This window comes from Amycolatopsis sp. lyj-109, from assembly GCF_046548995.1.
GTDB lineage: Bacteria > Actinomycetota > Actinomycetes > Mycobacteriales > Pseudonocardiaceae > Amycolatopsis.
The window spans coordinates 446,506-504,176 of the sequence record NZ_JAJPWR010000005.1; the positions used below are offsets into that span (position 1 = coordinate 446,506).

Genomic DNA, 57,671 nt, shown 5'->3' on the forward strand with positions numbered 1-57,671 from the left:
TGATGACGTCCGGCAAGCGCGTCGAGTCGCGGCAGCAGGAAGTCTCGGAGTTCTCCCGGCAGATGAAGCTGCTGGCGAAGGAGATCGAGGTCCCGGTGATCGCGATCAGCCAGCTGAACCGTGGTCCGGAACAGCGCACGGACAAGCGCCCGATGCTGTCCGACCTGCGTGAGTCCGGCTCACTGGAGCAGGACGCCGACCTCGTCATCCTGGTCAACCGCCCGGACGCCTGGGAGCGGGACGACCCGCGCGCGGGCGAGGCGGACCTGATCATCGCGAAGCACCGCGCCGGGCCGACGGCGACGATCACCGTCGCGCACCAGCTGCACTACAGCCGCTTCGTGGACCTCTCGCACGACCAGCTGCAGAACTAGCCGAGAGCGCTGTACCCGCGGACGAACGCCGTGAGGAGCCGGCCGAAGTTCTCGCGGTCCTCGTCCGGCCAGTCCTCCATGACCTCGGCGAAGACCCCGCGGCGGAAGGCGTGCATCTCGTCGAGGTGCGCCTGGCCGGTTCCGGTCGGCACGAGCACCGCACGCCGTCCGTCGCGCTGATCGGCTTCGCGGCGCAGCAGCCCCTGCTCGACCGCGCGTGCCACGAGCCGGCTGGCGCGTGGCTGGTCGACGCCCAGTGCCGCGCTCAAGGCCGTCACCGTGCTGGGTTCCCCGCGCTCGGCGAGCTCTTCGACGACGTCGAGCAGCTCGAACACCGGGTCGTGCGCGCCGCGGCCTCTCGCCTTGCCGATCCGGCTGAGGGCGCGCCGCTGCTGGCTGCGGCGGATCGCGATCATGGCGCGCTCGACGTCGGCCACGGCGTCCGGCATGGTTGCTCCACCTCCGAACTACATGTACTTTTACATGCAGTTGCTCATTGACATGTCGGAGTCCTCATGAAACCCCTCGGCTGGTGGCTTCGCCACCTCCACGAGCTCCTCGAATCCTCCATGGCCCAGGCCCTCGACGCGGAGTCGCTGACCCGCCGGCACTGGCAGGTACTCAACACGATCGCCCTCGGAGCCCGCACGCCGGAGCAGGTCGACACGGCGATGGCGCCGTTCGCCGCCGGCGAGGGTTCGATGGCGCCGAAAGTGGCCGACCTGCGCGCTCGCGGCTGGGTCGCCGGGGACGGCGTCCTGACCGCGGACGGCCGCGAAGCCCACGCCCGCGTCGAAACGCGCATCGAGGAGTTCCGCGCGAAGGCCGTCGAGGGGATCAGCGACGACGACTACCGCACCACGCTGCGGACCCTGGAACGGTGCGCCGCGAACCTCGAAGCTGCCTGAGGAATATCCCGGGGCACGCCGGCGTCGGATACTCTAGTAGTTGAACTTTCAAGCACTGGAGCGCTCGATGACCCGCACCCCGGTTCTCTACCTCAGCCACGGCGCCCCGCCGCTCGCCGACGACGCCACCTGGACCCGTCAGCTCGCCGACTGGTCCGCCGACCTGCCGAAGCCCCGCGCGATCCTGGTCGTGTCGGCTCACTGGGAAGAGGCGCCGCTGACCATCGGGGCGACGACGACGGTGCCGCTCGTGTACGACTTCTGGGGCTTCCCCGAGCGCTACTACCAGGTGCAGTACGCGGCTCCCGGCGCGCCGGAGCTGGCGGCGAAGGTCCGGAAGCTGCTCCGCTCCACCGAGACGCCGGTGCACGACGCCCCGGAGCGCGGCCTGGACCACGGCGCCTACGTGCCGCTGGTGGAGATGTTCCCGGCCGCCGACATCCCGGTGCTGCAGGTCTCGATGCCCTCGCTCGACCCGCAGGAGCTGTTCGACGTCGGCCGCAAGCTCGCGCCGTTGCGCGACGAAGGCGTGCTGATCATCGGCAGCGGCTTCTTCACCCACAACCTGAGCGGCATGGCCCGCGCCACCGACGGAACGCCGCCGTCGTGGTCGGCCGAGTTCGACCACTGGGGTGACGAGGTCCTGCGCAGCGGCGACGTCGACACGCTGCTCGACTTCCGGCACAAGGCGCCGGCGGCGACGCTCGCGCACCCGCGGATCGAGCACTTCGCGCCGCTGTTCGTCTCCCTCGGCGCCACCTCGGCCGAGAGCTCCGGCCGCACGGTGATCGACGGCTTCTGGCACGGCCTGGCGAAGCGGTCTCTCCAGTTCTCCTGAGCTGCCTCGAGACGCGAGCGAGCCCCAGGAGCCGGGTGGCTCCTGGGGCTCGTCGTCTCCAGGGAAGGAGCGCTATTCGGTGTTCGCGGGTGGCCCGCGTCCGCGGTCACGTCGCCGGAGCGCTCCGTGCGAGGTCGCCCTCGCGGCGCGGTGGAGCGCCGGCCGCCGTGACAGCGGGGATCGTGGGCCGGCGGGTCCCCGGTTCTGCGAGAACCCGCCGGCTTCACCGCACTACTACTTGCGCTTGACCAGGCCCATCAGCTTCGCGAGGAAGCCGGTGGAGTCCAGGCCCGACATCGCCGGAACCTGCGGGGTGCTGTCCAGCACCGGCAGCTTGGCGTTCACCGGCACGGCCGGGGCGGCCGGCAGGGCCGTCGGCAGCGTGGTCGGCAGGGCGACCGGCAGGGCCGGGGCCTCGAGGGGCAGGCCGGCGGCCGGCACGTCCGCACGCTCGGTGCCGTGGCCCCCGAGGGAGCCCAGCGACGACAGGCCGTTCACCGCGGGCAGGGCCGCGGGCAGCGCCGGCAGGGCCGGCTTCGGCAGCGCCGGAACGCCACCCAAGGCCGGCAGCGCCGGCGCGGCGACGGGCAGGCCGGCGGCCGGCACGTCCGCACGCTCGGTGCCGTGGCCCCCGAGGGAGCCCAGCGACGACAGGCCGTTCACCGGCAGCGCCGAAGCGGTGGGCAGCGCCGGAGCCGGCAGGTGCGCCAGACCGGAAACACCCGACAGCGGGCTGGTCACCGGCGGCACGTCGGCGCGCTCGGTGGCCAGCGGAGCCGCGACCGGCAGCGCGGGCAGGCCCTGGGTGGGCAGCCCGTCGGTCGGCACGTTGCTGGCGAGCCCGGTCACCATGGGCAGCCCCCGCATGGGCAGGCCCTGGGTGGGCAGCCCCTGGGTGGACAGGCTGCTCGTCTGCAGCAGACCGGTCAGCGAGTCCAGCGACGGCAGCCCGCCGGCCAGGCCGGCGACGGGCAGCTTGCCCATCAGCCCGTCCACCGACGGCACGCCGCCCGTGGTGGGCAGGCCGCTGCGGAGCGCGGCCAGCGACGGCAGCTCGTCGGCCGCCAGCTCCGAACCCTCGGCCGGGAACGCGATCGGGTCCGCGGCCTCCTCGTCGATGCTCGTCATGTCGGTCGCGTGGGCGGTGGCGGCCCCGAGCAGCTCCAGCGGCACGCCGAAGATCTGCACCGGGAGCACGAACGCGTGGTAGGCGTTGATGCCCGACAGTGCGGACTGGTCGCCCGCGGTGACGGCCTTGCCGCCGTTCTCCGTGGTCAGCGTGTTGTCGCCGACGGCGTTCGCCACGCCGCCCACGGTCACCGCGTCGCCGAACAGCTGCGCGATCGCGGTCACCGGCAGGTCGAGGATGTTGCCGGAGATCGCGCCTTCGACACCGGAGGTGGTGTCGTCGCCCGAGTTCTCGACCTCGGTCATGTTGACGCCGGTGCCCTTGGCGACACCCGCGACGCTGACGGCGTCACCGAAGACCTGCGCCACCGCCAGCGGGTCGACGCCGATGATGTTGCCGGCCACGCTGCCGCGGTCGCCACTGGTGGTGGCGTCGCCGCCCGCCTCCGACTCGACGTCGTTGGTGCCCTTGCCGGTGCCCAGCGCGGCCCCGGCGATCCCGTCGCCGAAGACCGAGCCGGCGCCCGCGATCGGGGCCTTCACGATGTTGCCGGTCAGCGCACCGTCGCGGCCGTCGGTCACGGCGTCGCCGCCCGCCGTCGCGTCGGTGATGTTGTCGTTCTCACCGGTGCCGATGCCGCCGAGGGCGCCACCGACGCCCATCGCCTGCACGGGCAGCGCGACCGGGGCTTCGATGATGTTGCCCGCGCCGGCACCCGCCGGGCCGTGGGCCTTGACGTCGCCGCCCGCGTTGGACGTCGTGTCGGTCGAGCCCTTGCCGTGGCCCTGGCCGATGAAGGCGCCACCGATGTTGGCGGCCTGCACCGGGGTCGACACCGGGACGGTGCCCAGGTTCGAGCTCAGGAAGCCGCCGTCGTCCACGGTGCTGCCACCGCCGCCGCCGGAGACGACCTTGGTCTCGTCGGCCGCGCCGGAGCCCTGGCCGATGAACGAGCCACCGATGCCGAAGACCTCGGCGGGCAGGCCCACCGGCACCTGGACGACGTTGCCCGAGCCGGACGAGTTGGCGCCCTGCGTGCCGTCGTACGCCCCGGCGGTGACCGTCTTGTCCTCGGTCGCCTTGCCGGAGGCGTTGCCGATGTGGCTGCCGCCGATGCCGAAGACCTCGGGCGCGCCCGCGGCCTGGGTGTTGACGATGTTGCCGCCGAGGACGGCGCCGTTGCCCTTGGTGTAGCTGCCGTTGCCGGCGTTGGCGTCGGTCGTGTTGTCGTGCGCGGCGTCGGCCTGGCCGATGTAGGTGCCACCGATGCCGAAGGCCTCGACCGGAAGCGCGACCGACGGGTTGAGGACGTTGCCCGACCCGCTCGAGTCGTCACCGGTGGTCTTGACGAAGCCACCCGAGTCGACAGTGCTGGAGGAACTGCCGGCGTTGGGGATGCCCGCCGAGGCGTTGCCGATCCACGAGCCCGCGACACCCGCGACGTTCGCGATCGGGGACAGCGAGGCGGCCCCGCCGTTGCCCGACAGGAACGAGTCGTCGCCGCTGGTCTCGAGGTAGGTCGGGATGCCGAGGCTGCCCTTGCGGGTGGCACCGGCGGTGGCGTCGGCGGAGGTGTTGCAGCCGTCGGAGTTCGACAGCGAGCCCCACACCGCACCGGAGTTGCAGTTGAACTTGACCGGCAGGGCGATCGGCGCGCCGACCACGTTGCCCGACCCGGAGGCCTGGTCGCCGGAGCTCAGCAGCGAGCCACCGGAGGTGGCGACCGTGTCGGCGGAGTAGCCGTGGCTCTGCCCGTTGCCGAGCAGGTAGGAAGCGGCGTTGCCGGTCACCTGCACCGGGGTGGCGAACTGGCCCGCCACCACGTTGCCGGAGAGCGCGGAGCCGTCGCCGTCGGTGTCGACGTCGCCGGTCTCGGTGGTGCTCTGGCTGGCCGACCCACCGGTCACGCGGCCGGTGCCGCCGGCGACCCCGCCGCCGTTGCCGGCGATCTGGACGGGGAGCGCCCAGTCGAGGACGACGGCGTTGCCCGCGAGGCTGGAGCCCTGGCCGGTCGTCTTGACGTCCTGGTCGTGGCTCCAGGTCTGCGAGTGGTTCCCGCCGGCGACGTTCGCGTCGCCGATCACGCCGATCGCGTTGTCGACGATCTGGATCGGGACGACGACGTCGCCCGTGACCTTGTTGCCCTTGAGGTTGTTGTGCCCCGGGGTGAAGGCGCCCGCGCCGTCGGCCTTGGTGGCACCGCCGAGGGTGCTCTGGCTGATCGGGCTCGCGTCGTCGAGCTGCTTCGCAGCCTCGTTCGCGGCCTTGGTGACCGGCTTGGTGCTCAGCTCCGTCTGCCCGGCGGGCAGGTCCAGCTGGCCGAACGGGGTGCCGACCGCGTTGTTGGCTTCCTGGATCGGAGCCGTGACGTTCAGGTCGAGCGGTGAGGCAGGGGTGTCAGGGCTGACGTTCTCGTCAGCCGAGGCGATGCCGGTGCCCAGCATCAGCAACCCACCCGTGACAAATGCGGTCTGGAGTCCGCGCTTTGCCCACGTCTGCATGGGGTTTTTCTCCTTTATTTCGGGTTCCCTTGCGGGCTTATGGCGGTGCGCTCGTCGAAAGGGGATGGTGTCGAGCGCACCGAGGGGGGAAGGGACTTCGTGCGGGCGCGAGAAAGCGCACCGCCGTGTCACGGGTATTGCGCGGACGCCAAGCCGTCAGAGAAGGACGGATGTGGACGCGTCAGCGACCCGTGAAGGGAGGTGTTCAGTCAGGAGTGACGCCGGGCTGCTCGCCCGGAGTGCGCATCGAGTGGCGCAGGCCGGCGCGGCTCATCGCCGCGACGGCGGTGTCGACGGCTTCGGTCGTCCAGAAGGGGACGCCGAAGTTGAACCCGTCGAGGTGTCCACCGGGGGCCGTGGTGCCACCCGGGGCGGTGGGGACAGCAGGCGCAACCGGAAGCTGCGCCGGGGACAGCGGCGACGGCAGATCACGGTGCCCGTCGCGGGCGTGACCCGCGGCACCGGTGACGTCGTCGTGCTGCCAACCCGCCGGCATCGCGAGCGCGGCTCGCAGAGCGGCGGGAAGTTCGACGGTCGAGACGGCGGGCGTACCCGCCGGCTGACCGGCGCCGGAGGTCACCGGCTCCTCCTCGACCGGGGCGAGGCCCGGGAGGACGGGAAGCGGGACCAGGTCGCCGTGGCCGGCCGGGTCGAGCAGCTGCCACACCTGGCGGCCGAAGTCCGTGGCCGGCGCCGGCGCCGGGGCGATGGTCTCCTCGATGACCTGGCGGGTGTCCTCCGGCTTGCGCGCGATGTGCTCGAGCGCGCCGGCGGTGCGGTGAGCCGGGCTCAGCACGGCGTCGTCGGCGAGGTCCGTGACCGAGTCGCTGACGCGCTCGGAGACCTCGTGCTGAAGGGTGCGGCCGCACGGACGCGGAGCCTGGGGCTCGCTCCACGTCGTCGCGTCCTGGTGGCAAGCCGCGCCGGCGATGTCACCCGCGAAGTGCGCCGCACCGTGGTTCGCGTCGCCGAGACTGCCGTCTGCGGCGTCGGCGACCGGGGCAACGGAGGCCGTGCCGACCTCGACGGTGTCCGCGGAAGCGCTGGCGCCGGAGACGAGCCATGCGGCGGTGGTGCCCACCACCGCACCGCCGAGCACGAGCAGCGCACGCGACACGAGACGGCCGACGCGGTTCGCGCCCTGCCCCTCGTTCGTCGCGGTGTTCGCCACTCGTCGTCTCCTCGTGCTTGGTTCGTGATCCGGCCGTTGCGGAAGCGACCTAATCAAATTGGCGCCGCGTCGCGCACCCTCGACACGACTTGATGCCCCCATCGTGTGAAAGACACACGGTGTAGCCCGATTTGACGGTCGGTGATCATGCCTGGCCGCCACGCGTGTCGGACGCGGCCGCGGGAAAGGGGCTGAATCGGGCGGTCCAGCCGCTACGGTGAGCCGGTGACCCACGCGCGACGCGAAGACCAGTTCCTGCCGGAGCACGAGGACGTCACCGGGCTGATTCCCCGGGGCCTACGCATAAGTGCCGCACTCGCGTGGCGGTTGATCGTAGTGGCCGCGGCGTTGTACGTCGTGGGCTGGGTGATCGGGCGCCTGTCCGTCGTCGTGATCCCGCTGGGCATCGCCCTGCTCCTCTCGGCGCTCCTCGCGCCGGCCGTGCAGAAGCTCGTGGCGGTCCGGTTCCCGCGGGGACTCGCGACGGCGATCGTGCTGATCGCCGGGCTCGCCGTGCTGGGCGGTCTGCTGACGTTCGTCGTCACGCAGTTCTCGAGTGGCCTGCCCCAGCTGCAGCGGCAGCTCAACGAGAGCCTCAACCAGATCAAGGAATGGCTGATCAACGGCCCGGTGCACCTGCGCCAGGAGCAGATCCAGGAGTTCATCAACCAGGTCTTCGGGTTCCTGCAGAACAACCAGAGCTGGCTCACCGACACGGCGCTGACGACGGCGGGCACGGTCGGCGAGATCGTCACCGGCTTCCTGCTCACGCTCTTCATCACCATCTTCTTCCTCAGCGGCGGCGAGGGCATCTGGACGTTCCTCGTCCGCGTCGCGCCCGGCCGGGTCCGCAACCGCGTCGACGTCGCCGGGCGCCGCGGGTTCGCGTCGCTGGTCAGCTACGTGCGGGCGACGGCGGCCGTGGCGGTCGTCGACGCCGTCGGCATCGGCGTCGGGCTGTGGATCGTGGGCGTGCCGCTGGTGATCCCGCTGGCCACGCTGGTGTTCCTCGGTGCGTTCATCCCGATCATCGGCGCGGTTCTCACCGGCGGGGTCGCGGTGCTGATCGCCCTCGTCACCAACGGCTTCATCGGCGCGGTGATCGTGCTGGCCATCGTGATCGGCGTGATGCAACTGGAGAGCCACGTGCTGCAGCCGCTGCTGCTCGGGCGCGCGGTGAAGCTGCACCCGCTCTCCGTCGTCCTCGCCATCACCGTCGGCCTCGTCGTGGGCGGGATCGCGGGTGCGCTGATGGCGGTCCCGATCCTCGCCGTGCTCAACGCCGGCGTCCGGTCCCTGCTGCACGAGGAGAACCCGGACCCGGCCGAGGTGAACGTCCTCAAGGACCAGGCCGCGCAGCCGAACGACGCCGAGCCCGGAACCCCGACCGCCACGGTGGCGACCCGTGGCGATGACGACGACAAGAAGTGACCGTCCGGCGCACGCCCGACCCGGTCACGCCCATGTGGCGGGGCGTGCTCGCCTTCCGCCTGCTCACCTGGGCGTTCGCCTGCGGCACGGTGATCGTCCAGAGCGGTGAGTACCGGCGCGAGTGGCTGGCGTGGACGATCCTCGGCGTGATGGCCGTGTGGTCGGTCGTGAGCAGCTTCCTCTACCTGCGCGAGCGGACCCGGCCGCCGGCACTCGTCGTCTTCGACCTCGTGTTCACCACCGGGCTGCTGCTGACCTCGCCGTGGGTGCTCAGCGACGCGCAGTTCGCGCTGAACGTCCCGCTCATCACCACGGTGTGGGCTGCCGTGCCACCGGTCGCCGCGGGCGCGCGGTTCGGTGCGGCCGGCGGGGTGACCGCCGGGTTGGTCGTCGGCGTGGCGACCGCACTGGCCCGGGAGAAGTTCGACCTCGACGTCGCCCGCGACGGCGTGCTGCTCGCCGCCGCCGGGCTGCTCGTCGGCATGGCCTCGACGATGGCCCGCCGGTCGGCGACGCGGCTGGAGCAGGCGCTGCGCAAGGAAGCGGCGACGGCCGAGCGGGAGCGGCTGGCGCGTTCGATCCACGACAGCGTGCTGCAGGTGCTCGCGCGGGTCCGCAAGCGTGGCAACGAGGTCGGCGGCGAAGCGGCGGAGCTGGCCCGGCTGGCCGGCGAGCAGGAGATCGCGCTGCGGTCGCTGGTGACGACCGAGCCGGCGAAGCCGAACGACAGCGGCAAGATGAGCCTGCGTGCCGCGCTGCAGCTGCTCGCGACGCCGTCGGTGCAGGTCTCGACCCCGGCGGACGACGTCGAGCTGCCGGCGCACGTCACCGGCGAACTGGTCGCCGTGACCCGCGAAGCCCTGTCGAACGTGGAGAAGCACGCGGGCCCGGACGCGCACGCCTGGGTGCTGCTGGAGGACCTCGGCGACGAGGTCGTGGTCAGCATCCGCGACGACGGACCGGGCATACCGGACGGCATTCTCGAGCAAGCGGCCGCGAACGGGCACCTCGGCGTGGTGGAATCCATCCGGGGGCGGGTCCGCGATCTCGGGGGGAGCGCGACCCTCGACACCGGGCCCGGCCGGGGCACGGAGTGGGAGGTCAGGGTGCCGAGCACGAGGGGTGCGAGATGAGCGACGAACCGCGGATCTCCGTGATGGTGGTCGACGACCACCCGATGTGGCGCGACGGGGTGGCCCGCGACCTCACCGAACACGGCTTCGACGTGCGGGCCACCGCACCGGACGCCGACGCGGCGGTGCGGATCGCGCGCACCGTGCAACCGGACGTCGTCCTCATGGACCTCAACCTCGGCACCACGTCCGGCGTGGACGCGACCCGCGAGATCACCGCGGCACTGCCGTCGACGAAGGTGCTGGTGCTCTCGGCGAGCGGCGAGCACAAGGACGTCCTGGAAGCGGTGAAGGCGGGCGCGTCCGGCTACCTGGTCAAGTCGGCGTCCGCGGTGGAGCTGGTCGACGCCGTCCACCGGACCGCGGCCGGCGACCCGGTGTTCACCGCGGGCCTGGCCGGCCTGGTGCTCGGCGAGTACCGGCGGATGGCCGACGCCTCCGCCGAGGACACCGCGGGCGCCGAGCCACCCCGGCTGACCGAGCGCGAAACCGACGTCCTGCGCCTGGTCGCCAAGGGGCTGACCGCGCGCCAGATCGCCGAGCGGCTCGTGCTGTCGCACCGGACGGTGGAGAACCACGTGCAGTCGACGCTGCGGAAGCTGCAGCTGCACAACCGCGTCGAGCTGGCCCGGTACGCGATCGAGCACGGCCTCGACGAGGAGTGACCCTTAGGGCAGGACCGCGAAGCCCGACCAGTTGCCCGCCGGCAAGGCGGTCTGGCTCAGGCGCCACTGCGGTTCGCCGGGATGCCAGGCGGCCAGGACGCGGTCGGCGAGCACGAGGTCGCCGGCCGCCGACCAGCCGAAGCCGCCGCCGCGGTTGAGGTGCTCGGTGACGAACGGCATCCCGGGGGAATGGTCCCAGGTCGGCCCGTCCGGGCGCAGCAGCCAGATGTCCCGGACCTGCGTGCTGGTGTTGCGGTAGGTGGGGTTCGCGAAGTCGACGGCCCAGATCGCTCCTTCGCGCGAGGGCACCACGGTGGGCGCCGGGCCGATCGAAGGCCGGCTGAGCTTCTGGCTGCTGTTGTCCCGCAGGTCGACCAGGGTCAGATCGGTCAGGCCGTCGAGCAGCAGCCAGTCACCGGCGGCGCCGAGGATCCGCGGCGCCTGCCGGACCGTGCGGGCGGTCGCCGGTTCGATCAAGGCGTCGGTCGACTCGGCGGCACCGGCGTTGATGGTGATCAGCAGGCCGTGTTTCGTCTCGGTCCGCACCTGCGTGCGGCAGCTGGCGGACTGGCCGCGGCCGAGCTCGCCTCCGGCGAACGAGACGTGCTGCAGACGGCAGTCGTCCGGCCCGTCCTGCCGGATCAGCCACACGCCTTCGCCGTCGGCGGCGGGGGCGGCCGACCAGGCCCGGCCGAGGGACCTCGGCGGGCTCGACGGCCCGGTGTACTCGAGGATTTCGGAGGGCTCGGCGTCCTGGGTGTACGGCGGCCGGACCGTCAGGACGACGTGCTTCCCGGCCCGCACGACGTCCAGCCGGACGTCACCGCCGGGGTAGCCGGGCGGAGTGGCCGCGGCGCCGCGGTCGGCGTCGAACAGGGTGGGGCCGGCGGTCGGCAGCAACGCGGTGACGCCGATTCCGCCGGTCGCCTGGATGCCGGAGAGTTCCGCCAGCGGAGCCGGCGGCGGAGGCGGCGCCGGGAGTTTGTTGGTGCACGCGGACAGCAGGACGGCGGCCGCGACGACGGCAGCGGCGCGGACTACGGGTCCGTTCAGGGTTTTCCCCCGATCTCCCTGGTGGAATCCAGTTCTACCATCGTGGACATGGGCGAGGAAGAGACCGCGGCGGCGGAACCGGTGACCGAAACCAAGCCGTTGAGCGAGCGCGATCTCCGGGTGTCGGACGACGAGCGCGAGCACGTCGTCGGCGTGCTGCAGAAGGCGATCGGCCGCGGCATGATCGACCTCGACGAATTCACCGAACGCACCGACCGCGCGCTCGCGTCGAGGACGCGCGGCGAGCTGAACACCGTGCTGGCCGACCTCGCCGGCCTCTACCACCCGGCCGCGGCGCTCGCCGCCGCCCCGGCGTACGCGGCTCCGGCGGGCTACGGCGGCTACCCGACCGGGCGGCGCGTCGAGCTGAACGCGAAGTACTCGTCGCTGCACCGCGGCGGGCCGTGGCTGGTGCCGTCCCAGCTGGTCGTGCGCAACAAGTACGGCTCGACGAAGCTGGACTTCACCGAGGCCCAGGTCCAGTCGCCGGTGGTGCACATCGAGCTGGACGCCAAGTGGGGCTCGGTCGAGATCATCATCCCGGAGCACGCGGCGGTGGACCTCAACGCGATCGGTGACGTCAAGTTCGGCTCGATGGAGGACAAGACGCACAGCAACGGGCGGATGGGCAACCCCCGCTACGTGCTGAGCGGCCGGGTCCACGGCGGTTCGCTGGTCGTCCGGCACCCGCGGCGCGGGCTTTTCGGCTAGCCGGGGCCCCTCTGCCCCCGGCGTCAAAGAAGGCCTCCCCACCCAGGCATCGGGTGGGGAGGCCTTCGCCGTCGTCAGGCGGTCCGCAGGTTCCGCGCCACGAACCAGACGAGGGCGGCAAAGGCGACGGCGGCGAGCCCGGCGACGACGTGCAGGCCGGCGGCGAAGCCGTGCGCGCGGACGACGGCGTTGCCCAGGGTCCCGACCGTCGCGATGCCGATGGCGTAGCCGAACTCGTTGACGGTCTGCGCGAGCGACGCGGCGGCGCCCGCCTTGCGCTCCGGAACCGAGCCGACGACGAGGTCCGTGCCGAGGGCAACCATCGGCCCGACGCCCAGCGAGGTCACGGCGAACCCGAGCGCGGGCCACCCCGGCCCGGCCGAGGGGTCGGCAAGGGCGAGGACAGCCATGCCGGCCGCGGCCAGGGCAACCCCACCGGCGATGAGGACGTGCTGCCGGATCCGGCGCGCGAGGTGCGGCGCGGCGAGGAAGCTGACGGTGGAGGCGGCCATCCCGGGCAGCAGCCCGAGCGCGGCCCCGACCGGCGAGAGGTGCTGCGCGACCTGCAGGAACTGCGCGGTGAAGAGCATGGTGGTACCGCCGAGCATGCTGAACAGGAGCATCCCGCCGAGCGTGGTGCGGAAGGCCTTCGCGGCGAAGAGGCTGAAGTCGACGAGCGGGTCTTTCAGGGCGCGTTGCCGCCGGCAGAAGACGTACCCGACACCCAGGCCGACGACGAGGGCGGCGGCCGGAACGGGGTGGAAGCCATCGCGGGCGAGTTCCTTGACGCCGTAGACGGCGGGCAGGATCGCGGCGAGTGAGAGGAAGACGCTGGGGAGGTCGACCCGGCCGGCCTGCTCGTCGCGGTATTCGGGCAGCAGCTTCGGGCCGATGACGAGGAGCAGGACCATGGCGGGGACACCCAGCAGGAAGACCGAACCCCACCAGAAGTGCTCGAGCAGCAGCCCGCCGACCATCGGCCCGATGATGGCGCCGACGGTGAAGCAGCCGGCCCAGATCCCGATGGCCTGCGCCCGCTGCTGCGGGTTCTTGAAGAGGGTCCCGATCAGGGAAAGGGTGGAAGGAGCGAGGGTGGCGCCCGAGATCCCGAGCACGGCCCGCGCGGCGATGAGCATCCCGGCAGTGGTGGCGAAGGCGGCGCCGACGGAGGCAAGCCCGAAGGCGGCGGCCCCGATGAGCAGTAGCTTCCGCCGCCCGACCCGGTCGCCGAGGGTCCCCATGGTGACCATGAACCCGGCGACCATGAAGCCGTAGGTGTCCATGATCCAGAGCTGCTGGGTCCCATCGGCGTGAAGCCCGGCGGCGATCTTCGGAAGGGCGAGGACGAGGACGAAGACATCGAGCGAAACGAGCAGGGTCGGCAGAGCCAGCACGGCCAGCCCGATCCACTCCCGACGCCCGGCCCTGACGGCTTGGGCCGCGCCGGCTCCGGCCTGGGCGGCTCCGGTCTCGCCGGCTCCGGCCGGGGCGGCGATGGTGGCGGTCATGGTGAGGTCCTCTCGACTCGGGGTGCTTCGCTTCTCACCTCTTCGTCGAGCGGGCTCGGGCGGGATCGACAACGGGCCGGATCTTTTGCGGAGAAGGCCCGCGCCCCAAGAGTGGCGGGGCGGGCGGGTTCGGGGCGGTCTTCGCGAGCTTGGGGCGGGTTGCCCACACCCCTCGATCAATGTGGACAACCACGCTGGTCCAGGTTCGCACAGGTCAGCACTGTCGGTGATGACCGATAGACTGAAAGTGGGGGGCGCCCCTGCGGCCGGTGGATGATTCGCGCTGAAGCGAAATGAGCGAACAGGCGCGAGTGGCAGGCCGGGCGAAGGGCGGGCCGAGGACGGGCCAGCCGGCCGCGCACGGAGCAGACCGGGCGGCAGGCCAAGCGGATCAGCGGCAGGCCAAGCGGACCGCCCCGGCCAACGCCCGCCTCCGGCACCTCATGCGTCTCCTGCGACCTGGCCGCGGATGCGAGCGGCCAGGTCACCGCCGGGCGTCAGGGCCTCAGGCGCGCGCCGCCGCTCGGGCGGATGCTGGGTCCGTCGTTGCCAGGGTTGCCTCCGCCAACGCCTCGCACTCGGCGAGCGTGGCCGCCGCCAGGCTGGCTCCCACCGCGCGGATTGCCGGGGCGTTCATCGACAAACTCGTCAGGCCCAAGCCCGCCAGGACCAGGGCCAGCCTCGGGTCGGCCGCCGCTTCGCCGCAGACGCCTGCCGGTTTGCCTGTTGCCTTGGCTGCGTCGCCGATCAGCTTCAGCAGGCGCAACAGCCCTGGCTGCCAGGGGTCGTTCAGCTTGGCCACCGCGCCGAGCTGCCGGTCCGCCGCGAACGTGTACTGGGCCAGGTCGTTCGTGCCCACCGAGACGAAGTCCACCGCTTCGAGGATTTCGCGGGCGCTCAGCGCCGCCGCCGGGATCTCGATCATCACGCCGGCGCGCGCGATGCCCACCGCGCGTACCCGTGATGCGAACCAGGCTGCTTCCTCGACCGTGGCGACCATCGGGGCCATCACCGAGACCTCGGCGCCCGAGTCCTCCGCCGCCCCCGCGATGGCCTCGAGCTGGCGGTCCAGCACCTCGGGGCGGTCGAACGCCACGCGCAGGCCCCGCACGCCCAGTGCCGGGTTCGGCTCGGCTTCCGGGGACAGGAACGCCAGGGGCTTGTCGGCGCCCGCGTCGAGGGTCCGCACGATCACCGGCTTGCCGCGGAACGGCGAAAGCACCGCCGTGTACGCCGCGCGCTGGTCGGCTACCGACGGCTCGTCCGACGCGTCCAGGTAACAGAACTCGGTGCGGAACAGGCCGACTCCCTCGGCGCCCGCGTCGGCCGCGGCCTGGGCGTCGGCCGGGGAGCCGACGTTGCCGTAGACCTTCACGCGGTGGCCGTCGGCCGTCGATCCCGTGCCGTTCCACTCGGCGAGCTGGGCCACCGTTGCCGTGACGACCGGGGCCGACGGGTCCGCGACCTCGACCGTGCCCGTGTCGCCGTCGACCGCAAGCGCTTGCGCGTCCAGGGCCAGTAGGCCGCGCACCGCCACGACGGCCGGGATGCCCAGTGCCCGCGCCAGAATCGCGGTGTGGCTGGTGGGGCCGCCTTCTTCGGTGACCAGGGCGAGGACCTTCGCCGGGTCGAGGCCGGCCGTGTCGGCCGGGGCGAGGTCGCGGGCGACGAGCACGCTCGGCGACGCCAGCTCGGGCACTCCCGGCGGCGCGATGCCGAGCAGCTCCGCGATCAGCCGGTCACGCACGTCGCGGACATCGCGGACGCGCTCGGCCATGTACCCGCCGGCCGCGGCCAGCGCTTCGGCGAACCCTTCCGCGGCCTGGTAGACGGCGCGCGCGGCGGGCAGTCCCTGCGTCTTGACCAGCGTCTCGGCCTGGGACGCGAGTGCCGGATCGGCCGCCATCGCCGCGGTGGTGATGAGGATCGTCGCCGCCTCGCCGGTGGCGGTCTCGGCCTGCTTCTCCAGCCGGCCGGCGACGATCGCGGCCGCGGGGACGATCCGGGCGGCCTCGGCGGCCGGATCGGCCGGGGCCGGGGTGGCGGCGGGCTCGCCGAGCGGCTCCGCGACCCGGACGACCGGACCACTGGCGCGGCCGGGGCTGACGGCGACCCCGGACAAGGACCCCGCGGCGGCGACCGGCTCGGCCGCATTCTTCACCGCGGAGGCGGCATCGAATCCAGGCGACGCACTCGTTCCCGCGGAGGCGGCATCAGGCTCGGACGCGGCGGCAGCAAACTCAGGCATGGTCTAGACCATAACTCAGGTAGGTCTGGATATCTCGTGGTGGCGGGCACAAACCGCGTTGCCGTACCTGCTCGAGCACCGGCCGGACCTCCTCGTGCCACCAGGAGTCGGCCAATTCGTCGCGGCTGCGCACGGGCCGTCCGGCCAGCATACGGCGGAAACCCCAGGCCTCGGCCGAGTCGGCGAGCCGGAACCAGTCGGCCGGGTCGTCGAGCCACAACCCGAAGCGGACATCGTCAGGCAGCGGGACGCGCTCGAGGAACATCCGCTCGGCGGTCTTCGAGGGCAGGTCGGCGAGCGTCAGGCAGCGCAGCGCGCAGGCGACCGTGCTGATCCAGCGGACCCGCGCGCGGATGCTCGTGGCGCCGCGGGCCCGGGCGATGGCGACGCGGTGGTGGCCGTCGTCGACGAAGAACATGTCGGAGAGGCGCACCAGCCGCACCGGCGGGAGGTCGGCGGTCGTCCGCGTCAGCCGTTCCCAGCGGTCGCGCAGCGCGCGGTTGCGCGGCCGGAACTCGCGGTCGAAGTCGCCGGCGCGGGCGACCGTGCCGACGACGCCCTCCAGCGGGACGTCGTAGACGCCTTCGTCGACCTCGGTCTGCTTGCCGAGCGCCTTGAGGGTTTCGTCGAGCGGCATGATCGCGAGCCGGTCGGGACGGCGTGCGTCCGCGATCGCCCGCAGCTGAGCCGCATAGCCGCGCCACCAGGCCGAGCCGAACGAGTCGCTCATGTGACCTGCAACACGGGCACCCGGATGATCATTCCCCCAGGTCGGCGGCGGTCGGGTAGGACGGCTGCGCGCCGGCCCGCGTGACGCTGAAGGCCGCGACGCGCACCGCGCGCCTCGCCGCGGAGACGAGGTCCACGCCGTCGGCGAGCGACGCGGCGAGCGCGCCCGCGAAGGCGTCCCCGGCGCCGGTGGTGTCGACGGCCTCGACTTCCGGCGACGCGACCTCGGTGGTCCCGTCGTCCTCGACGACGACCGCGCCGGCCGCCCCCAGCGTGACGACGGCGGCCCGCGGCCCGAGTTCGAGCAGCTTCCGGAAGTCGGCGCCGGGCCCGGTCAGCCAGGCGGCTTCGTGTTCGTTGACCAGCAGGACGTCGAGCTTGGCGAGCGTCTCGGGCGAAAGCTCGGCCGCCGGCGACAGGTTCAGCAGGACTTTGACGCCCTTTTCGGCGGCCCGCGCGACGGCGTGCTCGACGGTCGGCAGCGGCACCTCGAGCGAGGCGACCATGACCTCGACCCCGTCGAAGACGGCGTCGACGTCACCGGGCTCCAGGCTGGAGTTGGCGCCGGGGGAGACGAGGATCGCGTTTTCGCCGTCCGGGGTGACGGTGATGTAAGCGATGCCGGTCGGCCGTTCGCTGGTCCGGACGAGCCCGGTGTCGACGCCCGCGGCACGCAGCGAGTCGAGCAGCAGCCGGCCGTAGGGATCGTCGCCGACGGCGCCGAGCAGGGCGACGTCCGCGCCGAGCCGGCCCGCCGCGACCGCCGTGTTGGCCCCCTTGCCGCCCGGCGAGAGGACGGTGTCCCCGCCCAGCACGGTCTCCCCACCCGCGGGCCGCCGGTCCACGGCGACGACGAGGTCGGCGTTGGCGGATCCCACAACGAGTACGTCGGAGTTCATACCGCACTGTCCCACGAAAGCCGTCCGACCAGGTCGGGAAGGGTATGCAAGAGGAAAGTGAAGGTTTTTGTAACTTATCCAGCGTTGAGTGCGACAATCATGCGAGCAGCGGATACCCGTCACTCGATCGGGGGATGTCCGTCCCCCGGCCGTCACTTCACGGACCGGTCCCGCTCTCCAGGTGCGTCATCACGCGAGACGTGGTGACGGTGCTCAACCGGCGCGAGCCGGACGGGGCATCAGGTCGCCGGCGCCGATCACGTAGCCCCCCGAGTGATCGGCGTCGGCGGCGCCCAGCCCTGCCGACTCACGCGGTTGCCAGCCGCAGCACGTTCTTGGCCGCGCCCGGGGAGACCTTCGCCGTCAACGGCCGATCCTCGCCGCGGCGGAGGATCGCGTGAACAGAGACGTAGTGGCGCGTGGCCTGCTTCGCCGAGGGCACGGCGGTCAGCCGGGCGAGGTCGGCGCGCCGCACCCTGACCGGGTCACCTTCCTTGGGCCGCCAGGTGATCGCGTCACTGGTCAGCGCGAATTCGCCGAAGTCACCCCGGTAGCGCGTCAGGTAGAGCAGTACCCAGATCGCCAGGGCGACCGGCAGCGGGATGCCCGGCGGGATGTCGTAGAAGGCCGGCGCCACGAAGTCGGCGATGACGGCCGGCCAAGCCGCCCACAGGACGAACAACCGGCCGGCGGAAGCCTGCTCGGCACGGACGAGCGTGCGCGCCTGGTCCGCGCTCCAGCGCCTGACCATCAGCTTCACCGGGTTCGGCACGCCGAAGCCGCCGCGCCGGACGTTCTTGGACGTCCAGCGAACGAGCCCGGGGCGGTACCGTTCGATCGCCGCCGACGCCTTTTCGGCCTCTTCCCGGACCATCGCCGACGACAGGATGAAGCCGTCTTCGGACTTGTTCCGGCAGTCGGGGTTCAGGTTCCGGATCGCCTCCTCGTCCACCAGCGAAACGGCGAGCGCGACCCGGCCGTCGGACTGTCCTCCGCGGAAGTCGAAGCGGCGGACGTCCGCCCAGGGCAGGACGAGCGTCGTCTTGTCTTCGAGCGGCTGCCGGAACCCGTCGGGGCCGAATTCGACCGTCGCCGTCACCAACGAGCCGTTGCGGCGCATGTACCACCGCATGATCGGCCCGCTGCAGAAGCACAGCATCGCCAGCACGCCGAGCGCGGGCGCCACCAGGCGCGCGACCGGGTCGTGGCTGCGCGCCCACACCAGCAGTCCGGCCGCGACGGCGGGCGCGAGGCCGAGGAACGCCAGGCACCCGGCGGTCGTCCGCAGCACGGACGGGTGATGGTGGATCGGCAGCCGGACCCGCACCACGGCCGTTTCCGGCCCGCCGGGAGTTGTCGACGCCACGGCGGCTAGATCGAGCCGGAGATGCGTCGGCCGCCCTGCTGCTGGAAGACGGCCTCGGGCTTCTTCTCGTTGTAGTGGTTCTCGCGGTACTCCTTGTCGGCTTCGTCGTAGCCGCCCGCGGCTTTCTTGCCCGCTTCCTTCCCGGCTTCTTCACCGAGTGCCTTGGGTAGCTCCTGGATGCCGTTCTTGAAGATGCCCGGCGCCGCGCGAGCCGCGTCCTGCAGCGCCGCGAGCAGCTTCTGGCCAACGGTGCGGAACAACCCGCTCAGGTGGTTGAACTGGCTGATGCCCTTCCGGAAGGCCCGCACGAGCTTCTGCAGCCATTCCGACATCCGCCGGCCGCACTTGACGATCTCGGCCGTGCCTTCGCCGGCCACGCCGGCTGGCGCGGCGGGGCCCGGGTATCGCAGCAGGATGCTGATCAGCTTGCCGATGCATTCCGTGAGCAGGTCCCGCAGCACGCTGCGCACGACGTTCAGGATGCTCTTGCAGACGTCGATCAGCACGGAGATGGCCTTCGCGCCGCCCGCGACCCCGGAGTACATGTCACCGAGCTCGGCGGTGAAGGCGCGATAAGCGTCCGCACCCTGGCCCTGCCACTCCGCGCTGTCCGCCTTGACCGTGTCCAGGAGATCCTTGGCGACGGCGTCGATCTCGTCGCTGATGCCGCTCCACGTCTCCTGCATGACGTCGAGCTGTTCTTGGTTCCCGGTCACCCAGTCGAGCGGAGCACGCAAGACCTCGACGTGCTCGATCAGCCACCCGAGCCCCATGCTCGCCAAACCGGCGATCGGATCCTGGACGAACTCCATGACGCCGGCGGCGCCGAAGCCGAGGTTCAGCAGGCCTTCGGTCCAGTCGTCGTCAGCCGCTTTCGCCGCCGCGTCCCAGAAGTCCTGCGCCATCCCGGCACCTTCGAGCGCCGAGGACCCTTCGTCGACCTTCTTCTTGGCTTCCGTCACCAACGCGTTCTCAGTCAAGGTGGATACCTTCCAAGCTCGCCTTGACGTCCTGCTCGCGCCAGTCGACGTGCTGGGACCAGGTGCGCACGCGGTCGATCTGCTCCTGGGCCACGTTCTTCGCGTGGCCGATGGAGTCGCTTCCCAAGGTCTGGGCGACGCCGCACAGCGCGCCGAGACCGCAGGCCTGGCCGATGAGGCCGAACGCCATCGGGTCGACGACCTGGGCCGCCGCGTCCAGCGTCTTCGCGAACCGGTCGACGAACGGTTCGAGCTTCTTCGCGTGGGACAGCAACTCCTCCGGCTTGATCCGGATGTCCGCCTGCGGGTCGTTCACGGTCTCCCCTCCCTCGTCGCTCTGGTCAGCGCAAGTAGTCGCCGTCGCCGAAGTAGTCGTCGTCGGTGCCCGCCTCGGGTGCGGGACGCGGTGGCGCCGGTTTCGGCTTCAGCTGCGGCTCTTCCTCGGCGACGACGAAGCGCGCCCCGTCGCTCGCGAGCGCCGCGGAGCCACCGTCCACGAAGCCTTGCGGCTCCGGCTCCGGGAATTCGTGCTGGAGCTGCTGGACCAGCTCGCTCATGGTCTCGGTGCCCGCGATCGAGGGCATCCCGGCCTGCACAGCACCCGCCAGCTTGCTCTGCGCGCGCTGGACGGTCCGCAGGATCTCGTCGGCGAGGTTCGCCTTCTCCCGCACCGCGTGCCCGATCTCCAGGCCGACGAGGTTGCCGAGGTGGTTGACCTTGACCGCGATCTGGCCGTCCTGGCTGCGCTCGGACACCGAGACCGCCGCCAGCTCGGCCTGCATCCGGTCGCCCCGCTGCTTGGCCTCGGCGATCTTGGCGTCGAAGCTCGCCAGTAGTTGCTCAGGACTCGACACGCGAACCTCCCCTGTTCACGTCAGTAACCGTACGACGACCGAGTGTGGCACACCGGTCCGACAGTTTCGGGGAAGTTCCTCGGATACGACCCCAGGCCCGGCCGGCGACCGGCTGGCCAACCAACTTCAAGGCGCGGGCCTGAGCTGCACCTTTTCGTTACTGCGGACATCGTGTTAATGCAAAATCTGTCGTACCAACCACCTAGACTGTTCGGATGAGCAACCCCACGCGGAGGGGTCGCGCGCGTGCGGCTACCGAACAGGACATCCGGCGGACGGCCCGGAAACTGCTCGTCGAGCAGGGGCCGGAGGCGGTCACCCTGCGCGCCATCGCGCGGGAGCTGGGGATCACCGCGCCCGCGCTCTACCGGTACTACGAGTCGCGTGACGACCTCGTCGAGAACCTGCGGCTGGATGTCTGCGCCGACCTGGCCGACGACCTCGCCGAGGAGATCGCCGAGCTGCCGGACGACGGCGTGCTGCAGCTGTTCGCCATCTGCAAGGGTTTCCGGCGGTGGGCGCTCACCCACACGAAGGAATTCACGCTGGTCTTCGCGTCGCCGACCGGCGGGATCGGGTCGACGTCGGGGAGTGCCCTGAGCCGGGTCGACGAGCCGTTCGGGCGGATCTTCCTCGCCGCCGCCGGGCGGGTGCTCGCGCGGCACGACATCGTGCTGCCGTCGGCCAGCGGCGTGCCCGACGAGCTGCGGGACGACCTGAAGACCTTCCAGGAGTCGCTGGTCACCGTGCTCGTCGGATCCGATCAGGGCGTGCCCGTCGAAAAGATCGACCTCGGCGTGACGTACCTGATGATCCAGTTCTGGGCCCGGATCTACGGGCACGTCACGCTCGAGGTCTTCGGCAACTACCCGATCCCGATGTCCAAACCGGACGTCCTGTTCGAGGCGATGCTCGCCGACCTCGCCCGGGAGATCGGGCTCTACTCCGGTTAGGCCGCGTGGCCGCCGTCCACGGACAACACCGCCGCCGTCACGTACGCGCTGGCCGGCGCGGCCAGGTAGGACACCGCCGCGGCGACCTCGGACGGCTTGCCGTAGCGGTCGAACGCCGTCAGGGCGCGCTGGTCCGCCGCGTACGGGCCGTCGGCCGGGTTCATGTCCGTGTCCGTCGGGCCCGGGTGGACCAGGTTGACCGTGATGCCGCGCGGGCCCAGCTCGCGGGCCAGCGCCTTGGTCAGGCCGACCATCGCCGCCTTGCTGGTCGCGTACAGCGCCATGCCCGGGCCGGGTACGCGGTCGGTGACGCAGCTGCCGATCGTGATCACGCGGCCGCCGTCGGCCAGGACACCGGCCGCGGCCTGGGTGGCCGCGAACACGCCGCGGACGTTCACCGCCAGCACGCGGTCGACGTCCTCGAGCGCGGTCTCGGTGAATGCGCCGACGAAGCCGACGCCCGCGTTGTTCACCAGGACGTCGAGCCGGCCGAACTCGGCGACGGTCGCCTGGACCGCCGCCGACACCGCACCGGCGTCCGCCGAATCCGCCTGGATCGCCAGCGCGCGGCGGCCGAGGGCCTTGATCTGCTCGACCACCTCGGCCGCCCGCGCGGCGTTGTGCTGGTACGTCAGCGCGACGTCCGCGCCGTCCTCGGCGAGCCGCAGTGCGGTGGCCGCCCCGATGCCCCGGCTGCCGCCCGTCACCAGCGCCACCTTGCCGTCGAGGGTCATTCCCGGTTCTCCTTCGATCGAACGGTTTTTCTTGACCGTTCAATCAAATCGGGATGGCCGGGAAAGCACCGGCGGCTTTCCGCCGTCGCGTCAGAGGACGATGTTGACCAGGCGCCCCGGCACCACGATCACCTTGCGGGGCGAGCCGTCGCCGACCATCGCGGCGACCTTCTCGTCCGCCAGCGCCGCCGCCTGGACCTCGTCCTTCGACGCGGAAGCCGGCACCGTCACCCGGGAGCGGACCTTGCCGTTGACCTGGATCGGGTACTCGACCGAGTCCTCGACCAGGTACTTCTCGTCCACCACCGGGAACGGGCCCTGCACCAGGGAATCCGCGTGGCCCAGCCGGTGCCACAGCTCCTCCGCCAGGTGCGGGGCCAGCGGCGCCAGCATCAGCACCAGCGGCTCGGCCAGCTCACGCGGCGTCGACGCGGTCGCGCCGTACACCTTGGTGACGTGGTTGTTCAGCTCGATCAGCTTCGCGCCGGCCGTGTTGAACCGCATCTCCGCGTAGTCCTCGCGGACGCCCGCGACGGTCTTGTGCAGCACCTTGCGGTCCGCCTCGGAAGCGTCCTCAGTGGACACCCGCAGCTCACCGGTCGCTTCGTCGACGACCAGGCGCCACAGCCGCTGCAGGAACCGGTGCGCACCCACGACGTCCTTGGTCGCCCACGGGCGCGACATGGCCAGCGGGCCCATCGCCATCTCGTAGAACCGGAACGTGTCGGCGCCGTAGTTCTCGGCCATCTCGTCCGGCGTCACGACGTTCTTCAGGCTCTTGCCCATCTTGCCGTACTCCTGGGTGACCTCTTCGTCGTTGAAGAAGTACTTCCCGTCGCGCTCCTCGACCTGCTCGGCCGGGACGTAGACGCCGCGCGCGTCCGTGTACGCGTACGCCTCGATGTAGCCCTGGTTGAACAGCTTCCGGTACGGCTCCTTGGACGTCACGTGCCCCAGGTCGAACAGGACCTTGTGCCAGAACCGCGAGTACAGCAGGTGCAGCACCGCGTGCTCGACGCCGCCGACGTACAGGTCGACACCGCCGGTGTCGTCCGCGCCGTACTCGCCCGGGCGCGGGCCCATCCAGTACGCCTCGTTCTCCGGCGCGCAGAACGTCTCACTGTTCGTCGGGTCCAGGTAGCGCAGCTGGTACCAGCACGAACCCGCCCAGTTCGGCATCGTGTTCATGTCGCGGCGGTAGGTCTTCGGGCCGTCGCCCAGGTCCAGCTCGACCTCGACCCAGTCGGTCGCGCGGGCCAGCGGCGACGACGGCATCGAGTCGCGGTCCTCCGGGTCGAACGTCACCGGCGAGTAGTCGGCGACCTCGGGCAGCTCGATCGGCAGCATCGACTCGGGGACGGCGTGCACCTCGCCGTCTTCGTCGTAGACGACCGGGAACGGCTCGCCCCAGTAGCGCTGGCGCGAGAACAGCCAGTCGCGCAGCTTGTACTGCACGGTTCCGGTGCCGGCGCCCTTCTCCGACAGCCAGTCGATGATCGTCTTCTTGGCCTCGGCGACGTCCATGCCGTCCAAGAAGCCCGAGTTGATCGCCGGGCCGTCACCGGTGAACGCCTTGCCGTCGAAGCCTTCCGACGGCTGCACGGTCCGGATGATCTCCAGGCCGAACTTCTCGGCGAACTCCCAGTCGCGGACGTCCTGGCCGGGGACGGCCATGATCGCGCCAGTGCCGTAGCCCATCAGCACGTAGTCGGCGACGAAGATCGGGATCTGCTTGTCGTTGACCGGGTTCGTGGCGTACGCGCCGGTGAAGACGCCGGTCTTCTCCTTGTTCTCCTGCCGGTCCAGCTCGGACTTCCGCGACGCGGCGACGCGGTATTCCTTGATCGCCTCGGCGGGCGTCGCGGCGCCACCGGTCCAGCGCTCGTCGACGTCGGCCGGCCACGCCTCGGTGACCAGCTTGTCGACCAGCGGGTGCTCCGGCGCCAGCACCATGTACGTGGCGCCGAACAGCGTGTCCGGCCGGGTCGTGAAGACCTCGATGCCGTCGTCACCGGAGGAGAAGGTGACGCGGGCGCCGTGCGAGCGGCCGATCCAGTTCCGCTGCATGGACTTGACCTTCTCCGGCCAGTCCAGCAGGTCCAGGTCGTCGACCAGGCGATCGGCGTACGCGGTGATCCGCATCATCCACTGCCGCAGGTTGCGGCGGAAGACGGGGAAGTTGCCGCGCTCGCTGCGGCCGTCCGAGGTGACCTCTTCGTTCGACAGCACGGTGCCCAGGCCCGGGCACCAGTTGACCGGCGCTTCGGAGATGTACACCAGCCGGTGGTCGTCGATCACCTGCTTCCGTTCGACGGCGGACAGCGCCGCCCAGTCACGGCCGTCCGGCGTGGGCCGCGAGCCGTCCGCGAACGCGGCCTCCAGCTCGGCGATCGGCCGCGCCTTGCCCGCCTCGTTGTCGTACCAGGAGTTGAAGATCCGCAGGAAGATCCACTGCGTCCAGCGGTAGTACTCGGGGTCGATCGTGGAGATGCGACGGCGTTCGTCGTGGCCCAGGCCCAGGCGCCGGATCTGGCGCAGGTAGGTCCGGATGTTCTCCTCGGTCGTCTTGCGCGGGTGCTGCCCGGTCTGGACCGCGTACTGCTCGGCCGGCAGGCCGAACGCGTCGAAGCCCATCGTGTGCAGCACGTTGCGCCCGATCATCCGGTGGTACCGGGCGAAGACGTCGGTGCTGATGAAGCCCAGCGGGTGCCCGACGTGCAGGCCGGAGCCCGACGGGTACGGGAACATGTCCTGGACGAACAGCTTGTCGCTGGGCACCGGCTGCCCCTCGACGGCGAGCGGCCCGACGGGGTTGGGCGCGTGGAAGGTGCCATGGTCGGCCCAGTGGTCCTGCCAGCGCTGTTCGATCTGACCCGCCAGCGCCGCCGTGTAGCGGTGCGCCGGGACGTCGGTCCCTGTTGTCTCGGTCATCGCCGTCATCCTTCGTCGCGAGGTGCTCCAGAAACAACTCGACCCCTCAGCCACCAGGGCATGAGGGGTCGCCGCGCCGGCCGGGCCGGGCCCGGTCAGCGCGGCAGGCTAAGGAGCAGCCGAGCCGTGTTCACACTGTCATCGTAACTTGCTGGTCAAAGCCGTTCCGAGGGGACTGCCAGTGCGGCGAACTGGGTGACCTGGGTCGCGGAGAAGTTGTTGTCGCTGACGATGATCAAGCTGCGCTCGCCGTTCGGCAGTTTCGGGCCCCACGTCATGCCCTCCAGGTTGTCCACAGTGGACAGGCCGAGGTCGGCGGCGTCGAACAGCAGACGCTTCTTGACCGGCTTGACGTGCTTCGCGCCGGCCAGGGACTCGACGTTCAAGACGTTCGTCGCGCCGCTGGTGTCGATCTCGTAGACGCGCACCTTGTTGCCGACACCGGTCACGAACGCGCGCTCCATCATCAGGAACTTCGTCGGGTCGGCCTGGTCGACGGCCAGCATCGAGGACACGCCGGTGGTGGCGAACGCGCCGTCGGGCACCGGTGACGCGAAAATCGGCTCCTGCGGGTACGCGTACTGCGCCAGGACCGGGCCGAATCGCGACTGGATGGTGATCCGCGAGAGCGCGCCGGTGGTCGTCGTCGGCATCGGGCCGTCCTGCAGGAGCGGGCCCTCGACCTCGCTGGCCAGCAGCGAGCCGTACCCGGCGAACGTGATGCCCTCGAGCACCAGGTTCTGCCGCGGCCCGGCCGTCGGCGTCATCTTCTCGTTCGCGGGAATCGGCAGGTCGCGGACGTATTTGCCGTCACGGCGGGCTTCGCGGATCGACGGATCGATCAACGTCGTCGCCGTGCGCTCACCCTCCTGCGCCCAGTAGTAGCCGCCGGTCCACGGGTCGACCCGCAGCTCTTCGGGGTCGATCGTCTGCTCGTTCTGCGGCTTCGACGGGTCGTTCTGCGCGAGCGGCGGGTACGGCGTGCCGTCGGGGCGCAGGAGCGGCTTCGTGCCGGTGAGGGTGACCGGGCCGACGCCGTCCGCGGACACCGGGAAGGTCGCGGTGTAGAAGCGGGCGGGGTTGATCGCCGACCGGTCGTCGCAGATCAGCGCGTAACCGCCGGTTCGCGGGTCGTAGTCGATGCTGGACAGGCCGCCGACCGTCGTGCCCTGGAACTGCAGGGAGTTGGGGACGATCCGCTCGCCGAGCAGCCGGATGGGCCGCTGGTGACTCTCGGTGGCGCTCGCCGGCGTCGCGGCGAGAATCCCCCCGATAAGAGCAGCGGTCAGGACGGTGGGCAGTACACGCGGTGACATGGCCTGTAGCACAGTCGATCAGGGTATCCGGCAGGTTGCCGGGACGTCACGCTTATCCTTGACCCCGTGTTCGCTATCGCGCTGGTTCCGATCGTGCTGGGTCTGCTTGTCGGCTTTGGTGGGTTCCTCGGTTTCCGCGAGCGCTTGACGCGCGAAGGCGGCACCGGGGTGCGCACCCAGGCGACGCTGCGCAGCGAAGAGGCGTTCAAGCTGGCCAACCGCGTCGCGGGCCTGCCGACCATGGCCGGGGGCGCGATCTCCGTGCTCACCGGACTGGCCGGGCTGGCCATGCCGACAACCGGTGGCCTGATCTCCGCCGCGCTCGCGGGCGTGCTCGCCATGCTGCTGCTGGTCGTGGGCGGTGGCGTGCTCGGCAACCGGGCCGCGCTGACCGTGCCCTCCCCGGCTCCGGCGGCGCCGGCCGGCTGCAGCGGCTGCGCGTGCGGTGCGGGCGGCTGCGGCGTCTTCAAGAAGGAAGAAGCCTAATTTCGCTGCAGGTCGCCCGGGTGGGTGGCCAGTAGCGCGAGCGGGATGCCCTGGCGGCGCAGGACCTGGCTCCACAGGTCGCCGTCCGGCGAGGCCAGGATGTCGCTCGGCAGCGCGGGCACGATGACCCAGTCCTCGCGCTCGATCTCGCCAGCCAGCTGTCCGGAGTCCCAGCCCGCGTACCCGGCGAAGACGCGCACACCGCGGACCTTCGGCACCAGCACTTCCGGATCGGTGTCCAGGTCGACCAGCGCGACCGGGCCACGGACCGCGATCACGCCCGGCACGCTCGCCGCCGTCTCGCCGGTGCGCAGCGCGGCCAGGCACAACGCGGTCTTCTTCTCGACCGGGCCGCCGACGAACACGGCCTGCGGCTCGGCGACGTGCCCGCCCCAGTTGGGTAGGACGTCGTGCACGGCGACGTCGCTCGGCCGGTTCAGGACCACGCCCAGCGTGCCCTCTTCGCGATGATCGATGACGAACACCACGGTCCGCCGGAAGTTGGGGTCGACCATCGTGGGGGCGGCGACCAGGAGCGTTCCCGGTTCAACCTCGGCGTCCGCTGGCACGCGACCCATGATCCCACCCTTGGCCAGGCGAATGACTTCGGCTCGGGAACAATCGTCCCAGCAGCCTCGTTTGAAACATGTGGCCGGCGCACTCCGTGTCCCCCGGGCTCACTGAAGAACCGCCTTTGTGGAATACCGTCCGGCTGGAGCCACACTGCGCATAGCCGCCGAGAGGCGACCTCAGTGCGTCGGCCGCCTCCAGCTTGGGCCATTCTCTTGACCGGTGCCCCACGCAGGGGCCTTACTCTGGCTTCGTGACGATCAGCGCCCGGACGACGACAGTGCGAAGAGGCCCTCGGGAGCTGCTGAAGGACCCGGACTTCCGGCGTCTGCTCTTCACGCGCTTCGCCGCCAGCTGGGGCGACGGCGTCTTCCGCGCCGGCCTCGCCGGCGCTGTCCTGTTCAACCCCGAGCGCGCAGCCGATCCGCTGGCCATCGCGGGCGGGTTCGCCGCGCTGCTGCTCCCGTACTCCGTCGTCGGACCGTTCGCCGGAGCGTTGCTGGACCGCTGGGACCGGCGTCGGGTGTTGATCTTCGCGAACCTCCTGCGCGGGCTGGCGATCGCCGCCGCGTCCGCCGCCGTCGGCTTCGGTTTCGGCGGGGTCGGCCTGTTTTCGCTGGCCCTGGCCGCGGAAGGCATCTCCCGCTTCATCGGCTCGGGGCTCTCGGCGTCGCTGCCGCACGTCGTGGAGGAAGAGAGCGTGGTGACGGCGAATGCGTTCGCCACGACGCTCGGCTCGGTGGTCGCCGTCATCGGCGGTGGGTGCGCGATCGGGTTGCGGGCGCTGTTCGGCAGCAACGACATCGGATCGGCCGAGACGACCGTGTTCGCCGTCCTCGGCACCGTGGTGTCGGCGTTGATCGCCCGGGGTTTCGCGCGCGGCGTGCTCGGCCCGACGGTGGTGGACGAGCCGCCGAACCCGGTGCTGGCCGTCGCGCGCGGGCTGGCGGACGGTGCCCGGCACGCGTGGCGCGCGCCCAGCGTCACCGCCGGGTTCATCGCGCTGTTCGCGCACCGGGCGTCGTTCGGGGTGTCGCTGCTGGTCACCGTGCTGCTGATGCGCAACTACTTCACCGACCACGGGATCTTCCGCGCCGGCCTGCCCGGGCTGGGGCAGATCGCCGCGCTCGCCGGGGCCGGTCTGCTGACCGCCGGCCTCCTGACCGCCCGGCTGATCCGCCGGTTCGGGCGGCTGCGCGCGGTGCTCGGTTCGCTGCTGCTCGCCGCGATCGCGCAGTCCGCGCTGGGGCTGCCGATGCTGCTGCCGCTGGCGCTGCTCGCGTCGTTCGCCATCAGCGGAGCCGGGCAGGTGCTCAAGCTCTGCGTCGATTCGTCGATCCAGCTCGACGTCGCCGACGAAGCCCGCGGCCGGGTGTTCGCCCTGTACGACACGCTGTTCAACATCACCCAGGTGGCGGCGGTTTCGGTGGCCGCGCTGGTCGTACCGGACGACGGCCGTTCGCCGGGCCTGCTCATCGCCGCGACGGTCTGCTACCTCGTCGGCGGCGCGGGGTACGTACTCGCCTGGCGACGCGCGATTCGCTGACGCAAACACCCGAACCGGTCACGGTGACTGCTCCATTGGCATTAGGGTGACGGGCAGTCATTAGTAGGTTCGAGGGACACCGGGGGCACCTGTGACCACCGCGGGCGACGACCGTGCGCAGCTCGAAGCACGCAATGCCGCGATGAAGGACCGGATGGACACCCTCCTGGAGAACTTCGAGCGGCAGACCGCGCAGCTGCGTGACGCCCAGGCCGCGGCCGCCGAAACCACCGCCCAGGTGAGTTCCCCCGACGGGCTGGTCCGCGCCACGATCGATGCGGGCGGCAACCTCGCGAAGCTCGAATTCGCCCCGAACACCTTCGAGCGCACCACGCCCGCGCAACTCGCGAACACCGTCCAATCGCTGGTGCGGCAGGGATCGGTGCAGGTCAAGCAGAAGATCGCCGAGCTGATGGCGCCGATCACCGAGGGCCTGCCCGACCTCGCCGACCTGGTCGAGGGCGCGCCGTCGCTGGCCGGGCTGGTGCCGCCGATCCCGTCGTTCGACGACGTCGCCGAGGAACCACCGGCCCCGCGGCCCGAGTCGTTCGAGGAGGGCGGGTCGATCCTGCGCAACGAGCAGCCGGCCCCGCCGCCGACGCCCGCCCCGAAGCCCGCTCCCAAGCGCGTCCGCCCGCCGCGTGACGACGACGAGGAGCCGCCGTCGTCCTGGATGACGAGGGGCGACTGATGCCGGACGGAGGCTCCGGGTTCACCGCGGAGCCGGACGCGGTCGTGCGCGCGTCGAACGGCCTGGTGACGGCGGCCGACGCGCTCGACAACGCGGCGAAGGCGCTGCAGTCCGCCCTGGCCGCGCAGGGCGAGTGCTGGGGCGGCGACGAGTCCGGCAAGGAGTTCGCCAAGGATTACGTGCCGGGCGCGCAGGGCGCCGTCGAAGGCTTCACCAACCTCGTGCAGGGGTTGCGGGGGATGCAGCAGAACGTCGCCAAGTCGATGAAGGCCCTTTCGGGCGCCGACGAAGACGTGACGTCCCAGCTCGGCAAGGGGCAATGACGCGTGGGTATGGAGATGCCCGACGCGGTCAAGTGGCTGCTGCCGATCGTCGTCGGGGAGAGCTGGCCCGAGGGCGACGAGACCAAGCTCCGCGCGCTGCGGGACGCGTGGCACACGGCGTCCTCGGCGATCGCGCCGGTGTCGGAGACGGGCAACGTCGCGGCGTCCGGCATCCGCGACAACTGGACAGGTGACGGCGCCGACGCGTTCGCGGAGCAGTGGAAGAAGTTCGTCGAGGGCGACGAGGCGTACTTCAAGCAGCTGGCCGACGCGGCGAAGGCCCTCGGGGATTCGTGCGACCAGACGGCGCTGGACGTCGAGTACACGAAGTACATGATCATCATTTCGCTGATCGTCCTGGCGGCCCAGATCGCGGCGATGATCGCGGCGGCGGCGGTGACGTTCGGCGGCTCGACGGCGGGCATCGCGCCGGCCCAGATCGCGACCCGGATGACCGTGCAGATGCTGTTCCGGCAGCTGCTCGAGAAGCTGGCGCAGCAAGGGTTCAAGCAGGTCGCGAAGGAGCTGCTGGAGACGCTGCTCAAGCAGGGCCTGAAGAAGATCGGCATGGAGGTCCTCAAGAACGAGGCGATCAACCTCGGGATGGACGCGGGCATCCAGGGTCTGCAGATGGCCAAGGGTGATCGCAAGGACTGGGACTGGTCGAAGACCTCCGACGCGGCAATCTCGGGCGCGGTCGGCGGAGTCGTGGGCGCGGCTTCGGGATCGATCGGGCGCGGGGCGACCGAGGGGCTTTCGCACAGCGCCGGAGGGCAGATCGCGGACGCGGCCATGCGGGCCGGAGCGCGGGGTGCGGTCGAGGGCGTTGCGCAGACGGTCGGCCAGGCGGCCGTGACCGGGGACCTGGGGTCGTTGACGCCGGAGCAGCTGCTGATGGGCGCTTCCAGCGGGGCCGTCGGGGGTGCGGTCGGGGGCGCCAAGGAGCAGATGCACTCGGTTCACGAGGCGAACATCCCGCGGGCCGACTCGGACGGTGAGCCGGGTGGGTCGGGGGAGTCGCGTTCGGAACCGGAGTCTCGGAGTGAGTCTTCTTCGGAGCCGGAGTCTCGGAGTGAGTCCTCTTCCGAACCGGAGTCGCGGGGTGAGGCCGAGTCTCGCGGTGAATCTTCATCGGATCCCGAGTCCCGGCGTGAGTCCTCTTCGGAGCCGGAGTCACGAGGAGAAGAGCCACGTCGCGAGTCCTCTTCCGAACCGGAGTCCCGCAGTGAGGCGCCCCGCCGCGAGGCAGCCTCCGCACCCGAGTCACGAGGTGAAGAGCCTCGCCGCGAGGCCTCCTCCGCACCGGAGTCGCGGAGCGAGGCACCTCGTCATGAGGCCTCCTCGCAACCCGAAACCCGTGGCGACGCCTCCTCCGGTCCGGAATCGCGAAGCGAGGAACCACGCCGCGAGTCCGCGCCGGAATCGCGAGGCGAAGAACCGCGGCGCGAGCCGACTCCGGAGGCGCGGACGGCGGCCGAGCCGGAGGTCCGGCGAGAGCCCGATTCGCAGCAGCGTGCGGACAGCGGACCGCAAGCTCAGCCGGCCGCGCCGCACCCGGTCGCCGAGCAGCGGGCTCCCGAGGCGTCGCCAAGCTCGGAGCGTCCGATCGCGGAGCAGCGCGAGGCACCGGCTTCGGCACCGAGCCAGCCATCGACGACCGGCAGTTCTTCCCAGGGCTACGGAATGGCCCCGCCGCCGGGAGCCGGCCCGGAACCGGGCCGGCAGAGCGGCGGCCGTCCCCAGGACAACGTCGGAGCGGCCGGCTTCGCAGGCGGCCCGAGCCAGCCGTTCGCGGCGGACAGTGGGCCGGCACCGTTCCAGAACGGGCCTGCACCGCAGCAAGCGCCACCTCAGGGCGGGTTCACGCCCCCGCCGCCACCGGGCGGGATGCCGAACGGCGGCGGTCCGGGACCCTCCGGTGGCTCCGGTCCGCGACCGTCCGGGCCGTCGACCGCCGGCGAGCAGCCGCGCCGGGTCCAGCCGCCGGACCCACGCCGGATGCTGCAGGGCGGTCAGCCGCCGATGCCGCCGGGCGGGTATCGCCCGGGTGGCCAGTCCCCGCAAGGTGGACGGCCTCCGCACGGCACTCAGCCTGGTGGGCAGCCGGTCGGCCGCCCGCATGGCGGCCAGGCAACGCAGCCCGGCGGCCAGCCGACGCACGGCGGGCAACCGGGCCAGCCGCCGCACGCCGGACAAGGCGCACAACCCGGCGGCCAGCCACCTCACGGAACACCACCGGGCCAACCGCCCCACACCGGACAAGGCGCACAACCCGGCGGCCAGCCACCTCACGGAACGCAACCTGGCTGGCCGCCGCATGGCGGCCAGGCAACGCCACCCGGCGGCCAACCGGCCCACGGAGCGCAGCCGGGCGGGCAGCCGCCGTTCAACGGGCAGGCAACTCACCCCGGCGGACAACCGCCGCACGGAGTGCCGAACGGGCAGCCGCCGCATGGCGGGCAGGTGAATCAGCCCGGTGGGCAGGCGCCGCCCGGTGGGCAGGCGCCGCCGCCCGGCGCTGTGTCGCCCGGCGCTGTGTCGCCCGGCGCGATGCCGCCGCACGGTGCGCCTTCGGGGCCACCCGGGGCGCAGGGTGGGCAGCCGGGGGTGCGGCCGCCTCAGGGTGGGATGCCGGCTGGGGGACAGCCGCACGTGCCGGGGCAGGCGCCTCAGGGCGGCTTGCCTCCGCAGGATCCGCGGCGGATGCCGCCGCATTCCGGGATGCCGCCGCAGGGTGGGCAGCGCCCGCCGATGCCCGGCGGGCAGCGTCCGGCCGGGTATCCGAATCAGCCTCGCGGTCCGCAGGGGCCTGGGCCGCACCCCGGTGGACGGCCGCCGATGCCGCCTCCACCGGGTGGACGGCCGCCGCATGATCCTCGGCTGGGGCCGCCTCGGCCTGGTGGGCCGTCGCAGGTTCCGCCGCCGCGGTTCGGGCCGCCGCAGGAGCAGCTGCCGCCGCGGGGACCGTTCGAGCCGCCTCGGCCGATGGACCGCGCGCCGGAACAGCCGCGGACACCGCGACCGTCCGAGCAGCCTGCTCCAGGCGAGCCCACGCAGCAGCCGGTGGCTGAGCAGCCGCCGGTGCGCGAGCGGCCGGTTGAGCAGCCCGCCGCCGAGCCTGCTCCGGTGCGGGAGCACCCTGCGGGCGAAGATGCGGGCACCGGGCACGAGCGCGCCCAGGAACGCCCGGCCGGGGAATCCGCCGCCGAGCGACCGGAGCAGCACGCGCCTGGGCAAGACCGGATCAGCGAACAGACGCCGGCCCACGACCACCCGGCCGAACAGCACACACCCGGCCAAGACCAGACCGGCGAACAGACCCCGACCCACGACCACCCGGCGGAACAGCACACACCCGGGCAAAACCGGCCCGGCGAACAGACCCCGACCCACGACCACCCGGCGGAACAGCGTGCTCCCGAAACCGAGCACCCGGCCGAGCAGAGAACGCCCGACCACCAGCAGCCGGCCGACGACAACTCGGCCGCCGGCGAGCGCGAGCCCTCCCCGGAGCGCGCCGGCGATGAACACCCCGCGGACGAAAGCCCCCTGGGTGACCAGGAGCCGGCCGCAGCGCACGACTACGGGCAGCCCGGCCTCGACGAGCCCTACCTCACCGACCCTCGCTTCCACACCGATGATCCCGCCGGCATCCGGCGGATCGAAGACACGTTCATGGACTCCGGGAAGACGAGCGACCAGGACGGTGAGTGGCGGCACGAGCAGCTCAACCGCGAGGCGCGGGCGAAGCGCGACGAGTGGCACCCCGGTATGTCCGACGCCGGGGCCGTCGCCGTGCACGCCTATACCCGGACCGAGATGGTCGGGCCGCTCAACCACGCGCTGCGCATGGGTGGCCCCGAGCTCGTCCACCTCGCTCCGCAGGCCGCCGCGCTGGTCTCCGGGCTCAATGAACTTCCGCCGCATGAAGGCGTTGTCTCGCGGCGGGTCGACTTCAAGGGCGATCTCGCGCGGCTGCAGGCCTTCCTCGCGCGGTTCCACGATGGTGCGCACATCACCGAACCGTCGTTCCTGAGCTCGTCGAAGGTCGACGCCCAGCACCCGCGGAGCAACTTCCCCGGCGAAGTCGAGATGCGGATCCAGTCGAAGACCGGTCGTGACGTCGAAAAGCTGGCCAGCATCGGGCACGAACGCGAAGTCCTCTTCAAGGCCGGGACGCAGTTCAAGATCACCGGCTTCGAAGAGGGCCCTGGTCACCCCAACCACAAGCCGGCGCCGGTGCGCGGCGAACCGCACTACGTCGTGCATGCCGAAGAGATCGCGCCCGGCGACCCGGGGCACCTCACCGACGGCGATGCCCACGACGCCATCGAGCAGCGCCGTGCCGGTGAGCGTGCCGATGAGGACCGCTTCCAGCGCGAAGCCGACAAAGAGCTCGCGGAGTTCTACGAGAAGTACCCCCAACACGCACCGAGCAACGACCTGGCGTCGAAGCTCAACCCCTTCGACCCCCCGGGTGCCGAACCGCTGCCCGAGCGACGGCCACCGGCCACCGGGGAGCCGGAGGGTGGCTGGGCGCAGCTTGCCGAGCCTCTTACCCCTGGTGGTCAGCCTGTTCTGCACGCCGGGTCCGTCGAGACGCCGCAGCAGCACGCTCGCCTCGTGCGGGACGCCGTCCCTGAGCTCGGTGGGGTCAACACCCGCAACCACTACAGCCCGGACGGCCTCGAGAACGGCTACCGGACCAACGCCGCCGAATCGGTGGCCGCCTTCGATCGGCGGATGAACGGCGAGGACGTCGTGGCCGGGCCGGCCCGGCAGCAGAGTCTCGGCGAGCAGCTCGGTGGGCCGTGGGACAGCCGGGGGAGCTTCGACGACGTCGCCCGTGACCTCGGGGAACGTCCGGTCGGCGCGCGCAGCGCCGTCGCCTTCGAGACGCCCGCCGGGGAATCGCGGCTGGTGGCCGCGGTGCACACCGAGCACGGGGTCCTGTTCGCCGATCCCGTCACCGGGCGGCTCGCCGAGCTGCCGCACGACGCCACCGGGATCCACACCACGCCGCTCGGGGGCGGTGACGCGCCCCAGCACCACGGCGTGCCCCAAGACGGCGTGCCCCAAGACCATGAGGGGCCGCAACACCAGGAAACGCCGGCGATCGCCGACCGGCTCAACCCGCAGGCCGAACGCATCCCGCACGACGAGGGCTACCTCTTCGACGGCGAGCACCGCGGCACCCCGGCCGACCACGAGAGCATCCGCCGGGCGGTCGGCGACGAGGACATCTACCAGCAGGTCCACGACCGCGCGCTGGCCCGCCGGGACGCCGCCGGGCTGCCGGTGACCGACGACGGTGCCGTCGCGCTGCACGGCTACACCCGCGGCGAGTACGCCTACGACGTCAACGAGGCCCTGCGCCGCGGCCCCGATCACCCCGGCTTCGACCTCGCGCAGCAGAACACCCGCGCGATCATGGACGGCCTCAACCACATCGCGCCCGAGGCCGGCGAGACCGTCCGCGCCTACGACGTCGGCGGCGATCCGCGGCTGGCGGACCTGGTCGCCAAGCCGTACGAGCCGGGCTCGGTGGTCGTCGAGCCCGCGTTCTCCAGTGCGTCGATCAAGACCGGCGAGCTCTCGACGTCGAAGTTCGGCGACGACATCGAGTTGCACGTCCGGTCGGACAACCTGCGCGACATCTCGAAGCTCGCCGAGAACCCGGGCGAGCGCGAATCGCTGTCGCCGCCCGGGACCCAGCTGCTGGTCCACGAAAAACGGCTGGAGATCTCACCCGAGGGCCGCCGCAAGTGGGTCATCGTGGCCGAGGAGATCGGGCCCGGCCACCCGCGTTACCTCGAACCCGAGGCCGCGCGGGAGAAGATGGCCGAGCGCCGCGCCGAGAACGACCACAACGCGGCCGAGTTCGAACGGCGCAAACAGGCCGCGATCATGGAACGGCTCGGCGGCCTCGGCGAGCCCGAGCACGTCGCCCCGCAGCCGGACCAGCCGTCGGTCCACGACGTCCAGGATGCCCCGGCGGAACCGCAGCCGGCCCCGGTTTCGGTGCACGACTACTCGCGGCTGGCCCGGGCGACGAACCCGCCCGCCGAACCCGCGATCCACGCTGGCGGGACGACGGAGAGCGAGCGCGCGGCCTACGTCCAGGACCGCCACCCGCACCTGCGCGACGTCAACCCCGGCTTCCGCGAGCCCGGCGCGTTCGAAAACGGCTATATGACGAACTGCACGCGCGGCCCCGAGGCCTACCTGGACCGGCAGCGCGGCGGCAACATGACGGCCGAGCCGATCCTGCCGCACGAGATGGGCAGCCGCGGCACGCTCGAACACCTCGAGGGCCGGTTCGGGGAGACGTTCTCCGCGCGCGGCAGCTACGACGACGTCATCCGCGAGATGCGCGGGATGCCGGTCGACCACCACGCCGTGGTGGCGGTGAAGTACCCGGGCCCGAACGGCGTCGAATACGGGCACGTCGCGATGGTCGTGCACACCCGCGAAGGCGTCGCGTTCATCGACCCGCAGTCCGGCGACCTGATGCACCTGCCGCAGCCGCCGAGCAGCATCAAGCTGATGCACGTCGGCACGCCGGACGAGGTGCACGCCCGAACCGAGCACAGCCAGGCCGAGCACAGCCAGGCCGAGACGCACGGCAGCGGCTACGGGGCTGCGGAGCAGGTGGGCGCGCACGCGGCCGCCGAGCGCTTCCTCGGCCGCGAAGACCTGCGGACCGCGCTGGCGCACCCGGACCTGGCGAACGCGCGCGTCGAAGCCAAGGACGAGCTCGGCCGCGCCCACGACCTCGGCCCGCTCAAGGACTACCTCGAGGCGCAGCTGCCCAACCGGCCCGAGCTGGTCCGGCTGCTGAGCGACGAGGCCAACGCCTACATCGCCGACTCGCTGGCCAGGCGCCCGCTCGCGCTGGGCAACCTGCTCGCGCACGACGAGGCCGTGCGGATCTTCGAGGACTCCCTGCAGGACGTCCACCAGCAGCGGGAGCACGGCACGCTCCCGGAGGAGATCCCGGCGGAGCCGCAGCACATCGAGCTGGGCGAGACCGAGCGGCGGGTGTCCGAGGAGGCAACCGCCGACAACGCCCGGTACGAGGACGCCGACCGTCGTCAGCCGCACTACCCGAGGGAGCACCTCGGCAACGCGACGGAGTTCAAGACCTACCTGGACGACGTGTACGCCCGCGCCGAGGTCGCGATGGAGAAGCTGCGCGAGGTCGTGCCGGACATCGCGGCCGAAACCGAAGGCGAGCCGGACCTGCGCAAGACGCTCAAGGGCCGCGGCCGCGCCGAGGACAAGATCGAGTCCAACTACGGCGGTGACCCGTCGCGGCTGACCGACATCGCCGGCGGCATCGTCCGCTTCGACAAGATCGAAATGCTGTACGCCGCACTGGAAAAGATCCGCGCGCGCGACGACATCGAGATCGTCGAGTTCGAAGACCGGTTCGTGAAGCCGCAGCCCGCCGGGTACAGCGACCTGCAGATGAAGGTGCGGATCGACGGGCACGTCGCCGAGTTCCGGTTGCACCTCAAGGCGGTCGACGCCGTATCCGCCTACGACCACGCGCTCTACGAGGTGCGGCGGGACATCAAGGCCCGGGCCGTCGACGAAGGTCCGGGGCCTGATCCCGAGACCGGGAAGAAGCGGGCGCGGCCGTACACCGCGGAGGAGCAGGCCCTGATCAACGCCCTGCTGAAGCGGGAGCGGGAGAAGTTCTGGGAAGCGCTGAACAAGAGGCCGGAGCAATGACGATCGAGACGCCGGCGTACTTCCGGCACCACGACAGCCCGTACCGGCTCGACAAGACGGCCGACGGCGGGCTGGCCGGGTACATCCTGAGCTGGACGACCGGGCGGTTCGAAGAGGACAACGACAAGATCGACGACGTCCTCTTCGCGCAAGCCGGGGACATCGGGGCCCTGACCGAGCAGCAGTTCGTCATCCGGACCGAGGATCTGCGGCGGGAGTACCTCCGCGGCGGGGGACCGATCTTCGCCCTCTACGACACGATCAGCGCCATGCACTCGGTGGCCCGCGAGGAAGGGCGGCCGCTCAGCCGGGAAGAGGCCGCGCTCAAGGTTTCGCTGTACCGGCGCACCTTCAAGATGTGGGAGGACGAGTTCGCCCGCCGTGACGCCGGCGAAGCCCCGACCTTCACCTTCACCTCGGTGTTCGCCCGATGATTCACGTGGAACATCGCCTTTCGGCCGACGAGCAGCGCACTCTCCTGGTGCAGCTGGGAAAGCTCGTGCGCGAGCACCGCGTCAACGCCGCCGTGCCCGCCGTCGCCGACTTCCGGCAGATCGGGAAGCACACCGAGACCGCGGGCCACAACACGGCAATACCGGACGAGCTGGCCGACATCTTCACCGCGCTGCGGGCCGGCATGTACACCGAAGGCCGCGGCACCTGGCTGCAGGCGCGGTTCGCCCTGAACGCGGACGGCAGCTTCGACTTCGACTTCGCGCTCGACGACGATCCGGTGTGGACCGACCCGCCCGAGCCGGCCGCCTACCCGGAGGAACTCGCCACCTTCCCGCGGGCCGACGAGCACATCCCGGACTGGTGGCGGCTACGCGCGCAGCTGCCGCTGGGCGTGGTGTTCCGGACTGCCGACGTCGGCGGGCCGGACGTCGAGCGGCCGCCGCTGACCGACACCGAGGTGCCGCTCGTGCTGCAATACCTCGAGCGGGAAGCCGTCGTGCACGAAGACGGCGACGAGCGCTTCCACAGCGACGGCACGTGGATCTGGTCCGAGGCGGTCCCGCTCCTGCTCGCCGAACACGGTGTGCCACCGGAGCCGGACCTGGTCGCGCACATCCGCCGGCACCACTTCCAGCCGCCGTACGTCGAGCCGCTGGTGCGACGGACCGCCGAGGCGGACCTGCTGGGCAAGCCGCGGCCGAAGCCGGGGCGCGCCGACGTGAAGAAGACCGCCGGGGACGTCGTCGCCGAGCTGGAGACCACGCCGGACCCGCAGCTCGACGACGAAGAACTGCTGACCGTGCTGGTGCGACGGCTCGGCGAGCACGGGGTGTGGCCCGAGGCGTACCGGGTCGGCGAGCGCGCGGACGGCGCGTGGTGCCTCAACTACACCCCCGACGGCTGGGAAGTCGCCGCCTACACCGGCGGGAAACCTCGCGAACCGAAGTACTTCGCCCGGCTCGAGTACGCCGCGCAGCAGCTGCTGGGCGCGTTGCTGCTGCACCCCGCCCGGATGACCGCCGGGCACGAAACACCGCTGGAAACCGCGAAAGAGCTCGACGACTGGCCGGTGCACCCGGCGTCTGGTGAGCCTCCCCTCACCCTGCTCCGCAACAAGCGCATCACCAGGCTGGTGGCGGGTACGGTCGTCCTGCGCTTCGGCGAGGAACCCGGCAATCTCGTTCACCACGGCGAGGTACGGTTCGCCACGACGTCGCTGCCGCTGGAACGCGAGCGGCTGCGGCGGAGCTACCGGCTGAGACGCCCGCTGCACGTGATCACCGGCATCACGGTTCCGTGGGCGAACCTGCCGGGTGGCGCGGTGGCCTTCGTGCTGCCGAAGACGATCGCCGAGCACGAGTCCGACGGAAGCCTGGAGAGGATCGAGTAGGTGGAAGCGGCGGAAGCGATTGCCAAGGTCGGCCAGTGGCTGCGTGCGGTGCACGGCCCGGACGTCTCCGGTCCCGCCGGGCTCCGGGTGGACACCGAGAAGGTGCTGCGCATCCCCGAGGGCTGGTCGGTGCCCTACAACACCATCGCGTTCCTCGACGAGGGCCGGCCGGAGAAGGAGATCTTCCCGCCGCCGTCGGTCGTCGTCCGTGAGCCGGACGGCGAGCTGCGGCAGGCGCACCCGCACCCCGGCGGCTTGTCGGTGCCGGTGGCGTTCCCCGGCCAGGAGAACTGGCGCGAGGTCGTCGACCCCGAGTACGTGAAGGCCGGGCTCGGCGAGCTGGGTGTGCCGCTGCAGGCCGTCGCGGGCTGGGTGAAGGTCGACGCCGAGGGCAACCAGACCGGCGAAGAGCGGGAGAACCCCGAGTACAAGGCCGGGCCGATCCGCCGCGGCTACCCGAAGCCGGACAACACCCTGGAGACGCTGCTGTCGTTCGGCAGCGTCGGCTGGCTGACCCGGGAGCTGCTGCTCATCGGGCTGATCCGGTGCGAGGTGTTCATCCCGCTCGACCTGGAGACCGGCAAGACCGACCGGTTCTACTTCGCCGAGGAGCGCAACGAGCTCAAGGTGTTCAGCTCGACCCGGCAGCTGCCTTCGCGCGAGCACGGCTGGTGGAAGGTCGACGTCGCCACGCTGGCCGAGTTCGAGCACCCGCCGAACCTGGTGATCAACGGCGGCCCGACGACCATCGAGGACGTCTCCAGCGGCGAGCTCGCGGAGATCGTCAAGCGGTTCCCCCGGCACGAGCCGCGCATCGACGTGCACGGACGCTGCCCGGAGGCGGAGGAGGACCTGATCCGGGTCGCCACCGAGACCGCGGCCCGGATGGGCCTGCCGGATCCGGTGAAGCCGCCGCTCCTGGCGGCCGAGAAGGCCCGGCGGCGCGGCTTCGAGCTGACGGCCGAGGAGTGCGCGAAGACCGTGCTCGGCGAGTCCTGGCTCAAGCGGATGAACATGCCGGAGCCGCCGCGCAGCAAGCCCAACGACCTGCGCGCGAACGGCCTGGCCCCGGCGTACGACAACGCCGGGCGCACGGTGCCGCGGCTCGACACGTTCGGCAAGTACTTCGAACGGGACCTCGACGGCTTCCGCTACGGCTGGCAGCGCGTCACGGGCGCATACGTCGGCTTCGCGCTCGGGGAGGCACTCGGCGCGGCCGTCGACCGGATGATGCTGCACGACATCCACGCGAAGTACGGCATCGAAGGCGTCACGGACCTGATCCCGGCGTTCGACCAGCCCGGCCGGATCGGCTCGCTGACGCAACGGCTGCTCTTCTACACCGAGGCCGTGATCCGCAGCCCGCACCGCGAGCAGCCGGAATCCCGCGAAGCCGAGCAGCTCTTCCCCGACGTCGTCCGCGGGGCGCTGCAGCGCTGGCTGCGGACCCAGGGCGCGCCGATGGACGCCATCGACGGCTGGCTCGTGCAGGTCCCGGACCTGCACGCCCGGCGCGACATCGACGACGTCGAGCTCAACGCCTACCACCAGCTCGCGACCGGGGCCGCCGGCGCGCCGCCGATGAGTGGCCCGGCCGCGCTGATCCCCGCGTTGGCCGCCGCGCTGACCATGGCCGGGCCCGGCAGCGGGCTCAGCGGCGGGGCGCGGCAGGCGGTGCGCGAACTGGCCGGCGTCACCCACCCCGACGAGCAGGACCTGGCCGCCGCGACCTACCTGACCTGGCTGTTCGAGCACGCACTGACCAAGGACCCGTTCAGCTTCCCGGTCTGGAACACCAGCCGCGAGGTGCTCAACCCGGACAACCAGTTCCAGCAGGGCCCGGAGTGGACGGCGATCAAGGACATGGTCGCCGAGTCGGTGCCGTTCTTCGGCGAGCACGGGCTGCCCGACCTGCGGATGCCCGAGCTGATCGGTGACGGCAAGACGACGTTGTCCGTACTCGGACGTGCTTTCGCCGCGTTGTCGGGCTTCGAGAACTACCCGGAGCAGGCGCTGCTTCGCGCCGTCAACCACTCCGGCCGCAGCGCGCTCACCGGGGCGATCGCCGGGGCCCTGCTCGGCGCGCGCACCGGGATTCCCGGGCTGCCCCAGAAGTGGGTCGACCAGCTGGAACTGCGGTACCTGGTCGAGCAGGTCGCTTCGGACGCCTACTGGCACTTCGACCGGCACTCGGCGCTGAGCGCCCTCGGCGACGTCTGGATCGAGCGGTACCCGCGGCATTAGCGCGAGGATGGGGAGAATGGACGAGGAGAATGCCGCCGCTCGCGCGCGGGAGTGGCTGCGCGCGCAGCCCGGCGGCGACCGGCTGCGGATCCGGCCGGAGCTCACCGCGCGCCGCCCGGACGGCTGGAGCTTCCCGGTCAACGCGGCCGGTTACCTGGACGGCACCGACATCGGCGCGGGCCTGTTCCCCAGCCCGGTGGTCGTGGTGCCGGACGACGGCGGCGAGATCGGGTACGACCGGGCGGCAATGGCGAGCACGCCCGCCGAGGCCGAGTGGCGGCCGGACGTCGACCCCGAGTTCGACGAGAAGGCGTTCCCCGAGCTGGACCTGCCGGTGCGCGCGATCCACGGCTGGACCAGGGCGAACGGCGAGTACCGGGGCAACGAGCAGTACACCCCCGGCCCGGTCTGGCGCGGCTTCCCGGCCCCGGCGACCGACGCCGGGAAGCTGCTGAACTACCTGGCCGCGAACTGGATCAGCCGCGCGGAGTTCGTCCGCGCCCTGCTGGACTGCGAAGTACTGGTTCCGCTGCCCGATGGCGGGCCGTTGCTGCGGCCGGTGCCGGGCAAGGGCGGGCACGAAGTCATCGCCTACAGCTCGTCGGCGAAGGTGCCCGGGCGCTACCCCCGCCGCTGGCGGGTGATGGTCCGGGACCTGCCGCCGTCGACGGGACTGACCCTCGATCCCGGGACCGGACTGGTCCGCAGCCTCACCGCCGCCGAACTGGGTGCGACCGGCGAGCGCCGGCCCATCGTGGAAGAACCCGCGCCGGAAGCCGGGCCCGAGGTCGCCGAGGCACTGCCCGCGCTGGTCGCGGAGTTCGGCGTCGAGCCGCCCGACCTGCTGGAACGGCACCTGCGGTACGCCTTGGACCACGCCCGCGACCAGCACTTCGAGCTGACACCGGACGAATGCGTCCGATACCTGCGCGGATTCGCCTGGCAATGCCGCAACGGCGTCCGCCGCCGGGCCGGCCAGGAGCCGGAATGGCCCCCCGACCTCAGCGCGAACGGCCTGATCGCGCACGTCGGCGAAGACGCGCGGCCGCGGCCGGTGCCGTGGACGTTCGGGAAGTTCTCCGCCTTCGGGACGCCGCCCGACCGCTTCGCGTGGCACCGGATCGTCGGCGCGTACGTCGGCTTCGCGATCGGTGACGCCCTCGGCGGCGGCGCGGACCCGGCCGGCCCCCTGCCGCTGGGCGGTCTGACGCGGCACCTGCTGTTCCACACCGACATCGTGCTGCGCGGCCTGCCGCCGGTGCCGACCGGCGAAGTCCCGGCGACCCTGCCCGAGCCGGACCCGGTCGGCTGGCTCGCCGTCGCGACCCGGCACGCCGGTCCGGCACCCGCCGAATTCTCCGCGCTGCTGGCCACGGCGTTGGCCGCAACCCCGGCCGGCGCGGTGGCACTGGCGGACGTCGACGGCGAGCGGTACGCGAAGGACGTCGCCCGCGAGCTGACCGGCAGCGCGGCCGGCGCCGAGGTCACCGAGGGCGTCGAGCTGCTGATTGCCCTGCTCCAGGGCCTGCTGACGCGGGAGCCGTTCGCGCTGCCGGTGCACGTCCGCCTGCACGAGGTGGGTGGCGACCTGGCGGCCTCGACGCTGGCGCTGCGCGCGGACCGCGATGCCGACGACGTGACGCAGCTGGAGTCCATCGGCGACGGCCGGAGCGTCCGGTCGGTGCTCGGCCGCGCGCTGTTCGCCACGGCCAAGCGCGGCTACGACCCGGAAGCCGCGATCCGGCTCGCCGCGCGGTCCGGCCCGGTGGCGGGCGCGATCGCCGGTGCGCTGGTCGGCGCCCGGGTGGGCGTGCCCGGCCTGCCCTGGGCAACCGAACTGCCCGACCTCGGCCTCCTCGAAGACGTTGCGAGCGACGTCTTCTGGTACTTCAACCGCAACGGCCTCCAGACGGAGACCGCGGAACACCCGCGTTGGGAGTGCCGGTACCCGAGCGGCCGGTTCACCCCGGAACCGAAGGGACCGAGCTTGCGATCGCGACTGCGGGGCAGCCTGCTGGCCGGGGCGATCGGCGACGCGCTGGGCGCGAAGACGGAGTTCGACTCGATCGACCGGATCCGCGAGATCGCCGGGCCGGACGGCATCACCGACTTCATCCCCGCGTACGGCGGCGTCGGCCGGATCACCGACGACACGCAGATGACGCTTTTCACGCTCGAAGCGCTGATCCGGGCGCACGCCCAGCAGCGGAAGACCGGGTCCGCGGACGTCGTCCACTCGCTGCAGCTGGCCTACCAGCGCTGGCTGCACACCCAGGGCGTCACCTGGGACCGGGCCCGGGGCCCGCAGTCGGCGGTCGAGGCGGCCGACGGCTGGCTGTGCACCCACCAGGAGCTGTTCAGCCGGCGCGCACCGGGGCTGACCTGCTTCGGCGAGCTGGAGGCGTACGGCCGCTCGGGTGTCCGGGGCACCATCGACCGGCCGGTGAACAACTCGAAGGGCTGCGGCGGTGTGATGCGCGCGGCGCCGATCGCGCTGTGGTCGGACGACCTCGCCGAGGTGTTCCGGCTCGGTGCCGAGAGCGCGGCGCTGACCCACGGTCACCCGAGCGGGTATTTGTCGTCGGGGTGCTTCGCGGTGGTCATGCACGAGCTGCTGCACGGAAAGCCGCTACTCGCCGCCGTCGCGACCGCGCGCGCCGAGCTCGTGAAGCACCCGGGGCACGAGGAGCAGAGCGCGGCGCTCGACGCGGCCTTGGCGATGGAGGGCCCGCCGACACCGGAGAAGCTCGAACGGCTCGGGCAGGGCAACGTCGGCGAGACGGCGCTGTCGATGTCGGTGTACGTCGCGCTGACCACCACGGACGCCGACTCGGCGTTGCTCGCGGCGGTCAACCACAGCGGCGACAGCGATTCGACCGGTTCGGTCTGCGGCAACCTCGCCGGCGCGATGTACGGCGAGGAGGCCCTGCGGGAAAGCTGGCTGGACCAGCTGGAACTTCGCGAAGTCATCGTCGGCCTGGCGGACGACGCGCTCACCGAGTTCGGCCCGGATGCGCCGGACGACGACCGGTGGTTCGCTCGGTACCCGGTCGACTAGGTTCTTTGGGGCTACTGGGGACGGGGAGGACAAACGTGCGTAACCGGGTTGAGGTGGCCGAACGCCCGGACGGCCTGTATGCGACGTGGGGCGAGGGGACCTTCCGCGCGCAGCGGTCGACCACGGACGGCACCGTGCTGCTGTCCGTATTGCCGGAGGAAGAGCCGCCGGAGGGCTTCGACAAGGAGTTCGAGGGCCGTCCGGCGAAGGTCGTCCCGGCGAGCGAGGTGCCGTCGACGTTCACGCTGCGAACCTTCGCCGAGTACGACGGCGAGGTCTTCGAGGTCGCGCCGGGCGACCGGCCGGAGCTGACCCTGCGCTGGGTCCGCGACGACGCCGCCCGCGCGGCACAGCTGGGCCTGACCGATTTCTCGGTCACCGTGCCGGCCAAGCAGGTCACGGCGCTGTGGCAGACGCGGCTGGACTTCACCGAGACGCCGGAGGCCCGCCCGCAGCCGGGCACCGGCGACCAGAACGCGCTGCTGCGCGCCATCGGCCGGACGCTGCTGCATACCGTGCCGGGCGGCTGGGCGCGGGTCGGCGCGCAGTTCCGGCAGGTCGGCGACTACGCCGAGATCGAAGTCCGCGCGGTCGGCGACGAGGACGGCCCGGTGTCGGTGTCGCTGCCCGCGGCACCCCGGCTCGGTGGGCTCTTCGCGCGGCTGCGGGCGTCGATGTTCCAGGCCGAGGCCGGCACGTGGTTCCAGGGCACGTTCACCCTCGACGCCGAGTCCAAGTTCGACTTCGACTTCGACGCCGACCGCGAGCCGGACTGGCGGGTGCCACCCAACGACGGCGGCCGCCCGTCGACCGCCGCCTACGAGCTGGAGCTGGCGACCTTCCCGCGGGCGCCGAAGCACCTGCCGTCGTGGCTGACGGCGAAGGCCGGACTGCCGCTGGACGTCGTGTTCCGGAACGCGCGGATCGCCGACTCGCACGTCGAGGGCGAGCGCCCGGTGGTCAACCGGCCGCCGGTGCCACCGGACCAGGTCCGCGGCCTGCTCGACTACCTGTTCCGGGCGCCGGTGGCACTGCACCGGCCCGCGCCGCTGCCGGACATCTTCGGCGGACCGGGCGCGAAGCCGGACGTGCCGAACGCCTTCCACACCGACGGCACCTGGATCTGGCCCGCCGCCGTGCCGCACTACCTGCGCAAGTACGGGGTACCGCCGGAGCCGGAGCTGGTCGAGCACGTGCGGGCGGTGGGATTTCGCCCGCCGTTCGTCGGGGAGCTCGTCCGCGCGACGGCGGAGGCGGAGGTCCTCGGCCACCCACGACCGCCGCAGACGGAGGCCGACCTGCCGGACGAGCGCGCGCTCACCCGGGTGGCCCGCGGCGAGCCGGTCCGGAGCCTGAAGGGCGCGGAGACCCTGGAGCTGCTCCAGCAGCGGCTGGCCGAGCACGGCATTCCGGCGTCGGCCTACCGGATCGGCGCGAACGAGATACCGGCCGAAGACGTGTGGACGCTGCGCCGCGCCGAGAACGGCTGGGAGGTTTCGCGGCCGCCGTTCGACGAGCCGGTGGCGTTCGGCTCGCTCGGCGACGCGGCCCGGTTCCTGCTCGGCGTGCTGCTGATGCTGCCGCCGCAAGAATCCAACGAGTCCGACCAGCCCGCCGACTGGCCGATCCTGCCGATGCGCGGCGAACCGCCGTTGAACTTCTACCGCGGCAAGCGCCTGGTCACGCTGCCGCCGGGCACCACAGTCGTCCGGTTCGGCAACGAGACCGGCAACCTGGTGCACGCCGACGGCTCGCGGTTCGTCGAGACGGCGCTGGCGTTCGAACGCGAACGCGAGAGGCGGCTCTACCGGGTGCAGCGCGCGATCCGCGTGCTGACCGGGGTGGCGGCGCCGTGGGGCGGCATGCCGGGCGGCGCGGTCGCCCACCTGCTGCCCCGGCCGCTCGCCCAGCACGTCGAGACGGGCTCGCTCAGCAGGCAGTGATCAGGACGGCGGGCGACCACCAGTAGTCGGCGAGCGGGGTGACGTCGACCTCGGTGAAGCCCGCCGTCTTGAGCTGCTCGGCCCAGACCGTGGCCGGGTGCTCCCAGTTCGTCCGCTGCTGCCCGGAGACGATCCCGAGCAGCACCGGCAGGAGGAAACCCTGGGCGACCAGCGAGGCGTCCTCGCCGTACTCGGCCACGCCACGCTCGTAGCGCTCGACGAGCGAGCGCAGGTGCTCCGGCGAGCCTTCTTCGAATTCGGGGACGTCGAATTCGGCGATGATCAGCTTCCCGGTGCGCAGCTGCAGCGTGCGCAGCACCTCCGCGCGCTGCTCCGGCTCGATGGACTGCAGCGCGAACGTCGACTGGACGAAGTCCCAGCCCAGGTCGTCGCGGGCCAGGAAGTCCTGCGCGGTCGACTGCCAGCACTGGGCCGACGGCACCCGCTCGTGGACGCCTTCGAGCAGCGCGGCCGACGGTTCGACCAGGTCGATCCGCGCGGGGAGGTGCGCCGCCTGCTCCAGCGCGGGCACCACGGCGAGGCCGTCACCGCAGCCCAGGTCGAGCAGCGACTCCGGCTTGCCGGCGTCGTAGCGGGCGGCCAGCTCGGCGCTCAGCGCCCGGTACAGCTCGACGTTGCCGCCGCCGCGGATGAACGCCGTGAACGCGCTCGGCTGGTCGTACACCGGCGCCGAGCCGTCGCCGGCCAGGTAGGCCCGCAGTTCGTCCGCCAGCGTGGAGCCGGCGAGCCCGGCCTGGGCGGCGAGTTCGGCGGCCTGGTCGTGGTCACCGGAGCGGTAGGCGGCGAGAGCGTCGGCGAGCAGCTCGATCGAGGTCATGGTCAGGAGATATCAGAACGGGACCCACAACGTCACTCGCGTGCCGCCCCCGGCGAGTCCCGACTCGACCCGCGAGGTCCCGCCGACCTCGGCCAGCCGCGCGGTGATCGACTCGCTGATGCCGAACCCGGCCGGGTGATCGACCGCGCTGAAACCGCTCCCGTGGTCACGGGTGATCACCGCGATGCCGCCGTCGCGCTCCTCGACGCGGACCACCACCCGGTCGGTGCCGGAGTGCTTCATCGTGTTCCGCATCGCCTCGCGCACGGCGTCGCGGATGGCGATCTGCCGGACCTCCGACAGCGTGTCGTCGTCCAGCTCGGCCACCACGAGCTGGGCGCGCAGGCCGTCGCGGGCCATCTCGGCGGCGAGCGCGGCGAGCTTCTCGCCCAGCGGCCGCGCGCCGGCCTCGGCTCGCTCGGACGCCGCCGACTCGATCGTGTGCCGGATCTGCATCGCCTGCGCCCGCGCCAGCCGCTGGATCTCCACGAGCCGTTCCTCGGCGTTGCCGGGGCCGGACAGCGCCATCGCTTCCAGCGTCTGCAGCACGGTGTCGTGCAGCCTCCGGTGCTGCTGGGCGCGCTCGGCCAGCCGCCCGTTGCGGGTGCCATAGGCCAGCGCCAGGCGCGTGCCGAGGCCGGTCAGCACCAGCGCGGCGGTGGCCAGGAAGAGCTCCGCGAGCAGCACGGAGTACGTCGAGAAGGCGGCCCCGGCCAGGAACCCGCCGGTGTTCAGCCAGTTCGCCAGCATCCGGAGCGGGAAGCTCAGCAAACCGAACACCACGCCGCTCGGAAGGCCCAGCGCGAGGGTCAGCAACCCGATCTCGCCGTACAGGTGGACGCCGGTGACCGCCAGCGCGTCGAAGTACACCGGCGTCGGCACGGTCAGCGCGACGAGCAGCGGCGAAACCACCGTGAAGGCCAGGTCGACGGCCAGCAGCTTTCCGGCGTTCCGGCCCCGGTACGGCGCCGAGCGGAACATCCAGCGAAGACCGGTGACGTTCAGCGCGACCGACAGGAGCGTGAAGACCCCGACCGGCAGCAGGCCGGTCGTGCCGTGCTGGAGGACGTAGACGCCGAACTGGCCCGGCACCGCGAGCAGCCGGTAGGCCAGCGGGATGAGCACGACGTACCGGGTCGCGCGCAGCAGCAGGCCGTCGCGCTCGGTGGGGTCGATCGGGCCCGACATCCGGGAGATGCGCCGCAGCGCGTGCATCGGGGCCGGGTCGGCGATCTCGTCGGGCAGCTCACTCGTCGCGGTGGCGATCGCGGGGGCGCCGCGCCTCAGCAGCGCCACCAGGAAGCTGCCCCCGCCCGCCACCGGTCAGACGCCCCCTATGCCGTTCTCCGCGGCCCACTTCTTCAGTTCGGCGACGGCCTCGTCGTGTTCTAGGGGACCGCGGTCCAGGCGCAGTTCCTTGAGGAACTTCCACGCCTTCCCGACGTCCGGCCCCGGCTTGAGGCCGAGCAGCTCCATGATCTCCTCGCCGTTGAGGTCCGGCCGCACGCGGTCGAGGTCCTCCTTGGCCTTGAGCTCGGCGATCCGGGTCTCGAGGTCGTCGTAGGTCGCCTGCAGCGCGGCCGCCTTCCGGCGGTTGCGGGTGGTGCAGTCGGCGCGGACCAGCTTGTGCAGCCGGGTCAGCAGGGGGCCGGCGTCGGTGACGTACCGGCGGACCGCCGAATCCGTCCACTCGCCCTTGCCGTAGCCGTGGAACCGCAGGTGGAGGAACACGAGCTGGGAGACGTCGTCGACGATTTCCTTCGAGAACTTCAGCGCCCGCAAACGTTTGCGGGCCATCCGCGCGCCGACCACCTCGTGGTGGTGGAAGCTGACGCCGCCGCCCGGCTGGAACTCCCGGGTGGCCGGCTTGCCGACGTCGTGCAGCAGCGCGGCCAGCCGCAGAATCAGATCGGGCTCGGACGTCGGCTCGTGCGTCTGCTCCAGGTCGATCGCCTGGGCGAGCACGGTCAGCGAGTGCTGGTAGACGTCCTTGTGCTGGTGGTGCTCGTCGATCGCCAGCCGCATGCCGGACACCTCGGGCACCACCCGGTCGGCCAGCCCGGTCTCGACCAGCAGCTCCAGCCCCGGCCGCGGGTCGGGCGCCAGCAGCAGCTTCGACAGCTCGGCCTGCACCCGCTCGGCGGTGATCCGGTCGAGCTCCTCCGCCATGGACGTCATCGCGTCGACCACCCGCGGCGCGGCGGCGAAGCCAAGCTGCGCGGCGAACCGGGCGGCGCGCAGCATCCGCAGCGGGTCGTCGGCGAACGACTCCTGCGGCGTCGCCGGGGTGTCCAGGACCTTCTCCCGCAGCGCGCTCAGCCCGTCGTGCGGGTCGATGAACGTCTTCGACGCCAGCTCGACGGCCATCGCGTTGACCGTGAAGTCGCGGCGCAGCAGGTCGCCCTCGATGCTGTCGCCGAAGGTGACCTCGGGGTTGCGGCCGACGCGGTCGTAGCTGTCGGCGCGGAACGTCGTGATCTCGAGCTGCATGCCCTTCTTCGTCACGCCGACCGTGCCGAAGGCGATCCCGACGTCCCAGACCGCGTCGCCCCAGCCGCTGACGATCTTCAGCACCCGGTCGGGCCGCGCGTCGGTGGTGAAGTCGAGGTCGCTGGAGCGGCGGCCGAGCAGCGCGTCGCGCACGCTGCCGCCCACGAGGTACAGGCGGTGTCCCGCCCTGGCGAACCTTTCCGCCAGCTCCTCCGCCAGTGGAGAGACCTCCATCAGCCCCACCACCTGCTCGTCGACCACGTCGTTCACGAAAATCCCACTACGTTCCAGGTGCGATAGCTGCAGGCACCGCCGGACACGGACACGGAGAGCCAGCCTACCGGGGCAACCGTTTGCTCTAGCATCGCAGCATGTCTGGATCAGCCGGCCGCCCCGGCGCCTCGAAGCCGCGCAGGCGGCGCAGGCGTCAGCGCGGCAGGCGGCTGACCACGGTCGACGAGACGTCGGCCGGTGGCCTCGTGGTGGACCCCGCCCGCGAACAGGCGGTGCTGATCGGCCGGCTCGACCGGCACGGCAGACTGCTGTGGTCGCTGCCCAAGGGCCACATCGAGGACGGTGAGACAGTGGAACAGACAGCCGTGCGCGAGGTGAAGGAGGAAACCGGCATCTCCGCGCGCGTCATGCGGCCACTGGGCACCATCGACTACTGGTTCGTGGCCGAGAAGCGGCGCATCCACAAGACCGTGCACCACTTCCTGCTCGAAGCGCTCGGCGGCGAACTTTCCGACGAAGACGTCGAGGTCACCGAGGTGGCCTGGGTCCCGCTGGCCGAGCTGGAGACCAAGCTCGCCTACTCCGACGAGCGCAAGCTCGTCCGGAAGGCGAGTCAGATGTACAAGGAACTTTTCGCGCGCCCGGACGTCCACGGACGAGACGAGCACGCCCCTGAGGGAGCCCCCGAGTGAAGCGGTTCGCCGCAACCTTCCTGTCCGTCCTCTTCCTGGCCGTCCCCGCCCTCGCCGGCGCCACGGTCGCCCAGGCGCAAGAGGGCGCGCGCCTGCGCATCGACCTGGCCGGGCTCAGCCCGCGGGTGATCACGACTTCGACGACGACGCTGACCGTCACCGGCACGGTGACCAACACCGGCGACCGGCGGATCGCCAAGCCGCAGGTGCGGCTCCAGGTCGGCGACCGGACGACGACCGAGCGCGGGGTCGGCGACGTGCTGTCCGGCGCGGTCGTCAGGGACACCCCGCTGACCGAGTTCACACCGGTCGCCGACGTGCTGGAACCGGGCCAGAGCGCGCCGCTGAACATCACGGTTCCCCTGACCGGGACGCGGGCGGACCGGTTCGCCCGGCCCGGCGTCTACCCGCTGCTGGTCAACGTCAACGGCACCCCCGAGTTCGGTGGGGCCGCGCGGCTGGGCGCGGTCAGCATGCTGCTGCCGGTGCTGGCCGGGCCGGGCAAGCAGGCCCCCGCCCGGGGCGGCGCGCCGAGCATGACCCTGCTCTGGCCGCTGACCGGCAACGTCCCGCACGTCTACGCGGCGCCGTACGGGAGCCCGATGGTGCTGGCCGACGACCGGATGGCCGCCGAGATCAGCGGGGACGGCCGGCTGAACGCGCTGGTCACGTCGGCGGCGTCGGCCGTGCGGGGCAACTCGAACCTCGCGAAGTCGATGTGCTTCGCGCTCGACCCGGACCTGCTCGCCACCATCGACGCGATGACCCGCGGCTACCTCGTCCACACCGACACCGGGAACGTCGACGGCAAGGGCGTCGAGGCCGCGAAGACGTGGCTGACCGAGCTCCGGGCGCTGGTCGGCGGCCGCTGCGTGGTCGCGCTGCCGTTCGCCGACGCCGACCTCGACGCGCTCACCCGCATCCGGCCCGGCGACACCAGCCTGGTCACCCGGGCCGCCACCGGGGCCGCGACCATCCAGGAGCTGACCGACGTCACCCCGCAGACCGGCGTGCTCTGGCCGGACGGCACACCCAGCGCGTCGGTGCTCGGCGCGCTGAGCGAGGCCGGCGTGCGGACCGTGCTCACCGACGCCGGCAAGCTCGCGCCCGACGCGGCCGGCGGCGGCGTCACCGTGCAAGGCAGCACCGTCCGCCTGCAGCCGACCGACTCGCTGATCTCCGCCGCGATGACGGGCGTGCCGACCGTGCCCGGCTCGGTCACCGTGCCCGCCACGACCGAGCGGGCGGTCGCGAGCCAGAACGGCCTCGGTGCCCTGGCCTTCCGCGCCGGGCTGGGCGTGGCCGCGGGGCAGCCGCGGCCGGACCACCTGCTGGTCGCGCCGCCGCGGCGCTGGGACGCCTCGGCCGAGGAGTTCACCACCTACCTGCAGCAGGTCGGCGGCTTCCTGGACGCGGGCCTGGTCACCGCGACCGGGCTCCCGGCGCTGCTCGCCGCCGCCCCGGCGACCTCCGGGCCGGTCGGCGACGGCGGACCGCCCCCGGCCACGGGCGTCGACCCCGGCGTCGTCTCGACGCTGGCCGACCTCGACGTGAAGGCCACCGGGCTGGCGTCCGCGATGCAGCTCGATCCCACCAAACGGGTGAAACCGGACGACGTCGTCGAGCCGGTCCGGCTGGCCGAGCTGCGCGGCGCGTCCACGGCGTGGCGGGGCCTGCCCGCGGACGCGGCAACCACGAACGCCCAGGCGGAACTGATCGCGATCAGCGGCCGGGTGACCGTCTCGCAGCCGAAGCAGACCATCGCGCTGGCGTCCGGCAACTCGCCGCTGCCGGTGTACGTCAGCAACGACCTGCCGGTCGGGATCAACGCCCGGTTCACCCTGAACAACAACACCGGTCTGCGCCTCGAGGGCGCGAAAGACTGGTACTTCCCGGCCAGCGGCGGCAAGAACTACTTCCTCCCGGTGGAGGCCCTGCGGGCCGGCCGGTTCAGCGTCGATGTGTCGTTGAGCACCCCCACCGATACCCCGCTCGGGTCATCCGCGCGGTTCGAACTGACGTCGACCGAGTACGGCGCGATCACCATCATCGCGACCGTCGCCGCAGGTGTGGCCCTGCTTCTGCTCGCTTCCCGGCGGATCTACCGGCGGATCAAGGACGCCCGCGCGGGGCGTGACGTCGTGGCCTGATCGCTCGGCCTTTGAGTGTTCCGGGCGGTTCGCGATTACCCTTGGTCCGCACATGCGCGGCACCGGGCCGCGGCACCGGAGCAGAGCACCGAGGATTGGGCACGCGTTGGAGAGAGAGCCGGGCTTACCACCCGAGCGTGCGGGTCGTCCTCGGCGCGAAGGCCCCCCACCCCCGCAACGGGGTGACGGGCCTCCGAAAGCATCACAGCCGTCGCAGCCGGTCCGCCGCCGGCAGCCGCCGCCTCCGCCCCCGGAGCGCGGCCGCCGCCAGCCGCCCCGCAACGGCCACACGCGTCAGATGCCGACCCCGGACGACGCGACGGTCCGCGACCAGCGCTCGCCCCGCGAAGACGGCCCGGCCCGTGACGGCCGGCCCCGCCGCGGCGACCAGGCACCCCACGACGGCCGCGCCCCCCGCGGCGACCGCCCGGCGCGGGACGAACGCCCGGCCCGCGACGACCGCCCGGTGCGCGACGACCGCCCACCCGGTGACGACCGTCCGGTCCGGGACGAGCGCGCCCCCCGTGGCGGCGGGCCGGCCCGCGACAAACGCGCCGCCCGCGGGGCCCCGGACGACGATCGCGCCCGCCGTGACATCCCGCCCCACGCCGACCGCCCGGTCCGCGACCAGCGCGCCGCCCGGCCCGCACCGGACGACCACCCGCCCCGCGACCAGCGCCCCCCTCGCGGCGACCGCACGGGCGCGGAGGAGTTCCCGGCCCGCGAGGCCCGCCCCCGTGGCGAACGGCCGCGCGACGACCGGCCCCGGGACGACCGCGGCCCGTACGACGATCGCGCCCCGTACGACGATCGCGCCCGCCGCGAGGACCAGCCGCCGCGCCGGGTCCCGCCGCAGCAGCCTCCGCCGCGGGGTGGCCAGCCGCCGCGCGCCGCCGGCCCGGCGCCGACGCGGGTCCAGCCGGTGCCGCCGCACAGCGGCGCGCAGCCCGTGCCACCGCACAGCGGTGGGCAGCCGGGCCCGTCGCACAGCGGTGCGCAGCCGGGCCCGTCGCACAGCGGTGCGCAGCCAGCCGTGCCGCCGCACAGCGGTGCGCAGCCGGGCACGCCGCACAGCGGTGCTCAGCCCGTTCCGCCGCACAGCGGCGGGCAGTCGGTGCCGCCGCCGGGCACGCCACTCAGCGGTGCTCAGCCGGTCGCATCGCCGGGCAATCCGCAGCCGGGCCCGCCGCCCCAAGGCGGTGCGCAGCCGAGCCTGCCACCGCACAGCGGTGCGCAACCCGGCCTACCCCCGCACAGCGGTGCGCAACCCGGCCTACCCCCGCACAGCGGTGCGCAACCGGGCCTACCCCCGCAAGGCGGTGGGCAGCCGGCCGTGCCACCGCCGGGCCTGCCGCTCAGCGGCGCGCAGCCGGTCGTCTCGCCCGGCAGTCCGCAACCGGGCCTGCCTGGCAACCTGCCACCGAAAGGCGCGCCGCCGGCCGGCCCGCCGCCGCAGCAGAGCGGCCCCCAGCCGATCCAGCCGGGCCCGGCTCCGCACCAGGGGCGGCTCCCGCAGCCCAGCCCGCCGCTGACCCCGCCGCCCGGCATGCCGGCGCTGGGTCCCGGCACCCCGCCGCCGGGCACGCCGGTCCCGCCGCGCGGGCGCGGCGCCCGCCGTCCGGCGCCGGTCCGGCCGTGGCAGGAGGAGGCCACCCAGGTCCAGCGCCCGCCCGACCCGGAGGCGACGCGGTTCATCCCGCGCACCGCCGGCGTCCCGATGAACTCGCGCTGGCCGGTCGCCGACCCCGACGTCATGCGCCCGTACGACGCGCTGGCCACCCAGGTCATGCCGGCGCTCAAGGGGCCGCTGGTCAAGCCCCGGCCGGACGGCGAAGCGCCGGAGGCCCCGGCCAAGGCGCCTTCACTGGCGAAGGCATCCGGGCGGATGGCCATCGCGTCGCTGATCAGCCGGATCACCGGCTTCCTCTGGAAGCTGCTGCTGGTCGGCGCGATCGGCCAGGGCATCGCGAACGACTCGTTCAACGTCGCCAACACGATGCCGAACATCATCTTCGAACTGCTGATGGGTGGCGTGCTCGCCAGCGTGGTGGTGCCGCTGCTGGTGCGTTCGCAGGACGAGTCCGACGGCGGCGTGGCCTACACCCAGCGCCTCATCACGGTGGCGTTCTCGCTGCTCCTGGTCGGCACGGTGGTCGCGGTCATCGCGGCGCCGGCGTTCACGAGTCTGTATGTCGACTCGTCCGGCAAGGCGAGCGCGGACCTGACCACGGCGTTCGCCTACCTGCTGCTGCCGGAGATCTTCTTCTACGGCATGTTCGCGCTGCTCTCGGCCGTGCTCAACGCCAAGCAGATCTTCGGGCCGACGGCGTGGGCGCCGGTGATCAACAACCTGGTCGTCATCTTCACGATCCTGGTCGTCTGGATCATGCCGGGCGACATCGACACCGGGCACGTCTCGATCACCGATCCCAAGGTGCTGACGCTGGGCATCGGCGTCACCGGCGGCATCGTCGCCCAGGCGCTGCTGCTGATCCCGCCGCTGCTGCGGTCCGGCTTCCGGTTCAAGTGGCGCTGGGGCATCGACAAGCAGATGAAGGAGTTCGGCGGCCTCGCGCTGTGGATCCTCGGCTACGTCGCGGTGAGCCAGATCGGCTACACGATCAACACCCGCGTGCTGACCAGCGGTTCACCCGGCGGGGTCACCGCCTACAGCAACGCCTGGCTGCTCTTCCAGCTGCCGTACGGCGTCATCGGCGTCTCGCTGCTGACGGCGATCATGCCGCGGATGAGCCGGGCGGCCGCCGACGGCGACCACAAGAAACTGATCGGCGACCTGTCGTACGCGTCCCGGATGTCGACCGTGATGCTCGTGCCGATCTCCGCGGTGATGACCGTGGTCGGCGGCTCGATCGGCATCGCGCTGTTCACCTTCGGCAAGGGCACGGTCGAAACGGCCGAGCGGCTCGGCGACGCGCTCGCGATCTCGGCGTTCGCGCTGCTGCCGTACGCGCTGGTCATGCTGCAGATGCGCGTGTTCTACGCGATGAAGGACGCCCGCACGCCGACGCTGATCATGATCGTGATGACGCTGGTCAAGGTGCCGCTGCTGTACCTGTGCCCGGTGCTGCTGTCGCCGGACAACGTCGTGCTCGGCGTGATGATGGTCAACGCGCTGACGTTCGTGGTCGGCGCGATCCTCGGCCAGGTTTGGCTCTGGGTGACGCTGGGCAACTTGCGCAGCAAGCGGGTGATCGGCGTGATTCTCTTCACGGTCGTCGCGAGTGTCCTGGGCGTCGCCGCCGCGTGGGTCGCCGGCAAGCTCGTGCCCGACTCGTTCGGGCCGACTTTCGGGGCCTGGGTGAAGCTTCTGCTGCAGAGCATCGTGGGCATCGTCGTCTCGTTCGGCGTGCTGATGGCGCTGAAGGTCGAGGAGCTGAAGCCGGCCACTTCGAGGTTCACCCGGTTGATCAAGCGCGGGTAACGATTGTGGTACGGAAGGCGACGACTCCCGCGTCGTATTCTGGGTAACCTTGGAGCGGGGAGCTAACGGGAGCGTGCGGGTGGACACGAGGCGGAGCGAACAGGCGGGGGGTGCGAACCACGTGGGCAAGGCCCAGGTCGGATCGCTGGCCCCCGGGCGTGTGGTCGGCGACGGCCGCTACCGCCTCCTCGCGCAGTTCGGCGTGGACGAGCGGGGCGACGCGCACCTTTGGCGCGCCCGCGACGGGCAGCTGAAGCGGGACGTCGCGCTGACCCTGCTGGTCGGCGATCCAGCGGATCCCGAAGCCGCTCGGCTGGCCCGGCGGACGCTCGAACGCGCGACGCACGCGTCGAAGTTCGGCCACGGCGGCGTTGCCCGCGTGCTGGACGTGCTCGCCCTCGGCAGCGGCGTCACTTCGAGCGAAGGCCTGCTCGGTGTCGTCGTCGCGGAGTGGACCAAGGGCAGCGACCTGGTCGACCTCGTCGCGCAGCGGCCGGTGGCGCCCGCCGCGGCCGCGCGGATGGTGCAGGCGCTGGCCGAAGCCGTCGAGCAGGCGCACCAGAACGGGCTCGTCCTCGGCCTCGACCACCCTCAGCGCCTGCGGCTGACGCCGAGCGGCGCGCTCAAGCTCGCGTTCCCCGGCCCGCTGCCGGAGGCGACGCTGCGCGACGACGTCAAGGCGCTCGGCGCGGTGCTGTACCTCCTGCTGACCGGCCGCTGGGCGCTGCCCGGCGGTCCGCCCGCGATCCCGCCGGCCCCGATGACGCCGCAGGGCCGGATCGTTCCGCCGCGCCAGCTGGTGCCGACGGTCCCGGCCGACCTGTCCTCGCTGGCCGTCCGCACGATCGAGGACGGCGGCAACGGCGGCATCCGCACCAGCGCGGCCATCCTGCGCGTCCTCGGCCAGGTGGCCGAGGAAGAGGAGCGCACCCAGCTGATCAAGGCCGTC

General features: G+C 72.0%; 42 protein-coding genes (2 of these 42 only partly in view). 22 read left to right on the forward strand and 20 right to left on the reverse strand.

Annotated elements, in window-relative coordinates; all coding sequences use genetic code 11:
* On the forward strand, window positions 1-374 hold the end of the coding sequence (gene dnaB / locus ACLJQF_RS14270; protein WP_410609037.1) for a replicative DNA helicase. Its footprint begins 1,054 nt before the window's first position; the window shows 374 of its 1,428 coding nt (coding positions 1,055-1,428); the start codon falls outside the window, past its left edge; its stop codon occupies window positions 372-374.
* Here dnaB and ACLJQF_RS14275 read toward each other — a convergent pair.
* A complete protein-coding gene (locus ACLJQF_RS14275) occupies window positions 371-823 on the reverse strand; it encodes a MarR family winged helix-turn-helix transcriptional regulator (RefSeq protein ID WP_410608928.1) in 453 nt (150 codons plus the stop codon). The genes dnaB and ACLJQF_RS14275 overlap by 4 nt on opposite strands.
* 66 nt (window positions 824-889) lie before the next feature.
* Here ACLJQF_RS14275 and ACLJQF_RS14280 point away from each other — a divergent pair, with 66 nt between their 5' ends.
* Both ACLJQF_RS14280 and ACLJQF_RS14285 read left to right on the forward strand, forming a co-directional pair.
* Window positions 890-1,282 carry a helix-turn-helix domain-containing protein gene (locus ACLJQF_RS14280; RefSeq protein ID WP_410608930.1) on the forward strand — a complete coding sequence of 131 codons (393 nt, stop codon included), beginning with the start codon at window positions 890-892 and terminating at the stop codon, window positions 1,280-1,282.
* Window positions 1,283-1,349: 67 nt separating this feature from the next.
* Complete coding sequence (locus tag ACLJQF_RS14285; protein ID WP_410608932.1) at window positions 1,350-2,120, forward strand: dioxygenase; 771 nt, start codon at window positions 1,350-1,352, stop codon at window positions 2,118-2,120.
* 234 nt (window positions 2,121-2,354) lie between these two features.
* Here ACLJQF_RS14285 and ACLJQF_RS14290 read toward each other — a convergent pair whose 3' ends face one another.
* Window positions 2,355-5,750, reverse strand: coding sequence for a beta strand repeat-containing protein (locus ACLJQF_RS14290; protein ID WP_410608933.1), 3,396 nt, complete (start codon window positions 5,748-5,750; stop codon window positions 2,355-2,357).
* 205 nt (window positions 5,751-5,955) lie between these two features.
* Window positions 5,956-6,921: a hypothetical protein gene (locus ACLJQF_RS14295; RefSeq protein WP_410608935.1), complete on the reverse strand. Its 966-nt coding sequence runs from the start codon at window positions 6,919-6,921 to the stop codon at window positions 5,956-5,958.
* 225 nt (window positions 6,922-7,146) lie between these two features.
* On the opposite strand from ACLJQF_RS14295, the gene ACLJQF_RS14300 reads away from it, so the two are divergent.
* Genes ACLJQF_RS14300 through ACLJQF_RS14310 form a run of 3 tightly spaced genes read left to right on the forward strand, consistent with a single transcriptional unit; the run spans window position 7,147 to window position 10,150 of the window.
* The gene (locus tag ACLJQF_RS14300; RefSeq protein WP_410608937.1) at window positions 7,147-8,352 is read left to right on the forward strand and encodes an AI-2E family transporter; all 1,206 of its coding nucleotides are present in this window, start codon (window positions 7,147-7,149) and stop codon (window positions 8,350-8,352) included.
* A complete protein-coding gene (gene macS / locus ACLJQF_RS14305) occupies window positions 8,349-9,485 on the forward strand; it encodes a MacS family sensor histidine kinase (RefSeq protein WP_410608939.1) in 1,137 nt (378 codons plus the stop codon). Before ACLJQF_RS14300 ends, macS begins: the two co-directional genes overlap by 4 nt.
* Window positions 9,482-10,150, forward strand: a complete 669-nt coding sequence (locus tag ACLJQF_RS14310; RefSeq protein WP_410608941.1) for a response regulator — start codon at window positions 9,482-9,484, stop codon at window positions 10,148-10,150. The genes macS and ACLJQF_RS14310 overlap by 4 nt, the downstream gene beginning before the upstream one ends.
* A gap of 3 nt (window positions 10,151-10,153) precedes the next feature.
* Here ACLJQF_RS14310 and ACLJQF_RS14315 read toward each other — a convergent pair whose 3' ends face one another.
* Window positions 10,154-11,050, reverse strand: coding sequence for a hypothetical protein (locus tag ACLJQF_RS14315; protein WP_410608943.1), 897 nt, complete (start codon window positions 11,048-11,050; stop codon window positions 10,154-10,156).
* Window positions 11,051-11,251: 201 nt separating this feature from the next.
* On the opposite strand from ACLJQF_RS14315, the gene ACLJQF_RS14320 reads away from it, so the two are divergent.
* Window positions 11,252-11,914, forward strand: coding sequence for a DUF1707 domain-containing protein (locus ACLJQF_RS14320; protein ID WP_410608944.1), 663 nt, complete (start codon window positions 11,252-11,254; stop codon window positions 11,912-11,914).
* A 74-nt stretch (window positions 11,915-11,988) separates the two neighbouring features.
* On the opposite strand, the gene ACLJQF_RS14325 is transcribed toward ACLJQF_RS14320, so the two are convergent.
* The 8 genes from ACLJQF_RS14325 to ACLJQF_RS14360 all read right to left on the reverse strand — a co-directional run bounded on the left by ACLJQF_RS14325 (window position 11,989) and on the right by ACLJQF_RS14360 (window position 20,498).
* Window positions 11,989-13,422 carry an MFS transporter gene (locus ACLJQF_RS14325; protein WP_410608946.1) on the reverse strand — a complete coding sequence of 478 codons (1,434 nt, stop codon included), beginning with the start codon at window positions 13,420-13,422 and terminating at the stop codon, window positions 11,989-11,991.
* Window positions 13,423-13,927: 505 nt separating this feature from the next.
* Complete coding sequence (gene ptsP, locus ACLJQF_RS14330) at window positions 13,928-15,670, reverse strand: phosphoenolpyruvate--protein phosphotransferase (protein WP_410608948.1); 1,743 nt, start codon at window positions 15,668-15,670, stop codon at window positions 13,928-13,930.
* Entirely contained in the window at window positions 15,663-16,400 is a 738-nt protein-coding gene (locus tag ACLJQF_RS14335) for a hypothetical protein (protein ID WP_410608950.1), read from the reverse strand. The genes ptsP and ACLJQF_RS14335 overlap by 8 nt, the downstream gene beginning before the upstream one ends.
* A 28-nt stretch (window positions 16,401-16,428) precedes the next feature.
* On the reverse strand, window positions 16,429-17,298 hold the full coding sequence (locus ACLJQF_RS14340; RefSeq protein WP_410608952.1) for a ribokinase: 870 nt from the start codon (window positions 17,296-17,298) through the stop codon (window positions 16,429-16,431).
* Between the two features lie 307 nt (window positions 17,299-17,605).
* Window positions 17,606-18,664 carry a hypothetical protein gene (locus tag ACLJQF_RS14345; RefSeq protein WP_410608954.1) on the reverse strand — a complete coding sequence of 353 codons (1,059 nt, stop codon included), beginning with the start codon at window positions 18,662-18,664 and terminating at the stop codon, window positions 17,606-17,608.
* A gap of 5 nt (window positions 18,665-18,669) precedes the next feature.
* Window positions 18,670-19,644 carry a WXG100 family type VII secretion target gene (locus tag ACLJQF_RS14350; protein WP_410608956.1) on the reverse strand — a complete coding sequence of 325 codons (975 nt, stop codon included), beginning with the start codon at window positions 19,642-19,644 and terminating at the stop codon, window positions 18,670-18,672.
* Entirely contained in the window at window positions 19,637-19,960 is a 324-nt protein-coding gene (locus tag ACLJQF_RS14355) for a hypothetical protein (protein WP_410608958.1), read from the reverse strand. The genes ACLJQF_RS14350 and ACLJQF_RS14355 overlap by 8 nt, the downstream gene beginning before the upstream one ends.
* Before the next feature lie 25 nt (window positions 19,961-19,985).
* Window positions 19,986-20,498, reverse strand: a complete 513-nt coding sequence (locus ACLJQF_RS14360) for a YbaB/EbfC family nucleoid-associated protein (RefSeq protein WP_410608960.1) — start codon at window positions 20,496-20,498, stop codon at window positions 19,986-19,988.
* A gap of 215 nt (window positions 20,499-20,713) precedes the next feature.
* Between ACLJQF_RS14360 and ACLJQF_RS14365 the strand changes: the two genes are divergently transcribed.
* A complete protein-coding gene (locus ACLJQF_RS14365) occupies window positions 20,714-21,451 on the forward strand; it encodes a TetR/AcrR family transcriptional regulator (RefSeq protein WP_410608962.1) in 738 nt (245 codons plus the stop codon).
* On the opposite strand, the gene ACLJQF_RS14370 is transcribed toward ACLJQF_RS14365, so the two are convergent.
* The 3 genes from ACLJQF_RS14370 to ACLJQF_RS14380 form a co-directional block, all read right to left on the reverse strand.
* Window positions 21,448-22,185: a 3-oxoacyl-ACP reductase family protein gene (locus ACLJQF_RS14370; protein WP_410608964.1), complete on the reverse strand. Its 738-nt coding sequence runs from the start codon at window positions 22,183-22,185 to the stop codon at window positions 21,448-21,450. The two genes, ACLJQF_RS14365 and ACLJQF_RS14370, sit on opposite strands and share 4 nt — an antisense overlap.
* Before the next feature lie 90 nt (window positions 22,186-22,275).
* Window positions 22,276-25,116 (reverse strand): leucine--tRNA ligase, encoded by a 2,841-nt coding sequence (gene leuS, locus ACLJQF_RS14375; RefSeq protein WP_410608966.1) that lies wholly within the window; start codon window positions 25,114-25,116, stop codon window positions 22,276-22,278.
* Between the two features lie 155 nt (window positions 25,117-25,271).
* Window positions 25,272-26,432 (reverse strand): esterase-like activity of phytase family protein, encoded by a 1,161-nt coding sequence (locus ACLJQF_RS14380; protein WP_410608968.1) that lies wholly within the window; start codon window positions 26,430-26,432, stop codon window positions 25,272-25,274.
* A 66-nt stretch (window positions 26,433-26,498) separates the two neighbouring features.
* On the opposite strand from ACLJQF_RS14380, the gene ACLJQF_RS14385 reads away from it, so the two are divergent.
* Window positions 26,499-26,918: an SdpI family protein gene (locus ACLJQF_RS14385; RefSeq protein ID WP_410608969.1), complete on the forward strand. Its 420-nt coding sequence runs from the start codon at window positions 26,499-26,501 to the stop codon at window positions 26,916-26,918.
* Here the strand turns inward: ACLJQF_RS14385 and ACLJQF_RS14390 are convergent.
* Window positions 26,915-27,496, reverse strand: coding sequence for a YqgE/AlgH family protein (locus ACLJQF_RS14390; protein WP_410608970.1), 582 nt, complete (start codon window positions 27,494-27,496; stop codon window positions 26,915-26,917). The two genes, ACLJQF_RS14385 and ACLJQF_RS14390, sit on opposite strands and share 4 nt — an antisense overlap.
* A gap of 245 nt (window positions 27,497-27,741) precedes the next feature.
* Here ACLJQF_RS14390 and ACLJQF_RS14395 point away from each other — a divergent pair, with 245 nt between their 5' ends.
* The 9 genes from ACLJQF_RS14395 to ACLJQF_RS14435 all read left to right on the forward strand — a co-directional run bounded on the left by ACLJQF_RS14395 (window position 27,742) and on the right by ACLJQF_RS14435 (window position 46,876).
* Window positions 27,742-29,034 carry an MFS transporter gene (locus tag ACLJQF_RS14395; protein WP_410608972.1) on the forward strand — a complete coding sequence of 431 codons (1,293 nt, stop codon included), beginning with the start codon at window positions 27,742-27,744 and terminating at the stop codon, window positions 29,032-29,034.
* A gap of 91 nt (window positions 29,035-29,125) precedes the next feature.
* Window positions 29,126-29,725 carry a YbaB/EbfC family nucleoid-associated protein gene (locus ACLJQF_RS14400; RefSeq protein ID WP_410608974.1) on the forward strand — a complete coding sequence of 200 codons (600 nt, stop codon included), beginning with the start codon at window positions 29,126-29,128 and terminating at the stop codon, window positions 29,723-29,725.
* A complete protein-coding gene (locus tag ACLJQF_RS14405; RefSeq protein ID WP_410608976.1) occupies window positions 29,725-30,048 on the forward strand; it encodes a WXG100 family type VII secretion target in 324 nt (107 codons plus the stop codon). The genes ACLJQF_RS14400 and ACLJQF_RS14405 overlap by 1 nt, the downstream gene beginning before the upstream one ends.
* Window positions 30,049-30,057: 9 nt before the next feature.
* Complete coding sequence (locus ACLJQF_RS14410; RefSeq protein ID WP_410608978.1) at window positions 30,058-37,785, forward strand: toxin glutamine deamidase domain-containing protein; 7,728 nt, start codon at window positions 30,058-30,060, stop codon at window positions 37,783-37,785.
* Window positions 37,782-38,219 (forward strand): hypothetical protein, encoded by a 438-nt coding sequence (locus ACLJQF_RS14415; protein WP_410608980.1) that lies wholly within the window; start codon window positions 37,782-37,784, stop codon window positions 38,217-38,219. Before ACLJQF_RS14410 ends, ACLJQF_RS14415 begins: the two co-directional genes overlap by 4 nt.
* A complete protein-coding gene (locus tag ACLJQF_RS14420; protein ID WP_410608982.1) occupies window positions 38,216-39,631 on the forward strand; it encodes a TNT domain-containing protein in 1,416 nt (471 codons plus the stop codon). Before ACLJQF_RS14415 ends, ACLJQF_RS14420 begins: the two co-directional genes overlap by 4 nt.
* Entirely contained in the window at window positions 39,632-41,875 is a 2,244-nt protein-coding gene (locus ACLJQF_RS14425) for an ADP-ribosylglycohydrolase family protein (RefSeq protein ID WP_410608983.1), read from the forward strand.
* Window positions 41,876-41,891: 16 nt separating this feature from the next.
* Entirely contained in the window at window positions 41,892-44,933 is a 3,042-nt protein-coding gene (locus ACLJQF_RS14430; RefSeq protein WP_410608985.1) for an ADP-ribosylglycohydrolase family protein, read from the forward strand.
* 35 nt (window positions 44,934-44,968) lie between these two features.
* The gene (locus ACLJQF_RS14435) at window positions 44,969-46,876 is read left to right on the forward strand and encodes a TNT domain-containing protein (RefSeq protein WP_410608987.1); all 1,908 of its coding nucleotides are present in this window, start codon (window positions 44,969-44,971) and stop codon (window positions 46,874-46,876) included.
* Here the strand turns inward: ACLJQF_RS14435 and ACLJQF_RS14440 are convergent.
* The 3 genes from ACLJQF_RS14440 to ACLJQF_RS14450 are packed head-to-tail and all read right to left on the reverse strand — an operon-like array spanning window position 46,863 to window position 50,474.
* Window positions 46,863-47,714 (reverse strand): class I SAM-dependent methyltransferase, encoded by an 852-nt coding sequence (locus ACLJQF_RS14440; protein WP_410608989.1) that lies wholly within the window; start codon window positions 47,712-47,714, stop codon window positions 46,863-46,865. The genes ACLJQF_RS14435 and ACLJQF_RS14440 overlap by 14 nt on opposite strands.
* A gap of 12 nt (window positions 47,715-47,726) precedes the next feature.
* Window positions 47,727-49,034 (reverse strand): sensor histidine kinase, encoded by a 1,308-nt coding sequence (locus ACLJQF_RS14445; protein ID WP_410608991.1) that lies wholly within the window; start codon window positions 49,032-49,034, stop codon window positions 47,727-47,729.
* A 3-nt stretch (window positions 49,035-49,037) separates the two neighbouring features.
* A complete protein-coding gene (locus ACLJQF_RS14450; RefSeq protein ID WP_410608992.1) occupies window positions 49,038-50,474 on the reverse strand; it encodes a CCA tRNA nucleotidyltransferase in 1,437 nt (478 codons plus the stop codon).
* Between the two features lie 101 nt (window positions 50,475-50,575).
* On the opposite strand from ACLJQF_RS14450, the gene ACLJQF_RS14455 reads away from it, so the two are divergent.
* Entirely contained in the window at window positions 50,576-51,130 is a 555-nt protein-coding gene (locus ACLJQF_RS14455) for an NUDIX hydrolase (protein ID WP_410608994.1), read from the forward strand.
* Window positions 51,127-53,280, forward strand: coding sequence for a DUF6049 family protein (locus ACLJQF_RS14460; RefSeq protein ID WP_410608996.1), 2,154 nt, complete (start codon window positions 51,127-51,129; stop codon window positions 53,278-53,280). Before ACLJQF_RS14455 ends, ACLJQF_RS14460 begins: the two co-directional genes overlap by 4 nt.
* A 202-nt stretch (window positions 53,281-53,482) precedes the next feature.
* Here ACLJQF_RS14460 and ACLJQF_RS14465 read toward each other — a convergent pair whose 3' ends face one another.
* Window positions 53,483-54,517 (reverse strand): hypothetical protein, encoded by a 1,035-nt coding sequence (locus tag ACLJQF_RS14465; RefSeq protein ID WP_410608997.1) that lies wholly within the window; start codon window positions 54,515-54,517, stop codon window positions 53,483-53,485.
* 309 nt (window positions 54,518-54,826) lie between these two features.
* Between ACLJQF_RS14465 and murJ the strand changes: the two genes are divergently transcribed.
* Window positions 54,827-56,722, forward strand: a complete 1,896-nt coding sequence (murJ, locus tag ACLJQF_RS14470; protein ID WP_410609039.1) for a murein biosynthesis integral membrane protein MurJ — start codon at window positions 54,827-54,829, stop codon at window positions 56,720-56,722.
* Between the two features lie 79 nt (window positions 56,723-56,801).
* Window positions 56,802-57,671 carry the 5' portion of a protein kinase family protein gene (locus ACLJQF_RS14475; protein ID WP_410608999.1) on the forward strand. 723 nt of this gene lie beyond the right edge of the window, so the window shows 870 of its 1,593 coding nt (coding positions 1-870); its start codon is at window positions 56,802-56,804; its stop codon lies beyond the right edge, outside the window.

Coding starts and splice junctions, on each gene's coding strand:
- ACLJQF_RS14455 (WP_410608994.1), top strand. CDS start 50,576: ATGTCTGGATCAGCCGGCCGCCCCGGCGCCTCGAAGCCGCGCAGGCGG.
- ACLJQF_RS14325 (WP_410608946.1), bottom strand. CDS start 13,422: ATGACCGCCACCATCGCCGCCCCGGCCGGAGCCGGCGAGACCGGAGCC.
- ACLJQF_RS14285 (WP_410608932.1), top strand. CDS start 1,350: ATGACCCGCACCCCGGTTCTCTACCTCAGCCACGGCGCCCCGCCGCTC.
- ACLJQF_RS14430 (WP_410608985.1), top strand. CDS start 41,892: ATGGACGAGGAGAATGCCGCCGCTCGCGCGCGGGAGTGGCTGCGCGCG.
- ACLJQF_RS14320 (WP_410608944.1), top strand. CDS start 11,252: ATGGGCGAGGAAGAGACCGCGGCGGCGGAACCGGTGACCGAAACCAAG.
- ACLJQF_RS14405 (WP_410608976.1), top strand. CDS start 29,725: ATGCCGGACGGAGGCTCCGGGTTCACCGCGGAGCCGGACGCGGTCGTG.
- ACLJQF_RS14390 (WP_410608970.1), bottom strand. CDS start 27,496: ATGGGTCGCGTGCCAGCGGACGCCGAGGTTGAACCGGGAACGCTCCTG.
- ACLJQF_RS14340 (WP_410608952.1), bottom strand. CDS start 17,298: ATGAACTCCGACGTACTCGTTGTGGGATCCGCCAACGCCGACCTCGTC.
- ACLJQF_RS14440 (WP_410608989.1), bottom strand. CDS start 47,714: ATGACCTCGATCGAGCTGCTCGCCGACGCTCTCGCCGCCTACCGCTCC.
- ACLJQF_RS14310 (WP_410608941.1), top strand. CDS start 9,482: ATGAGCGACGAACCGCGGATCTCCGTGATGGTGGTCGACGACCACCCG.
- ACLJQF_RS14335 (WP_410608950.1), bottom strand. CDS start 16,400: ATGAGCGACTCGTTCGGCTCGGCCTGGTGGCGCGGCTATGCGGCTCAG.
- ACLJQF_RS14380 (WP_410608968.1), bottom strand. CDS start 26,432: ATGTCACCGCGTGTACTGCCCACCGTCCTGACCGCTGCTCTTATCGGG.
- ACLJQF_RS14290 (WP_410608933.1), bottom strand. CDS start 5,750: ATGCAGACGTGGGCAAAGCGCGGACTCCAGACCGCATTTGTCACGGGT.
- ACLJQF_RS14370 (WP_410608964.1), bottom strand. CDS start 22,185: ATGACCCTCGACGGCAAGGTGGCGCTGGTGACGGGCGGCAGCCGGGGC.
- leuS (WP_410608966.1), bottom strand. CDS start 25,116: ATGACCGAGACAACAGGGACCGACGTCCCGGCGCACCGCTACACGGCG.
- ACLJQF_RS14415 (WP_410608980.1), top strand. CDS start 37,782: ATGACGATCGAGACGCCGGCGTACTTCCGGCACCACGACAGCCCGTAC.
- murJ (WP_410609039.1), top strand. CDS start 54,827: ATGCCGGCGCTGGGTCCCGGCACCCCGCCGCCGGGCACGCCGGTCCCG.
- ACLJQF_RS14410 (WP_410608978.1), top strand. CDS start 30,058: ATGGAGATGCCCGACGCGGTCAAGTGGCTGCTGCCGATCGTCGTCGGG.
- ACLJQF_RS14275 (WP_410608928.1), bottom strand. CDS start 823: ATGCCGGACGCCGTGGCCGACGTCGAGCGCGCCATGATCGCGATCCGC.
- ACLJQF_RS14280 (WP_410608930.1), top strand. CDS start 890: ATGAAACCCCTCGGCTGGTGGCTTCGCCACCTCCACGAGCTCCTCGAA.
- ACLJQF_RS14365 (WP_410608962.1), top strand. CDS start 20,714: ATGAGCAACCCCACGCGGAGGGGTCGCGCGCGTGCGGCTACCGAACAG.
- ptsP (WP_410608948.1), bottom strand. CDS start 15,670: ATGCCTGAGTTTGCTGCCGCCGCGTCCGAGCCTGATGCCGCCTCCGCG.
- ACLJQF_RS14420 (WP_410608982.1), top strand. CDS start 38,216: ATGATTCACGTGGAACATCGCCTTTCGGCCGACGAGCAGCGCACTCTC.